General features: G+C 28.2%; 58 protein-coding genes and 1 pseudogene (1 of these 59 running past the window's edge). 15 read left to right on the top strand and 44 right to left on the bottom strand.

All coding sequences use genetic code 11. The annotated features are described in order from the left end of the window. The 3 genes from ACO409_RS02960 to ACO409_RS02950 all read left to right on the top strand — a co-directional run. On the top strand, positions 1-485 hold the 3' portion of the coding sequence (locus ACO409_RS02960; protein ID WP_485554674.1) for an SH3 domain-containing protein. The gene continues 280 nt to the left of window position 1, outside the view; 485 of the gene's 765 nt are visible here — the last part of the coding sequence; its start codon lies off the left edge, out of view; it ends in the stop codon at positions 483-485. 46 nt (positions 486-531) lie between these two features. Next, a complete protein-coding gene (locus tag ACO409_RS02955; protein WP_485554672.1) occupies positions 532-954 on the top strand; it encodes a hypothetical protein in 423 nt (140 codons plus the stop codon). A 138-nt stretch (positions 955-1,092) separates the two neighbouring features. Further along, positions 1,093-1,776: a hypothetical protein gene (locus ACO409_RS02950; protein ID WP_485554670.1), complete on the top strand. Its 684-nt coding sequence runs from the start codon at positions 1,093-1,095 to the stop codon at positions 1,774-1,776. Positions 1,777-1,860: 84 nt separating this feature from the next. On the opposite strand, the gene ACO409_RS02945 is transcribed toward ACO409_RS02950, so the two are convergent. Next, positions 1,861-3,090 (bottom strand): replication-associated recombination protein A, encoded by a 1,230-nt coding sequence (locus tag ACO409_RS02945; RefSeq protein ID WP_485554668.1) that lies wholly within the window; start codon positions 3,088-3,090, stop codon positions 1,861-1,863. Between the two features lie 222 nt (positions 3,091-3,312). Between ACO409_RS02945 and ACO409_RS02940 the strand changes: the two genes are divergently transcribed. From ACO409_RS02940 to ACO409_RS02925, 4 genes are all read left to right on the top strand, one after another. After that, positions 3,313-5,016 (top strand): AAA family ATPase, encoded by a 1,704-nt coding sequence (locus ACO409_RS02940; RefSeq protein ID WP_485554666.1) that lies wholly within the window; start codon positions 3,313-3,315, stop codon positions 5,014-5,016. A gap of 73 nt (positions 5,017-5,089) precedes the next feature. Next, complete coding sequence (locus ACO409_RS02935; protein ID WP_485554664.1) at positions 5,090-5,587, top strand: methylated-DNA--[protein]-cysteine S-methyltransferase; 498 nt, start codon at positions 5,090-5,092, stop codon at positions 5,585-5,587. Between the two features lie 264 nt (positions 5,588-5,851). Next, complete coding sequence (relB, locus tag ACO409_RS02930) at positions 5,852-6,088, top strand: type II toxin-antitoxin system RelB family antitoxin (RefSeq protein WP_147004581.1); 237 nt, start codon at positions 5,852-5,854, stop codon at positions 6,086-6,088. Beyond that, entirely contained in the window at positions 6,078-6,344 is a 267-nt protein-coding gene (locus tag ACO409_RS02925; protein WP_147003890.1) for a type II toxin-antitoxin system RelE family toxin, read from the top strand. Before relB ends, ACO409_RS02925 begins: the two co-directional genes overlap by 11 nt. A 99-nt stretch (positions 6,345-6,443) precedes the next feature. Here ACO409_RS02925 and ACO409_RS02920 read toward each other — a convergent pair whose 3' ends face one another. The 4 genes from ACO409_RS02920 to pagL form a co-directional block, all read right to left on the bottom strand. Beyond that, a complete protein-coding gene (locus ACO409_RS02920) occupies positions 6,444-7,019 on the bottom strand; it encodes a hypothetical protein (RefSeq protein ID WP_485554661.1) in 576 nt (191 codons plus the stop codon). Next, complete coding sequence (locus ACO409_RS02915) at positions 6,970-7,542, bottom strand: hypothetical protein (RefSeq protein ID WP_485554659.1); 573 nt, start codon at positions 7,540-7,542, stop codon at positions 6,970-6,972. Before ACO409_RS02915 ends, ACO409_RS02920 begins: the two co-directional genes overlap by 50 nt. Positions 7,543-8,070: 528 nt before the next feature. Continuing rightward, positions 8,071-9,813, bottom strand: coding sequence for a glycoside hydrolase family 13 protein (locus tag ACO409_RS02910; RefSeq protein WP_485554657.1), 1,743 nt, complete (start codon positions 9,811-9,813; stop codon positions 8,071-8,073). A 384-nt stretch (positions 9,814-10,197) separates the two neighbouring features. After that, positions 10,198-11,520, bottom strand: a complete 1,323-nt coding sequence (gene pagL / locus ACO409_RS02905) for a 6-phospho-alpha-glucosidase PagL (protein ID WP_485554655.1) — start codon at positions 11,518-11,520, stop codon at positions 10,198-10,200. Positions 11,521-11,726: 206 nt separating this feature from the next. On the opposite strand from pagL, the gene ACO409_RS02900 reads away from it, so the two are divergent. After that, a complete protein-coding gene (locus tag ACO409_RS02900; protein ID WP_485554653.1) occupies positions 11,727-12,434 on the top strand; it encodes a GntR family transcriptional regulator in 708 nt (235 codons plus the stop codon). 66 nt (positions 12,435-12,500) lie between these two features. Here ACO409_RS02900 and ACO409_RS02895 read toward each other — a convergent pair whose 3' ends face one another. The 3 genes from ACO409_RS02895 to ACO409_RS02885 form a co-directional block, all read right to left on the bottom strand. Next, positions 12,501-13,112 (bottom strand): DJ-1/PfpI family protein, encoded by a 612-nt coding sequence (locus tag ACO409_RS02895; RefSeq protein ID WP_485554651.1) that lies wholly within the window; start codon positions 13,110-13,112, stop codon positions 12,501-12,503. A 208-nt stretch (positions 13,113-13,320) separates the two neighbouring features. Next, on the bottom strand, positions 13,321-14,916 hold the full coding sequence (locus ACO409_RS02890) for an alpha-glucoside-specific PTS transporter subunit IIBC (protein ID WP_485554649.1): 1,596 nt from the start codon (positions 14,914-14,916) through the stop codon (positions 13,321-13,323). Positions 14,917-15,135: 219 nt separating this feature from the next. Continuing rightward, positions 15,136-15,927 (bottom strand): endonuclease/exonuclease/phosphatase family protein, encoded by a 792-nt coding sequence (locus ACO409_RS02885; RefSeq protein ID WP_485554647.1) that lies wholly within the window; start codon positions 15,925-15,927, stop codon positions 15,136-15,138. 262 nt (positions 15,928-16,189) lie between these two features. Between ACO409_RS02885 and malQ the strand changes: the two genes are divergently transcribed. Then, on the top strand, positions 16,190-17,698 hold the full coding sequence (malQ, locus tag ACO409_RS02880; protein WP_485554682.1) for a 4-alpha-glucanotransferase: 1,509 nt from the start codon (positions 16,190-16,192) through the stop codon (positions 17,696-17,698). A 243-nt stretch (positions 17,699-17,941) separates the two neighbouring features. Here malQ and ACO409_RS02875 read toward each other — a convergent pair whose 3' ends face one another. From ACO409_RS02875 to ACO409_RS02830, 10 genes are all read right to left on the bottom strand, one after another. Continuing rightward, positions 17,942-18,730 (bottom strand): tetratricopeptide repeat protein, encoded by a 789-nt coding sequence (locus ACO409_RS02875; protein ID WP_485554645.1) that lies wholly within the window; start codon positions 18,728-18,730, stop codon positions 17,942-17,944. Between the two features lie 11 nt (positions 18,731-18,741). Next, positions 18,742-19,122: an antibiotic resistance protein VanZ gene (locus ACO409_RS02870; RefSeq protein WP_485554644.1), complete on the bottom strand. Its 381-nt coding sequence runs from the start codon at positions 19,120-19,122 to the stop codon at positions 18,742-18,744. A gap of 24 nt (positions 19,123-19,146) precedes the next feature. After that, positions 19,147-19,740, bottom strand: coding sequence for a phosphoribosylglycinamide formyltransferase (gene purN, locus ACO409_RS02865; protein WP_485554642.1), 594 nt, complete (start codon positions 19,738-19,740; stop codon positions 19,147-19,149). 40 nt (positions 19,741-19,780) lie between these two features. Beyond that, positions 19,781-20,779, bottom strand: a complete 999-nt coding sequence (gene purM / locus ACO409_RS02860; RefSeq protein WP_485554640.1) for a phosphoribosylformylglycinamidine cyclo-ligase — start codon at positions 20,777-20,779, stop codon at positions 19,781-19,783. A gap of 36 nt (positions 20,780-20,815) precedes the next feature. Further along, positions 20,816-21,103, bottom strand: a complete 288-nt coding sequence (locus ACO409_RS02855) for a YciI family protein (RefSeq protein ID WP_315047068.1) — start codon at positions 21,101-21,103, stop codon at positions 20,816-20,818. A gap of 8 nt (positions 21,104-21,111) precedes the next feature. Continuing rightward, entirely contained in the window at positions 21,112-22,563 is a 1,452-nt protein-coding gene (gene purF / locus ACO409_RS02850; RefSeq protein ID WP_485554638.1) for an amidophosphoribosyltransferase, read from the bottom strand. 219 nt (positions 22,564-22,782) lie between these two features. After that, entirely contained in the window at positions 22,783-23,499 is a 717-nt protein-coding gene (gene purC / locus ACO409_RS02845) for a phosphoribosylaminoimidazolesuccinocarboxamide synthase (RefSeq protein WP_485554636.1), read from the bottom strand. A gap of 52 nt (positions 23,500-23,551) precedes the next feature. Further along, on the bottom strand, positions 23,552-24,292 hold the full coding sequence (locus tag ACO409_RS02840) for a hypothetical protein (RefSeq protein ID WP_485554634.1): 741 nt from the start codon (positions 24,290-24,292) through the stop codon (positions 23,552-23,554). 12 nt (positions 24,293-24,304) lie between these two features. After that, positions 24,305-24,784: a 5-(carboxyamino)imidazole ribonucleotide mutase gene (gene purE, locus ACO409_RS02835; RefSeq protein ID WP_178937972.1), complete on the bottom strand. Its 480-nt coding sequence runs from the start codon at positions 24,782-24,784 to the stop codon at positions 24,305-24,307. Between the two features lie 20 nt (positions 24,785-24,804). Beyond that, positions 24,805-28,611, bottom strand: coding sequence for a phosphoribosylformylglycinamidine synthase (locus ACO409_RS02830; RefSeq protein ID WP_485554633.1), 3,807 nt, complete (start codon positions 28,609-28,611; stop codon positions 24,805-24,807). Positions 28,612-29,341: 730 nt separating this feature from the next. On the opposite strand from ACO409_RS02830, the gene hpf reads away from it, so the two are divergent. Continuing rightward, positions 29,342-29,662, top strand: coding sequence for a ribosome hibernation-promoting factor, HPF/YfiA family (gene hpf / locus ACO409_RS02825; RefSeq protein ID WP_485554631.1), 321 nt, complete (start codon positions 29,342-29,344; stop codon positions 29,660-29,662). Positions 29,663-29,766: 104 nt separating this feature from the next. Here the strand turns inward: hpf and putP are convergent, their stop codons facing one another. The 10 genes from putP to ACO409_RS02775 all read right to left on the bottom strand — a co-directional run bounded on the left by putP (position 29,767) and on the right by ACO409_RS02775 (position 40,124). After that, entirely contained in the window at positions 29,767-31,185 is a 1,419-nt protein-coding gene (gene putP, locus ACO409_RS02820) for a sodium/proline symporter PutP (RefSeq protein ID WP_485554629.1), read from the bottom strand. 185 nt (positions 31,186-31,370) lie between these two features. Further along, a complete protein-coding gene (locus tag ACO409_RS02815; RefSeq protein WP_485554627.1) occupies positions 31,371-31,856 on the bottom strand; it encodes a GNAT family N-acetyltransferase in 486 nt (161 codons plus the stop codon). A 279-nt stretch (positions 31,857-32,135) separates the two neighbouring features. After that, a complete protein-coding gene (locus ACO409_RS02810; protein WP_485554625.1) occupies positions 32,136-32,771 on the bottom strand; it encodes an NUDIX hydrolase in 636 nt (211 codons plus the stop codon). Positions 32,772-32,840: 69 nt separating this feature from the next. Next, positions 32,841-34,505, bottom strand: coding sequence for an AAA family ATPase (locus ACO409_RS02805; protein ID WP_485554623.1), 1,665 nt, complete (start codon positions 34,503-34,505; stop codon positions 32,841-32,843). A 121-nt stretch (positions 34,506-34,626) separates the two neighbouring features. Next, positions 34,627-35,532: a hypothetical protein gene (locus ACO409_RS02800; RefSeq protein ID WP_485554621.1), complete on the bottom strand. Its 906-nt coding sequence runs from the start codon at positions 35,530-35,532 to the stop codon at positions 34,627-34,629. A gap of 45 nt (positions 35,533-35,577) precedes the next feature. Then, the gene (locus ACO409_RS02795) at positions 35,578-36,759 is read right to left on the bottom strand and encodes a phosphopentomutase (protein ID WP_485554619.1); all 1,182 of its coding nucleotides are present in this window, start codon (positions 36,757-36,759) and stop codon (positions 35,578-35,580) included. A 74-nt stretch (positions 36,760-36,833) separates the two neighbouring features. Then, positions 36,834-37,412: a hypothetical protein gene (locus tag ACO409_RS02790; protein WP_485554618.1), complete on the bottom strand. Its 579-nt coding sequence runs from the start codon at positions 37,410-37,412 to the stop codon at positions 36,834-36,836. Between the two features lie 88 nt (positions 37,413-37,500). Continuing rightward, positions 37,501-38,388 carry a hypothetical protein gene (locus tag ACO409_RS02785; protein ID WP_485554616.1) on the bottom strand — a complete coding sequence of 296 codons (888 nt, stop codon included), beginning with the start codon at positions 38,386-38,388 and terminating at the stop codon, positions 37,501-37,503. Positions 38,389-38,409: 21 nt separating this feature from the next. Beyond that, complete coding sequence (locus ACO409_RS02780; protein ID WP_485554680.1) at positions 38,410-39,411, bottom strand: Fic family protein; 1,002 nt, start codon at positions 39,409-39,411, stop codon at positions 38,410-38,412. A 362-nt stretch (positions 39,412-39,773) separates the two neighbouring features. Continuing rightward, positions 39,774-40,124: a winged helix-turn-helix transcriptional regulator gene (locus ACO409_RS02775; protein WP_485554614.1), complete on the bottom strand. Its 351-nt coding sequence runs from the start codon at positions 40,122-40,124 to the stop codon at positions 39,774-39,776. Positions 40,125-40,256: 132 nt separating this feature from the next. Between ACO409_RS02775 and ACO409_RS02770 the strand changes: the two genes are divergently transcribed. After that, positions 40,257-41,057 carry an amidohydrolase family protein gene (locus ACO409_RS02770; RefSeq protein ID WP_485554612.1) on the top strand — a complete coding sequence of 267 codons (801 nt, stop codon included), beginning with the start codon at positions 40,257-40,259 and terminating at the stop codon, positions 41,055-41,057. 184 nt (positions 41,058-41,241) lie between these two features. Here ACO409_RS02770 and ACO409_RS02765 read toward each other — a convergent pair whose 3' ends face one another. The 12 genes and pseudogenes from ACO409_RS02765 to ACO409_RS02710 all read right to left on the bottom strand — a co-directional run bounded on the left by ACO409_RS02765 (position 41,242) and on the right by ACO409_RS02710 (position 50,931). Further along, entirely contained in the window at positions 41,242-41,967 is a 726-nt protein-coding gene (locus ACO409_RS02765; protein WP_485554610.1) for an endonuclease/exonuclease/phosphatase family protein, read from the bottom strand. A 64-nt stretch (positions 41,968-42,031) separates the two neighbouring features. Further along, entirely contained in the window at positions 42,032-42,739 is a 708-nt protein-coding gene (locus tag ACO409_RS02760; protein ID WP_485554608.1) for a DKNYY domain-containing protein, read from the bottom strand. Positions 42,740-42,835: 96 nt separating this feature from the next. Continuing rightward, entirely contained in the window at positions 42,836-43,582 is a 747-nt protein-coding gene (locus tag ACO409_RS02755) for a DKNYY domain-containing protein (protein WP_315047159.1), read from the bottom strand. Positions 43,583-43,651: 69 nt separating this feature from the next. Further along, positions 43,652-44,365: a DNA-3-methyladenine glycosylase gene (locus ACO409_RS02750; protein WP_315047162.1), complete on the bottom strand. Its 714-nt coding sequence runs from the start codon at positions 44,363-44,365 to the stop codon at positions 43,652-43,654. Between the two features lie 164 nt (positions 44,366-44,529). Further along, positions 44,530-45,360 (bottom strand): SH3 domain-containing protein, encoded by an 831-nt coding sequence (locus ACO409_RS02745; RefSeq protein WP_485554605.1) that lies wholly within the window; start codon positions 45,358-45,360, stop codon positions 44,530-44,532. Positions 45,361-45,479: 119 nt separating this feature from the next. Then, positions 45,480-46,145, bottom strand: a complete 666-nt coding sequence (gene deoC / locus ACO409_RS02740; RefSeq protein ID WP_485554603.1) for a deoxyribose-phosphate aldolase — start codon at positions 46,143-46,145, stop codon at positions 45,480-45,482. A 164-nt stretch (positions 46,146-46,309) separates the two neighbouring features. Beyond that, positions 46,310-47,518 (bottom strand): annotated as a pseudogene (locus ACO409_RS02735) (ATP-binding protein). Positions 47,519-47,676: 158 nt separating this feature from the next. Then, complete coding sequence (locus ACO409_RS02730) at positions 47,677-47,970, bottom strand: Txe/YoeB family addiction module toxin (protein WP_485554601.1); 294 nt, start codon at positions 47,968-47,970, stop codon at positions 47,677-47,679. Next, positions 47,964-48,203, bottom strand: coding sequence for a type II toxin-antitoxin system Phd/YefM family antitoxin (locus ACO409_RS02725; RefSeq protein WP_485554599.1), 240 nt, complete (start codon positions 48,201-48,203; stop codon positions 47,964-47,966). Before ACO409_RS02725 ends, ACO409_RS02730 begins: the two co-directional genes overlap by 7 nt. Positions 48,204-48,271: 68 nt before the next feature. After that, positions 48,272-49,177 carry a CorA family divalent cation transporter gene (locus ACO409_RS02720; RefSeq protein WP_485554598.1) on the bottom strand — a complete coding sequence of 302 codons (906 nt, stop codon included), beginning with the start codon at positions 49,175-49,177 and terminating at the stop codon, positions 48,272-48,274. A 116-nt stretch (positions 49,178-49,293) separates the two neighbouring features. After that, positions 49,294-49,719, bottom strand: a complete 426-nt coding sequence (locus ACO409_RS02715) for a hypothetical protein (protein WP_485554596.1) — start codon at positions 49,717-49,719, stop codon at positions 49,294-49,296. A 387-nt stretch (positions 49,720-50,106) separates the two neighbouring features. Then, entirely contained in the window at positions 50,107-50,931 is an 825-nt protein-coding gene (locus ACO409_RS02710) for an SDR family NAD(P)-dependent oxidoreductase (protein WP_485554594.1), read from the bottom strand. A 248-nt stretch (positions 50,932-51,179) separates the two neighbouring features. Here ACO409_RS02710 and fabV point away from each other — a divergent pair, with 248 nt between their 5' ends. After that, positions 51,180-52,373, top strand: a complete 1,194-nt coding sequence (fabV, locus tag ACO409_RS02705; protein WP_485554593.1) for an enoyl-ACP reductase FabV — start codon at positions 51,180-51,182, stop codon at positions 52,371-52,373. Positions 52,374-52,470: 97 nt separating this feature from the next. On the opposite strand, the gene ACO409_RS02700 is transcribed toward fabV, so the two are convergent. Both ACO409_RS02700 and ACO409_RS02695 read right to left on the bottom strand, forming a co-directional pair. Next, a complete protein-coding gene (locus tag ACO409_RS02700; RefSeq protein WP_485554591.1) occupies positions 52,471-52,908 on the bottom strand; it encodes a hypothetical protein in 438 nt (145 codons plus the stop codon). Between the two features lie 28 nt (positions 52,909-52,936). Then, the gene (locus ACO409_RS02695; RefSeq protein ID WP_485554589.1) at positions 52,937-53,563 is read right to left on the bottom strand and encodes an EndoU domain-containing protein; all 627 of its coding nucleotides are present in this window, start codon (positions 53,561-53,563) and stop codon (positions 52,937-52,939) included. Between the two features lie 210 nt (positions 53,564-53,773). On the opposite strand from ACO409_RS02695, the gene trpS reads away from it, so the two are divergent. The 3 genes from trpS to ACO409_RS02680 are packed head-to-tail and all read left to right on the top strand — an operon-like array spanning position 53,774 to position 55,431. Then, positions 53,774-54,748: a tryptophan--tRNA ligase gene (gene trpS / locus ACO409_RS02690; protein WP_485554587.1), complete on the top strand. Its 975-nt coding sequence runs from the start codon at positions 53,774-53,776 to the stop codon at positions 54,746-54,748. A 55-nt stretch (positions 54,749-54,803) separates the two neighbouring features. Next, the gene (locus tag ACO409_RS02685; RefSeq protein WP_485554585.1) at positions 54,804-55,163 is read left to right on the top strand and encodes a type II toxin-antitoxin system RelE/ParE family toxin; all 360 of its coding nucleotides are present in this window, start codon (positions 54,804-54,806) and stop codon (positions 55,161-55,163) included. Beyond that, positions 55,156-55,431, top strand: a complete 276-nt coding sequence (locus ACO409_RS02680) for a helix-turn-helix domain-containing protein (protein ID WP_018449644.1) — start codon at positions 55,156-55,158, stop codon at positions 55,429-55,431. The genes ACO409_RS02685 and ACO409_RS02680 overlap by 8 nt, the downstream gene beginning before the upstream one ends. Positions 55,432-55,608: 177 nt before the next feature. On the opposite strand, the gene ACO409_RS02675 is transcribed toward ACO409_RS02680, so the two are convergent. Both ACO409_RS02675 and ACO409_RS02670 read right to left on the bottom strand, forming a co-directional pair. Next, positions 55,609-56,652: a hypothetical protein gene (locus ACO409_RS02675; RefSeq protein WP_485554582.1), complete on the bottom strand. Its 1,044-nt coding sequence runs from the start codon at positions 56,650-56,652 to the stop codon at positions 55,609-55,611. A 291-nt stretch (positions 56,653-56,943) separates the two neighbouring features. Then, positions 56,944-57,671 (bottom strand): YARHG domain-containing protein (locus ACO409_RS02670; protein ID WP_485554580.1); only part of this gene is annotated, 728 nt, incomplete at its 5' end.

Raw genomic sequence — 57,671 nt, 5'->3', positions numbered from 1 at the left:
ATGCCGTATTTAATACAATGTATAATAATTATTTTGAAACATTCAGCAGTAATCATGGTGGTAATTTTTTTAAAGTAGATTTTACTTCTTGTATTGATAAAAATAAAGTATTCTGTAAAATTTATAACGATAAAGGTTTTGACGGAAAACCTTCTGGGATTACTTTTATTAATCAAGAAGTCGTAGATTTTGAAATTCATGGAAATATAATAGATATTGTAAGAAGAGGAGATTTTATTTCTGGATATAATGATTATGAAGATTTAGAAGAAAAAAGAGCAAAGCGAGAAAAATATATCGTAAATTCGCCAAATGGATATGTTAATTTTATGAGAAAGCCTGACAACAATTCAAAAATTCGTGGCAGGGTGAAAAATGGAAAAACTGTAAGTTTAATTAATGAAAAAGGTGATTGGTATTATGTTCAAGTTTTAGATGGCGAAGAATTTGGATATGTCAATAAGGAATATTTGAAAAAAAAATAAAACTTTAATAAACAATAAAATTAAAGAAAGGAAAGAAAAACATATTATGAAAAAAATATTTTTGATTATACTATTAGTTTCTATATTTTCTTGCGAAAAAAGTGATGACGCAATAATTAGTGTAAAATCTATGACAAATAGCAAAAAAAATTATTTTAAAGAACTAAATATTAATTATTTAGGAGAATATCCTTTATTTCTTGCACAAAGATATGTTACAAAAAAAGCAAAATCAAAAGATATTGTATGGGAACATGATGAAACAAATAGCAGAGTAATTGCAACTTATAAACATTTAAGAACAGTTTTTCCATATGAAATTGATCACGATGGTTTTCGTTCGGTTGATTTTTATGATATAGAAACTTGTGATACATCAAGAAATGAATGTGCAGATCCTTTACTTGTAATAGCAGATGTTTCAAGCAATTGGACTTCAAAACCTATCTTTGAAAGAGAAAGTAAATAATAAATTGAATTGCGATATAGAAAAAATATTTGTAAATAATTCGTGGATAAACGAAAGTCCTTATATTGATGTTGACTCGTATAAAATATGTGGAATTAAACAGATATTAATACATTAAAAATTTTAGGAGAAATATAAATGGAAAATAATAATGTTGAAAACAAAAATTTAGTAAAAATTCTAATTGGAATAATAATTGCACTTGTTCTGGTTATAGGATTTATCATCATAGGTGGTGGTATTTACCAATTTGTAAGTATGAAAAATAAAATAAGCGAGATGGAAAAAGTTCAAAAGGAACAAGAAAAACGACAGTTGGAAAATCAAATGATGGCTTCAGTACAAACTCAGACTAAAGAAAATAACAAAAAAAATGAAACCAAAACCAATGAAACTAAGACTGAAACTAAAGAAGTTGATCCGTATGAAAGAAGATTTACAGCTTCTGATATGGATTATACACTTGTTGAAATAAAAGGAATAAGAAGTAATAACAAAGTATTAGTTCAAGTTTTGGATGGAAAAGATAAAGGAAAAAAGGGATATATAAATTTAAAAGGCTTTAAAAATATCAGCACTTCTTCTCTAAAAAAATATATCGGTACAGTTTGGGCTGCAACAGGTATCAGTAATGGAGTAGAAATGGAATACGGTTTAATACTTCATGTACCAAATGCCAGCAGTAATCAGCTAGCTGAATACAATTTAAATAAATTGCTCATAGAAAGGAAAATGTCTGGAGATTCAGTCATTAAATACGACTGTGAACGTGACACAGCAAGAAATTTTGTACAAAACTATGACCCTTCAGCTTGTTATTAAAATTCAAAAAAATACTCAGACAACCAACCACACCATTGTTTGAGTATTTTTTATACTAACTATTTTCAAAATTCAATAGACAATTTATTTTTGATTCTTTTTAATCTTCCTCAACCACTCATCTGCCGCCTTTTCAAATTTATTTTCTCCATGCTCGTAAAACTTGATTTTTTCATTCATATAAACCTGCTCCACATAGTGATTTTCATAGTTATGAGGATATTTATAGTCTTTTTTCCCTACTTTTGTAAGATGAATTGGCACATCTTGAATTTTTTCTTTCTCAATGTGACTAAGTGCTGAATTTATCGCATTGTAAGCCGAATTGCTCTTTGGAGAAATTGCCAAATAAATTGCAACTTCCGAAAGAATTATTCTCGCTTCTGGCATTCCAATCTCTTTTACCGCATTAAGTCCAGACACCGCAATTGGTAACGCCTGCGGATTTGCAAGTCCGATATCTTCAGAAGCCAAAATTACAAGCCTTCTAGCAATATACAAAATATCTTCACCACCAGAGAGCATTTTTGCCATCCAATAAATCGCCGCATCAGGGTCACTCCCACGAATACTTTTTATCATCGCAGAAACTGTGTTATACTTATCTTCCGTCTTGTGATAAGATTTTTTCGTATTCAGCACTTCCTTCACTTCATCAAGCGTAAAATCCACCCCAACATTCGCAATCAATTCCAAAATATTTATAGCCTGTCTTGCATCCCCTTCAATAATTTCCGAAATATATTCTAAAATCTCATTTGAAATTCCAATTTTCTCTTTCTCATTAATATTTTTCAAAATTTTAAGCAAATCTTTTTCACTCAATTTTTTAAATTCAAATGCCATACATCGTGACAACAACGCATTATTCAAATTATAATAAGGATTTTCAGTAGTCGCTCCAATCAAAATAATATTCCCATTTTCTAAATCCTGCAAAAGGGAATCCTGCTGCAACTTATTAAATCTATGAATTTCATCCAAAAACAAAAGTGTCTGCTGCCCATTCGTATGAAATCTGTTGTGTGCCTTATCAGAAATGTCCTTTATATCAGTCACAGACGCCTTTATTGCATTCAAATATTCATAATGATAATTCATTTTTTCAGCAACAATTTCCGCAAGAGTCGTCTTCCCCGTTCCCGGTGTTCCCCAGAAAATTGCATTCATAAAATTTCCACGCTCAATAATCTTCCTTAAAATTCCATTCTTTCCAACTAATTTTTCCTGACCATAAAAATCATCCAAACTTTTCGGACGATATCTAAACGCAAGTGGCTTCTTATTTTCATATACTTCGTCAAATAAATTCATTTTTTTACTCCCTTTTACTTTTCAAATTACAATAATATAATAAATACAACACTTTTATTCTAAAGTTATTGTATTTTAATATCCAATCTATTTTACAAATTCAAAACTATTTTGTAATAACCAAACAATTTACTTTTTCTACAATTTATATTATAATATATTCACTTACTTAAAACAATAAATTATTAATAAATAAAAATTAAAAAGGAGGGAGTACTGAAGATGAAAAGTTGCAAAAAAAAGAAATTGCCTATCGGAATATCTGATTTTAAAGAGATTGTCGAAAATAACTACTACTATTTTGATAAAACAAAATTTATAGCAAATATTTTAGAAGACGGCTCTAAAGTTAAATTATTTACTCGTCCGAGAAGATTTGGAAAAACCTTAAATATTTCGATGTTAAAGTACTTTTTTGACATTAAAAATAAAGACGAAAACAGAAAATTATTTGAAAATTTAGAAATTTCTAAAAATGAATATTTTGAAAAGCAAGGAAATTTCTTTGTAATCTCTATTTCTTTCAAAAATTATGATGCAGAAAACTGGGAAAGCGGATTTAATACGATTAAAAATGAAATAAAATTACTATATAATGAATTTTATTTGATAAGAGATAATTTGAATCAAAGTGACTTGGCAGACTTTGATGATATTTGGCTGAAAAAAGATAATGCTGACTGGATTAATTCTTTATTTAATTTGACCAGATATTTATACGAACTTTCTGGAAAAAAAGTAGTTGTTTTAATAGATGAGTATGACCAGCCAATAATTGATTCCTATATAAAAAGGAATTATGAGAAATGTATCGCGTTTTTTAAAGCATTTTATGGAAAAGTTTTGAAAGATAATAATTACTTGGAAATGGGGATTTTGACAGGTATTTTACGAGTCGCAAAGGAAAACATCTTTTCAGGTTTGAATAATTTAGAAGTTCACACAATTTTAGATGATGAATTTACAGAATACTTTGGAATTATGGAAAATGAAGTTGAAAAATCTCTTGAAGATTTTGACTTAAAATATGAATTAAATGATGTACAAAAGTGGTACAATGGATATTTATTTGGCGAAAAAAAAGTTTATAATCCTTGGTCGATTATTAATTTTTTAAAAAATGAAAAATTGAAGCCTTATTGGGTAAATACAAGTGGAAATGGAATTATAAAACTATATTTACAAAAAATGAAAAAAGAAATTTTTGATGATTTTTCAAAACTTTTGAATAAAGAAGAAATTTTTGAAATAATTAACGATAGCATGACTTTTGGAAATTTAGAAGCTAATTTTGAGAAAAATATTTGGAATCTCTTTTTCCATAGCGGTTATTTAACATTATCTAGAAAATATAATGAAAATAGTGAAGAAACATATTTAAAAATTCCAAATGAAGAAATTTTAAAAATGTTCTCAAATATGTTTATTGAAGTATATTTTGGAAATTCTAATAATTTTTCAAAATTAACTAATGTATTAAAAAATGGAAATATCGAAAATTTTAAAATTGAACTAAATAAAATTTTGCTAGAAAATACAAATATTTTTGATGTGTCTGGAATCTATAAAGAACAATTTTATCATGGATTAATACTCGGATTAATTTTAAAATTAAAAAATGAATACGAAATTTCATCAAATAATTTCGCTGGAAAAGGTCGATACGATTTGCTCTTGAAACCTAAAAATATTTTAGAAAGAAAAGAAGGAATTATCATTGAATTAAAGACAATAAATATAGACAATCTGAAATTAAATTTGGAAAAAATTCACGAAAAATTAGTAAATGAATGTGAAGTTGCATTAAATCAAATTAAAGAAAAAGAATATACTTCGGCTCTTAAAAATGCTGGAATTGACAACATTTTGAAAATTGGAATTGCGTTTTTTGGAAAAGAATTTGAAATGAAATTTGAAAGAGAATAATTTATGAAAAATCTTTTGTAATTTGAAGTTAATTTTTTTAAATTAATCGTGAAAAGAATTAAGAGGTAAAGCAATGAGAAAAAATATTTATTTTTATGAAACAAACACTCCAATTGGAAAAATTGGAATTGCTACGACAGAAAATGACTCTCACATCACAGATTTAACTTGGGAATCTGATTTTGAGAATTTAAAAATGGAAAATGACTTTCAAATTTGTGAAACTGAACTGATTAAACGAGCAAAAAAACAACTTTTTGAATATTTTGAAGGAAAACGAAAAAAATTTAATTTGCCACTTTTAAAAGCAGGAACTCCCTTTCAAATTTCTGTTTGGAATGCTCTTGAAAAAATCCCTTATGGTGAAACCCGTTCCTACAAAGACATTGCAATTGCAATCGGCAATCCAAAAGCTGTTCGTGCAGTTGGAATGGCGAATAATCGAAATAAAATTGCAATTTTTATTCCGTGTCATCGTGTGATTGGTGCAAATGGGAAGTTAGTTGGATACGGTGGCGGACTTCATATTAAGCGATTTTTACTGGAATTGGAAGGTATTAAAATAAAATAGTTTAATGAAATATTTTAACAATATTTATAGCAAGAAGTCTCCTTCTTTTGCAGAATATAGCTTGAAATAACAGCTCTTATATGGTATAATGCTCATAGTCAGGGCAGGGACTGCCCGAAGAGCTTGGTAAATATATTTGGCTAGCAAAAGCAGATACTTCCCAAGAAACTCCCTTTTCTACAAGTGGGAGTAGTTCACTTGCTTTTTATTATCTTTTATGTTAAAATTTTATTAACTAAAACAACAAGAAAGGGTGTGAAATCAATGATAACCGTTTCTATAAATGCTAATCCTGACATAGAAAATAAAATAAATAACTATGTTAAGGAAAACAATATCAATTTAAACCAAGTAATGTTAGATTTAATTCTTGAAAAAATTGAAGATGAAGAGGACTACAAATTGGCTGTTGAGGCTTATGAAGAATATAAGGCAAACAAGGAAAAAGCAATTTCATTTGACGATTTAGTAAAAAAAATGGGCTTGGAAGATGAAATATAAAGTCATTATCAGAGAAAAAGCAGAAAAACAACTGAATAAACTAGATAATTCAATAAAACTAAAAATCATGCGATATATCAAGCAAAATCTTAATGAAACAGATAATCCAAAAAAATTTGGAAAAGCTTTGAGATATAATCTAAAAGGATTTTGGAGATATCGAGTTGAAAACTACAGAATTATTGTAAAAATTGAGGAAAATGAATTACTTATTTTAGTTGTTCAAATAGATAAAAGGGATAAAATTTATATTTAGAATTTCTGAATTGAATTTTAAATTAATTGAGCATTAAACACAAAAAACTGTCTAATATTTTTAATTCTAAAAATAATAGACAGTCTTATTTTGACAATATTAATATTTAAAGTCTAATACTTTTGGTACAATATCAAAGATATTAATTTTAAAATTTTCTTTAGTTACATTTATTGATTTCAGAAACTCTTTATTATCTCTTAACGATTTCCATAATAATTTTTTTTCTATCTCATTAATATTAATTTTGTATAAAAGATTTGCTAAAGTAACAATTGATCTTCTTTCAGAAAAACTATACCATACATTATATTTTGTTTTTATATATCCATCTAGGTCTTTATTTGTATATTTAGGCTGTAATTCTTTTATAGGATCTACCAATAGCTGAGTACATAATGCCATTAAATGAATATACTTTTTAAGTTCCTGCTGTTGTTCTTCTGTAATTTTATTATAATCTAATCCTAAATTTGGTATAACTCTAATAGCAAATTTTAATTCTATATTTCCATTGTCAATTTGTTTAATACGATCATCTAATTCATTTATTGCTAATTCAAAAGATTTCAAATCACGGTTACTAATCCTTATAAATAAATTTTCAAGACATTTTTGATCATTTTTATTTTTCCAAAATAAAAGTCCACCTGCTATAATAACCAAATCCCGCAATAGCTAATCCAACAGGACCCATTAAAGCAAGAAATGCTTCTCCAGCAGCCATTCCACCTCCACCTGCTACAAGCGCACCTCCTCCAAGCCATGCCAAACCTGCATTCATAGCTGCAACACCACTCAGAGCAGATATAGCAGTTCCTGTTGAAGCAACCCCAAATGTAGTAGCAATACCCATAGCAACACCAGGACCCAAAGCAGCAACGGCAACACCAGCCCCAATTCCAACTCCTGCGACTCCAGCAGCTGCAGCATCTTTATTCTTTATTTCTTCATATTTTTTTATTATCTCATCAACTTGATTTTTCCAATTTAATCTGATTTGTTTTAATTCTTCATACCGCATTTTTTCTTCATTCGGTATATTTTGAACTTTATCAAATTCTTCTTGAATATTCGTTAATGTTGTGTTTAAAATACCTAGATGTTCTCCCAATATAGTTATTTTTTCATTTACTCTAACAACTATTTTTTGTACTTTATCCTGCATTTTTTCAAGTTCTGTTTTTCCTTTTTTCATAAACTATTTCCTCCATCTAAAACTAAAATTATATTTAATATTTTACCCCCCCCCCGAATTTGATTTAGCTTATAAAATAGTTAAATTCATGTTATATTTTTTGTATTTGTTTTCTAGAAAAATATAAAAAATAGTAAATTTTTAAAAAATAACTTTTACATTCTTTCATAAAAAATTAAAATACAGAATATGTTGTGAAAATTTTTGAAATAAGTTAGTATTTTATACTATTAGAAAGTTTATAAAAAAGTTAATTTGATAACCATAATTGTAATAAGAATGACTTCTATTGAAGGCGTAAAAAACTTAGAAGAATTGGGATAAACGTTTTAAAATTTTATTTTACAACTACTGCGATTGGTGTTTTAAATAGCGGACTAATATAGATTTTTTTCAATGGTTCAATACCTTTTATTAGCAAATAATATAAAGTACAATTTCTATTTTTTAAATAAAGTTTAGTTTAAATATAAATAAAAAACTACACCACTTTAATTATAAATAAATTTTTGGTGCAGTCTATATTTTTTATAAAATCTCTACTAACAAACTTTGAAACCCTTCAAAAGCAACTTTCTCTCCATCTTTTTCAAACCCATTAAAATTATTAATCAAAATCTCTCCAACTCTAATTTCTTTCTCTCCAAGGACTTTCGCAATTTCACTTAATTTAATTTCCTGTCTTTTTTCAGAAAAATTGCTGATACAAAGAACTTTTTGACTTCCATATTTTCTCACATAAGCAATAATTTTTTTATTCTCCAATGGAACAGGAATGAAATCACCAAAAGTCAAACAATCTGAATATTTTCCATTTTGCCGTAAATTAATCATTTTTTTATAATGATTAAAAATTGAGTTTTCATTACTTAATTGTTTTTTTACATTTGTTATAGCTTGACTTCCTGTCAATTTTATCCATGATTTTATATTTTCATCTTTTGAAAAACCAGCATTTTTACCTTCATCCCATTGCATAGGCGTTCTTGAATTGTCACGGCTTCGCTTATTTACAAAATATAATGCTTCTTCAGATGAAAATCCTTCTCCTAAAGCCCGTTGATATTGGTCTTTGCTAGCAATATCATCAAATTCTGAAATATCTTTTCTTATAAAATTATCCATTCCAATTTCCTGCCCTTGATAAATGAAAGGTGTTCCACGTAGGAAGAAAAATACATTTCCAAGCAGTTTAGCATTTGTTTCATTTGCCTTTTCTCCAAAAAATTTATTCAAGCTTCTTGGCAAATCATGATTTTCTAAAAATGGTGCTCCCCATCCGTATTTCTGCTGAGTCAGCTGACTTTCAAAAATAGCATCCCTAAGCTCTATTGTTGGAATATCCCTCAATGAATAGTAAAATCCACCTTTTGTCATATCCAAATCTGCATAGCTGAAGTCAAAAATCATTGAAAAAAATCCGTCTGCCCCAATAAAATCATTATATCTTTCATATTCAAGCATTGGAGTTTCTGCAACAGTCATACAGTTATATTTTTTAAATGTTTCCTTTGCCAGTTCGCTTAAAAATTCCTCAATTCCAGGCTGATTTAATGTATACTTTACATTATGAGCAAGACCGTCTGCCCCATCAACTGGTAAATTTAAATAATCTTCATCTTTTTTTATTGAATTTATTGCATCTACTCTAAATCCGGCAATTCCTTTTTCCAGCCAATAATTTACCATTTTATAAAGTTCTTCCCTAACTTCAGGATTTTCCCAGTTTAAGTCAGGCTGTTTTTTTGTAAATAAATGCAGATAATACATTTCATTTCCATTTTCATCAGCTTCCCCTTCGACTTTTTCCCAGGCTGAACCTCCAAAATGCGATCTCCAGTTTGTTGGTGGCAACCCATTTTCTCCTCTTTTGAAAATATAGTAATTTCTGTACTTGCTTTCAGGATTTTTCAATGCTTCTAAAAACCACTCGTGCTCATCAGAAGTATGATTAATTACCAAGTCCAGAATTATTTTAATTCCTCTTTTTTCTGCCTCTTTAATTAATCTTTCCAGGTCTTCCTTCGTTCCAAACTCAGGATTTACATCATAGTAATCTGAAATATCATATCCGTTGTCATCCATTGGCGACTTAAAAATTGGACAAATCCAAATAAGTGTTATTCCTAAATCCTTCAAATAATCCAATTTTTCTGTAATTCCATTCAAATCTCCAATTCCATCGTTATTGCTATCATAAAAACTTCTTGGATAAATTTGATATCCAACTTCTTTTTTCCACCATTTCTTATCTAATTTTTTTGTATCCATTTTTCTCCTTCATATTAAAGTCATTTTTTTAACCTGCCAATCTAAATATGCAGATTGACAGGCATTAAGGTGATGCCGATGATGAATTTTAACTATTTTTTACTAATAATCAAAAATAAAACGATTATAGCTATTAAAATAGTAAAATCCCAATTCATTTTTACCACCTCCATTCAGCGTGGATTCATTGCCAAGTTTGCATTCTTGACAGTACAATATTATATCACAAAAAAAGACACTACTTCAATAGCAGTGCCTTTATTTTTGCAATTTATTTTACCATACCACGCCGAATGGTTATTTTTCTAAATAATTATATCATAAACTAATTAACATTTCAAGCACTAAAAATTTATTTTTATTTTAAAATTATTCAAATGTAATCTATTTTAATACTGGCCAGAAGTCTTTATTAGCTTCAATCAAGTCATCCAAAATAGCTTTTGCAACTTTTGCACTTGGCACAGTTCTTGACAATGTAATTGCCTGCCATAATTTTTGGTATGACCCTTCAATCCATGCTTCTACTGTCAATTTTTCAACAGAAACTTGTTGTTCCATTAAACCTTTTTGGAATTGAGGAATTTTACCTTGAACAATTTTTTCAGGCCCATTTGAACCTACTAAACAAGGTACTTCTACCATTGCAGTTGGATCAAAGTTTGATAATGCTCCATCATTTTCTACGATTAACAGCATTCTTTCCTTTGTATTATAAGCGATTGCTCTTGCCAAATCAACTATATATGATGCGTGGTCATCTACGTGAAGTTTACTGTCTTTTGCTGTTCCTTTTTCTGCAATTGCTTTACATTCACCAAATACAAATTTTTCTCTTCCTTCCATTACTTCATTCGCTCTTGTATGATTAGGATCTGAGTGTTCTACTACATAATCTGGGAAAAAATAGTATTTTAAGTAAGTGTTAGGCATTGTTGTAGGATCAATTGCAAATACATCTTTTGCTTTTTTAAATGTATCATTCCAGCTTGCTTCAGTGTTTTCTCCTTCAATTTCTACATTATACCCTATTTTTGCAACTTTTTCTTTTAATTCAGGCATTAAGTCTTTTCCATGTTTATCTCTAATGTCTGTCCACCAACCAAAGTGATTCAATCCAAAGTATCTAATAACCATATCTTTTCTTGATTTCAATCCAAGCATTTCAGCCATTCTTATTTCAATTCCAATTGGCATATCACAAATATTCAATATTTTAGAATTTGGACGTAATCTTCTAGTTGCTTCTGCTACAATTGCTGCAGGATTTGAATAATTTAACATCCACGCATTTGGCGAATATTTTTCCATAAAATCAACTAATTCAATAACTCCACCAATTGAACGCATTCCATAAGCAATTCCTCCTGGTCCGCAAGTTTCTTGTCCTAATACTCCATGTTTTAAAGGTATTTTTTCATCTTTTTCACGCATTGCATATTTTCCAACTCTTATATGTGCCATAACAAAGTCAATATCTGTAAACGCTGTTTCGGGATCAGTTGTATAAACAAAGTTAATATCAGGTGCTTTTTCTTTTATTATAATGTCACACGCTTTTGCAATAACTTCTTGTCTTTCAGCGTCATTATCATAAAATTTAATTTGTCTAATCGGAAATTTATCCAAGTTTTCTAGTAGCATCAAAACAATCCCTGGAGTAAATGTGCTCCCTCCACCAGCTACTACGATTGAAAATTTTTTCATAAATAACCATCTCCTATAATTTATTAATCATATATTTTTTTCTTTTCTTATTTCGATATTAATTATAACATATTTTTTAAAAAAGTCAATAGGTTTATATAAATCTTTTGGAAATTTTATAATTATTATATAAACCTTTTGTTTTAGTTGTTATTTAAAGCAATTTGTTGTATAATATATAAAAATAATATGAAAGGTTTATATAAATGAATAAATATGAAAAAGTTTATTATGATATAAAAGATAAAATTGAAAATGGTATTATTAAATCAGGAGATTTTTTAAAAAAAGAAGATGATTTGGCAAAAGAATACAATTTTTCTAAACTTACTGTAAGAAAAGCTCTTTCTATGCTGGAATCTGAAGGTTATATTCAAAAAGTAAAAGGTAAAAAATCAATTGTGCTAGAGAAAAAAAATCTTGAAAGCATTTCACTAACTTCAATTCAAACTGTGCAGGAACTCAATAAACTTCAAAATATTAATCTTGAAACTGACTTAATTAGCTTATATATTGTTCAGGGAAATAAAAAGTTAATGAAAGAATTTCAAGTTTCTGAAAGTGCCGATTTTTACAAAGTTGTCCGTACAAATTCCTTAAATGGGGAAGTTTTAAATTATTCCACAAGTTTTTTTGACAGAAAAATTGTACCTTTTTTGAATGAAGAGATTGCCAAAAAGTCGATATACGAATATTTGGAAAAAGATTTGAAATTAAAGATTGGATACTCTCGAAGAGATATTAATTTCAGAAAGATCACTCCAGAAGAACAAAAATATCTCAAATTAAAAGATATAAATATGGTTGTAGTCATTGAAACTCATGCCTATTTATCAAACGGAACTCTTTTTCAGTATGAAACAATAATTCATCATCCTGAGAAATTTACTTTCACTGCTATTGCAAAAAGGTAATTTTTATACAAAAAATAGAGGTTATATCATTTTTGAAACAACCTCTTTTTCTTTTATTCTTTTCTATTATTTTGAAAATTTTTCAAATGCTTTAACAAATCCAATTTTATAAATATCAAAAAATAAATTTATATTTTTTTCAGGAATATCACCTAATGCCATCATCACATTTTTTGCAAAATATATAGGACTATCCCCTTTCGCAGTTACCAAGTTTCCATCAATCACTGACTCCATCTCCACAAAATTTTTAGCATTCGTATAATTAGAATTATCTTTTATTTCATCAAAGCTATTTACTGTATGTTTTCGATCATTCAATAATCCATTTGTCGCAAGAAAATATGCAGCATCACAAATAGCACCTACAACTTTATTAGGATTATTTTTAAATTTTTTCACAAGCTCAACAATCTTAGTATTTGTTTCTTCTGTTTGACTTCTCCAAGTTCTACCACCAATTAAAACTAATCCATCTACATCATTTTCATCAATTTCTTTTAATGTCAAATCAGGTAACACTTTTAAATTTCCCATTGACTTTTTTAAATTTTTATCAATTGAAGCAAAATTAGTTGTATAATTTTTTGTTATATTCTTATCATTCAATGCTGAAGATAAAAAAGCTGCTTCCCAATCTGCAAATTCATCTAAAATTATAAAAACTATATTTTTCATTTCCTTTACCTCCTTTAATTATTAAAAATTCTATTTATTTTATTTAACAATAAGAGATCAAAATCCCTTGCTAAATAACATCATTTTATATAAAAGAAAGAACTTTCTCAAGTTCTATATTTTAAAATTTTAAAATTTTTGACTTTTGAAAATTCTTTCTTAATTTTTTTATAAAATTTAAATTCAATTATTTATCAAATTTTATTTTTTACCCTTTTTTCATCATGTCTTCGATTCTTTCTCTTACTTGAGGTACTGACAATCCGATGATTACTTGAATAGCTGTTCCTTTTCTAACTACACCATGAGCTCCTGCTGATTTAAATGCTGCATCTGGTAATAATTTACTTGCATCTTTTACACTTACTCTAAGTCTAGTTGCACAGTTATTAAGTTCTTCAATATTTTCTCTTCCACCTAATGCTTCAAGAATAATTGCACCTTTTTGGGCATATTCATCTCCACCAGCTATAGCTGCTGCACCTTGTGCTCCACCTTCACCATGTTTAGCTTTATAATCAGCTTTTGTATAAAGTTTCATTTCTTCATCATCATCTTCTCTACCTGGAGTTTTTAAATCCATTTTTAAGATTAAGAATCTGAATAATAAGAAGTAAATACATGTGAAAATTAATCCAATTACAATTTGAGTAATTACTGTTCCACTGTGGTTTTTAAACATTGGAATCCAGTTTAGGAACATAAAATCTAAGAATCCTCCACCGAAGTTTCCTACAACTCCGAATATATACATCAATGTTGCCATTGTTGCAGCTAATACTGCATGTAATCCAAATAATACTGGAGCTATAAATAAGAATGTAAATTCAAGCGGTTCTGTAATTCCTGAAACTATTGCAGTTAATAAAACTGGTAATAACAATCCTGCTACTTTTTTCTTGTTTTCAGGTTTAGCAGTTGAATACATTGCAAGTGCGATACCTACTGAACCAAAGATTTTTGAGTTACCATGTAATGCAAATCCACCTTGCGGGAACATTTCTTTTAAAGGTTTTGTTGATTGAGCAAATTGACTTATATGTTGAACCCAGTAAGTTTGAATTCCACCTGGAACTGCTGCTGGTCCAAATATAAATGGTGTATATACAAAGTGATGCAATCCTGTTGGAATCAATGCTCTTTCAAGGAATGTATAAATCCATACTCCAAGTGGTCCTGAAACTTTTAATAATTGTTGCAAGTTGTTAATTCCAATTTGAACTTTTGGCCAACAAAGTGCAGTTATGAAAGCACATGGAATCATTACTAAGAAACCAATAATGTAAACAAATACTGTTCCTTGAAACACTCCTAAAAAGTCTGGTAATTTTTTATCAAAATATTTGTTATGTAAATAAACTACTATTGCTGATATTATAATTGCACCAAACAAGTTTGTATCAAGTGTTTTTACTCCAGCAATTATTGCAAGTCCACTTGTTCCTCCAGCTTCTTGACTCATGTCAACACCAAAGAAACTCCATTGTGCAAGCATTGCTGCTACGAAATAATTATAAGTTGTATATAAAGCAAACGCTTCTAAACATGCTCTTGCATTCGTTTTAGTTGCAAGGCTGATTGGTAATCCGATTGCGAATAATAACGGCATTTGTCTAAATACTGTCCAACCACCTTCACTTATTACAAACCAAAATTTATACCAGTTTGTTCCTTCATTTGCAATTGAACCCATTACTTGTGGATTCGTAAATAGCGATGCTATTCCCACGACTATCCCTGTAAACGCAAACAATAAAACTGGTGCCATCATCGCTCCACCGAACCGCTGAATTTTTTTCATCATAACTGAATACCTCCAAAAAATTTTTATATATTTGATTTATTTTTTCCTTATTTTAAATATACCACACTTTTTTAAATTGTCAATACATTTACGTATATCTTTTTTTCAAAAAAATAACCGCTATATCTAAAATAGCGATTATTACTGGGTTTAATGGGATTTTATTTATCAAAAATTATGATTTTTTTATGGTTTTATTAATTTTTATTATTATTAAATTTAAAATTCTAATTCAACTTCTATTCCAAAGTGATCAGAAACTATTTTTTCATTTTTATTATTGAATATAACTTTGCTTTCTTTTACCTTGATTTTTTTATTGCTAAATATATAGTCAATTCTTTTTTTTGATTCATTGTTAGCCCATCCATGAATTCCTTTATTAACTGTTACTCCATCATCTTTTTTTTCAGCCAAAATATATGTGTCAAATAATCCTTGGGATACAATATTTTTATAATCTTCAGGATTTCCGATGGCATCTGTGTTAAAATCTCCCATTAATATTTTTAAATTATCATTTTTACTTCTTTTCAAAATATTTTGAATGTTTTGTGTCATATCTTCAGTTTCACAATCTGGAAGGTTCATATGACAGCTGTAAAATTCAATTTCTTTTCCTTCGTAGTCGATTGTTATACTTACGATTCTTCTTGCAGACATTGTTCTTACTGATTGGGCAAAAGTACAGTAAAATTCATCTTCTTTTTTTATTTTATGTTTTGTAATTATCGCTACCCCTTCATTATATTTTCCAAATCCAATATGTGAATTGCTCCAATGATAGTAATAATCCGTATCTGTGTATTCTTTTAATTTTTTTAAAAGTACCCATCCATAATTTTCTTCTCTTATATCAGCAAAAATTATAGGATTATTCATAAGTTGATTTACTTCCTGCATCGCTATCACATCGTATTGTTTTTCAGCAATAACCTTTGCTAAAGTGTCAATTTTTTCCATTTGATCTTCTTCTAACCACGCATGTACGTTTATTGTCAATAATTTCATAATTACAACCTTTCTTTGCTATTTTATTTATTTAATTTATTTTTTTTAGCAATTTTATAAATGTATTATATCACATTCATAATCAAATTTCATTAACTTTTTATTTTACTTAGACATTAAAATGGCTTAGAATCTTTTATTTTCAGAAATTTTATAAATTTTATAAATTTACATTTACGTATATGTTGACAATTTGAATAAAATATAGTATATTTATTACAAGAAATAAAAATTTAATTTTATTAATAATTTTAAGGAGGACATAAAAATGTTCGAAAGAAGTTCAGGTATTTTATTACATCCTACTTCACTTCCAGGGAAATATGGAATTGGAACTTTAGGAAAAGAAGCTTTTGCATTCGTAGATTTTTTGAAAAAATCTAATCAAAAATTATGGCAAATATTCCCGTTAGGGCCGACAGGATATGGTGATTCTCCATATCAATCATTCTCTACTTTTGCTGGTAATCCATATCTTATTGATTTTGATTTACTAGTTGAAGAAAATTTATTGTCACAATCTGACTTAGAAGGAATTTCATTTGGAGAAAATCCTGAAAGTGTTGATTATGGTGCTATCTACAATCAAAAATATCCTTTATTAAGAAAGGCATATGAAAATTACAAAAATACTAAAGAAAATAAAAAAAGAGAAGAACTAAAACATTTATTTGAAGAATTTAAAGCTCATAATCAAAGCTGGTTAAATGATTTTGCAATGTATATCTCTTTAAAAAATCATTTTAATGGGTTGCCTTGGAATGAATGGCCAGAAGATATTAAATCTAGACAGCCTGAAGCAATGGAAAAATATTACGAAATCGTTAAAGAAGAAGTGGAATATCAAACATTTATTCAATTTTTATTCTTTAAACAATGGAATGCTGTAAAAAAATATGCTAATGAAAATGGTGTAAAAATAATTGGAGACATCCCTATTTTCGTAGCTGCTGACAGTTCTGACGCTTGGGCAAATCCAGAAATTTTCTTATTTGACGAAGAAAGAAAACCAGTTAAAGTTGCAGGTGTTCCGCCTGATTATTTCAGTGCTACTGGACAACTTTGGGGAAATCCATTATACAACTGGGACAAATTAAAAGAAACTGGATATAGATGGTGGATTGACAGAGTTAAAGCTAATCTTTCTACTTGCGACATCATAAGAATTGACCATTTCAGAGGATTTGACGAATATTGGGCTGTTCCTTATGGAGATAAAACAGCTGAAAATGGTACTTGGTGCCCAGGACCTAGAATGGATTTATTTAACGCCATTAAAAATGAACTTGGAGAATTACCTATAATCGCTGAAGATTTAGGAACAATGACACAAGGTGTTATTGATTTGAGAGAAGCAACTGAATTTCCTGGAATGAAAATTTTAGGTTTTGCATTTGATTCTGGTGAAGAAAACGACTATTTACCTCATACTTATACAAAGAATTGCGTAGTTTATACAGGAACTCACGATAATGATACATTAGTCGGATGGTTCACAAAAGCCAAAGAAAAAGACAAACAATTTGCAAGAGACTATTTAAATTCAAGATCTGACAATGAAATTCATTGGGATGCTCTAAGAGGTGCTTGGAGTTCGGTTGCAAACATGGCAATTGCTCCAATTCAAGATTTTTTAGGATTAGGAAGTGAAGCTAGAATCAACACTCCAGGAGTTGCTGCTGGAAACTGGCAATGGAGATTAAAAGAAGGCGTATTAACTGATGAACTAGCAGAAAGAATTGCTAAATTGACAAAAGTTTACTCAAGATAATTTGAAAAAAATTTTTGAAAATAAAAAATTATTATAAATAAAAATAGAGAGAAAAATGAAAATATTATTCAAAAAACTCTCTATTTTTTATTATATTTATTTAATCTAATACTCATTTGAAAAATAGAAATAATATTTTATTTATTTTCTGACAAGAAGTTAAGACTCCTTGCTAAACAGAATTTATAACAAATCCATTATTTTAATGGGGAATATTATAAATTCTATTTAAAAAATTTCTTTCTATTTTTCATTTTTTTCCAATTTATCTTCCAATTTCCCCATTTCTACTTTATATTTCTCAAATAATTCTTTAGACTTAATCTTATTACCTTTTTTCTCATAAAATACGCTCATACAGAGATATGAATTTGGATCACCTTTTTTAATACCTAATTCACATATTTTTTTACCTTCTTCAGCTCCTTCATCATAAATTTTAGCTATTCCATAAAATCCATAAGCATATATATTTCCTCTTTTATATTCTTTGTTTACCAATTCTCTTATTTCATCGTTTACTTCTTCAATTTCACTATAACTTATTACTAAATTACTTATTGAAATGTCATTTCCTTTATCCAATGCTTTTTTATAATATTCTATTGCTTTTTTATAATTTTGGTTATTATAATAAAGGATTCCTAATGTATTAAATACCGTAGCATCATTATTTTTAATGCTTCTTAACAGCTTTTCTGCTTCTTTTTCCTTATTTTGTTTTATATAGATATATGCTAAATCAAGTTTTACTTTTTTCTTTAACTTTTCATCTTTAATATATTCTAAATCCTTCAAAAGATAGTATTCTGCCTTTTCAAAATTCCCTTGAACATAATAAAGATAACCTAAAGCATTATAAGCATTTGGGTTCCCTTTTTTTAATGCTTCAAAAAAATATTTCTCAGCCTCTTTATATTTTTTTTGCTCAAGAAAATTATTCCCTTTCAAAAATTCCTCATTGCCATTCGCTACATATCCTATCGAAAAAGCAAATAAAAACATTGCAAATATTAAAAATTTTCTTTTCACAAAAGTCTCCTTTACTTACTGACAATTTCAAATTTTTCTATTTTTTTAAACATAATACAAATAAGAATTCCAACAACTGTACCTAACTGCTTAGCATCTATTTCATCTGAATTAAAAATTAAAATTATTATTACAAAAAATATTGGAACTAAAAATATCATAGATAAAATGAAAAAATCATATTTAATTTCTACTACAACTTCTTCCTTATTTTCCAAATCCAATCCTAATTTTCTTATTTTAGATTTTTCTTCTGAAAGTATCACATAATCTTCATTAGTTTCAAAAATTATTTCTGAATTTGGCTTTAATTTCTTCTTTTCATTGTCTATCCAAATAATTTTAGGAAATAATCTAAACTTAAATTTATCACGTACGATTATTTTTGACATTTACTCTCACTTTCTTTTTTAATCCTATTTTTCAAGCAACTTCTTAATCCCTTCAATCAGTAAAACATGTTCCTTCTCAAGCACTCTCTTCTGCAAAACTTCCGGCGTGTCATCACTAAGCACAGGCACCTTTATCTGCAAAATAATTTCTCCTGTGTCAACTCCTGTATCAACAAAATGAATTGTACATCCACTTTCAGTTTCTTTTGCTTCAATAACCGCTCTGTGAACATTCATTCCATACATTCCCTTTCCACCAAATTTTGGAAGCAATGACGGATGGATATTTATAATTTTTCTTGACCATTTTTTTATAAATTCTGGCGATAAGATAGACAAATATCCTGCTAATACAATATAATCTGTTTTTTCGTCATCATTTTCAAGAACATTGCTAATTTCATCAGACAATTTTTCTTTTAATACTTTTCTGTCAAGCAAAACATTTTTTATGCCATGTTTTTCTGCTCTTTTAAGTCCATAGCACTCTCTATCTGCAATTACATGAGAAATTTCACAATTTAAGTTTCCTTGCTCAATATTGTTAATAATTGACTGTAAGTTCGACCCTCCACCAGAAACTAAAACTGCTATTCTTTTTTTATTTTTATTAGACATTTTTTCACTCTCTTTAAATTTATTTTTATCATATTTATTTTTAATACAAATTAATTTTTTCGTCACCTTTAACAATAGTTCCTAATTCATAGGCTTCTTCTCCATTTTCAGCTAAAATATCAATAACTGTTTGAGCATCATTTTTATTTACAATAACAACAAATCCAACTCCCATATTGAATGTTCCCCACATTTCTTCTTCTGGAACTCTTGAGAATGCTTCGTGTTTAAATAATGGATGAACTTTTACTTTCGCTTTTTCGATGTTTGCACAAAGTCCATCTGGTATAGTTCTTGGAACATTTTCGATAAGTCCTCCACCAGTTATGTGAGCCATTCCGTTCACTTGCACTTTTTCCATAACTTTTTGAATTGGTTTTACATAAATTTTTGTTGGTGTTAATAAATGTTCTCCAATTGTTTTTCCATTGAATTCTTCGCTAAAATCAGTGAATAATTTTCTTAACAACGAGAATCCGTTACTGTGAGCTCCACTTGAAGGAATTGCAACGATTACATCTCCTTCTTGAACTTTACTTCCATTAACCATTCTTTCTTCTTCAACTACACCAACTGCAAATCCTGCAATGTCATATTCTCCATCTGCATAAAATCCAGGCATTTCAGCAGTTTCTCCACCTACTAAAGCTGAATCTCCTTGAAGGCAACCTTCTACAACACCTTTAATTATTTCAGAAGAAACATTTGAGTCCAATTTTCCACAAGCTAGGTAATCTAAGAAAAATAATGGTTGTGCTCCATGACACAAAATATCATTTACGCACATCGCAACACAGTCAATTCCAACTGTATCATATTTATTTGTTTCAAATGCAACTTTTAATTTTGTTCCAACTCCATCAGTTCCAGATACTAAAATTGGTTTTTTGTATTCTCCTAATTTGTATAAAGCTCCAAAACTTCCCAATTCGTTCATAACATTTTTGTTGTAAGTTGCTTTTACTCTTTCTTTTATTTTCTCAACACTTCTGTATCCTTCTTCTTTATCTACTCCTGAATCTTTATAAGAAATTGACATTCTTTATCCTCCTGTTTTAAATTAAATCTCTATTTTTTATTTTACAAAGTTTGCGAAATCTTCTGCATATTTTGTAGGGAAAAATTCTGTAATTTCATATTCTGCAATTCCATTTATATTAAACGGATCTTCTGAAATTATTTTCTTAACTTCTTCCAAATTTTCTGCATTTAGCAAAATTACACCACCTGTTCTAGGATTTTTTCTTCCTGAACAAATAAATTTTCCCATTTCATAATATTTTTCCAAAAATTTTATATGTTCTTCTAAATGTTTTTCAACTTCACTTACTGCTTTTACATAATTTAAACTTACTATATACATTTTTCTCCTTATTTTTTCAATTCTTTCAAAGCCTCTTTTTGGATTGGTGTCAACGAAGCATAAAATTCTTCCTCGTAATCTCCCAATCCAGCTGGATAATCTCCATTAAAACATTCCATGCAAAGTCCTGTATATGGTGCATCAAAATTTAGTCCAATCGAATCAATTAATCCATCAATACTCAAGAAAGCCAATGAATCTGCACCAATATAGTCTCTCACTTCTTCAACAGTTTTATTCGCTGAAATCAATTCTGATGAATTTGACACATCAATTCCGTAAAAAATAGGAAACTTAAATTCTGGCGATGCAATTCTTACATGAACTTCTTTTGCTCCAGCTTCCTTCAATAACTGAACAATACGGCTTGAAGTAGTTCCACGAACTATTGAATCATCAATCATGACTACAACTTTGTCTTTTACAACACCTTTTACAGCAGAAAGTTTCATTCTAACACCTTGTTCTCTAAGTTCCTGAGTTGGCTGAATAAATGTTCTCGCTACATATTGGTTTTTGATTAATCCCATTTCATAAGGTTTTCCGCTCTCTTCTGCATAACCACTTGCTGCTGACAATGACGAGTTTGGAACTCCAATTATAATATCTGCATTTTCAACAGGTGCTTCCTTTGCCAATCTTCTTCCGCATCTTTTACGAGCTGAATGTACATTTACTCCTGAAATATCTGAATCAGGTCTTGCAAAATACACATATTCCATAGCTGCAATCGCAGTCGATGTATTTTCTGTATACTTTTCAATTCTGTATCCATCTTTATCAATAATTACAACTTCTCCAGATCTAATATTTCTAACAAATTCCGCTCCAACAATTTCCAACGCACAAGTTTCACTCGCCAAAATATATGCTCCATTTTTTGTTTTTCCTAAAATTAAAGGACGAAATTCAAAAGGGTCAACTGCACCATACAATTCTGTTTGAGTTTGAACTAAGAAAGAAAATCCACCTTTTACTTGTCTTAACGCATCTTTCAATTGACTCAAAAAATCTTTTTCTTTACTTCTTCTAATCAAATGAACCAACACTTCTGTATCTGATGTAGAATGAAAAATCGCACCTTGCTCTTCCAATTCTCTTTTTAACTTTTTAGCATTGATTAAATTTCCATTATGTGCCAAAGCAATACTTCCATCAAAAAATTGAAATAGGAACGGTTGTATATTACGGCCGCTGCTGCTTCCAGAAGTCGCATATCTAACATGCCCTATTGCACTGTTTCCTTCCAATCTGTTAAATATTCTGTCATCATTAAACACCTCTGAAACAAGACCTGGTCCACGATGACCGTTTACACGAACTCCATCACTTACTACAATTCCTGCCGCTTCCTGCCCCCTATGCTGCAAACTATGCAATCCATAATAAGTAAGCCTTGCGGCATCAGGATGTCCAAATACTCCAAATACTCCGCATTCCTCATTCAAACTCTTAATCATCTTGTTAGTTTCCTCCATTTTTTTACAAATTATTTTATACCAAGATCTCATTTTAGAAACAAAAATACCATTTCACTTATTTAACAACAAGGGGTCAAGACCCCTTGCTAGAATTTATACCAAATCTACTATATTAAATGAGAAATAGTATTATTCCTAAAAAACAAAGCTATTAATCACATTTATACACTAGTATTTACTGTTTTTATTTTTTAACTTTTATTTTAAAACTTCTTCTAAACGACGAAGCACTTCACGGTATGCTCCCATTACATCTCCCAAATCTTGTCTAAATCTGTCTTTATCCAATTTTTTAAGTGTATCTTTATCCCAAAGTCTCATTGAATCTGGACTAATTTCATCTGCAAGAAGCATATTTCCATCTTTATCTCTTCCAAACTCAATTTTATAATCTACTAAAATCAAGTTCATTTTATCAAATAATGCAGATAACAAATCATTAATTAAGAAAGTTTGTTTTTTAATTTCAGCCAATTCTTCTTCAGTAACTAATTCCAATGCTAAAGCATGATCATCATTTAATAACGGATCTCCTAAATCATCATCTTTGTATGATAATTCAAAAGTTGGTTTTTTAAAGATTTTTCCTTCTTCAGCTGCATATCTTTTTACAAAACTTCCAGTTGCTCTATTTCTAATAATTACTTCCAAAGGCACAATTTCCACTTTTTTGCAAAGTTGTTCTCTTTCATTTAAAGTTTTAATCCAGTGAGTTTTTACACCATGTTTAATCAAATATCCATAAAGTAATGTAGAAATTCTATTATTCAAAATCCCTTTATCTTCCAATTGATCTTTTTTTACTCCATTAAATGCAGTCGCATCATCTTTAAAATACATAATTATTTCATCCGCATTATCGGTTGCAAAAATTGATTTTGCTTTTCCTTCATAAATTTTTTCTCTTTTTTCCATTTTTATTTCCTCCTATTTTTATTTTATAGTATTTAAAAAATTATCTTATTTATTATCTTAGTTTATCAAGAAAACCTTGTACTATTTGAATAATTGCTAAAACTACCCCTATAGTCGTAAATATCATATTCCATTTTTCACTTCTTTTTGCTTCTTCCTCTTTTTCCTTTTCTCGTTTTCTTTCTAACTGATAATTAACAATGTCTCTTATTAGTGAAATCGTTTTTTCTAACTCTTTAAGCTGTTCATTGACATTAAGTTTCTCCATCAATTCCAAAGTTTTTTCTGCTTTTTTTCTATTTTCTAACATTGGAAATTCATAATACATTTTTGCATAAAATAACGTTATTTCTTGCATAATTTTTTCTACTTTTTTTAGACCTTCTTCAGAATATTCATTGTATAATTTTTGTATATCCAATGAAGCTATTTTTTCTTGAAAATATTTTGTTATACAATAATAATAAAATGGTATAACTTTTGCAATTATTTCTAATTTTTTTGTATTAACTTTTACATCATCATTTTCTCCAACTGGAAATTCATCATCAACTTTAATACGTGTAATTTTATTTTCGCTTAATTTAAAATAATAAAAATAATATTTAGCATTTTTAAAAGGCACACTAACAGTTATACTATCTCTCAAATTAGGCTTTAATGCATTTTGTCCACAAACTCTATAATCATTATTAATGTAATTTTTTTCTTTACATTCATTTAATTCTTTTTCACTTAAAAAGATTTCACCAGTAATACTCAAATTTTCATATTTTTCATATTTTTGAGACATTATTTTTCTCCTTTATAGCTCAACTTTCTTATCATTATCAGCAATAAATTTAGCTTTCATTTCTTTTCTAAATGTAACCAATTTTTCTCTAATTTCAGGATATTTTATTGCAAGAATTTGCACTGCCAACATTCCTGAATTGTATGAGTTATTAATTCCAACAGTTGCTACTGGAATAGATTTTGGCATTTGAACAATCGAATAAAGTGCATCCAATCCTTCAAGTGCACCATTTAAAGGCACTCCAACTACAGGAAGTATTGTTTTTGAAGCAATAACTCCAGGCAAATGTGCCGCAAGTCCAGCTCCAGCAATAATCACTTCTGCACCTCTTTTTTCAACATCAGCCAAAACTTCTTCCAATTTTTCAGGAACTCTGTGAGCCGACAATACATAAGCCTCAAACTCAATCCCAAATTCTCTCAAGCAATTTGCTGCACCTCTCATTTTGTCAGTATCTGACTGACTTCCAAAAAATATTGCTACTTTCATTTTTTATTTTCTCCTTTTCCTTATTTAAAAAATTTAATTCCATTTCTAAAGATATTTTGTTCTTTATTTCCATAAATATTTTTGTAAACATTTTTACCTTTTCTTTCAGAATGTCCCATTTTACCAAAAATTCTACCATTATGAGCCAACATTCCTTCAATCGCATAATAAGAACCATTTGGATTAAATTGTGAATCCATTGTCGAATTTCCATCCAAATCAACATATTTAGTTGCAATTTGATTATTTTTAAATAATTTTTTATATTCTTCTTCTGTAATAACAATTCTTCCTTCTCCGTGAGAAATTGCTACTGAATGAATATCTCCTTCTTTCATATTAGCTAACCAAGGTGAATTATTTGTAATAATTTTTGTTTGCACAATTTTCGACATATGTTTGTCAATTGTATTAAATGTCAATGTTGGCGAAGTTTCACTTAATTCACGAATTTCTCCATAAGGTAACAATCCTGATTTAATCAACGCTTGGAATCCATTACAAATTCCTAAAATTAATCCATCTCTCTTCAGTAGATTTTCCACTGCTTCTTTAACTTTTTTATTCTTCAATACAGCAACCATAAATTTAGCCGATCCATCTGGTTCATCTCCCGCACTAAATCCACCAGGCAACATCAAAATTTGCGAATTATTAATTTCTTTAACAAAATTATCAATTGAACTTAAAATATTGCTATGTGACAAGTTATTAAATACACCTATTTTCGCAAGTCCACCTTCTCTATTAAACGCTCTTTCCAAGTCATATTCTGAGTTTGTTCCAGGGAATACCGGAATAAATACTCTTGGTTTCGCATAAGCGTTTGAAATATTGCTAATTATATTTTCATGCTCAATTTTTTCAAGTTTCTCATATTCAACACCTTTACAATGTGCAATTCTATGTTCTTCTGCCACTTCTTTTTTAGTTGGGAACACTTTTTCAAGTTTATTTTCCCAATTTCCAATTAATTCATCCAAATCAAAAGCTATTCTATTTACAGTAATTTTTGCTTCGTTTGTAATTTTTCCAAGCAAAACTGCATTTTTATAACTGATATTTTCAGATGTTTCCACAATGAATGCTCCATAATTTAGCTTAAACCATTCATCTTCATCAATTTGCGCTGTAACATCTACACCAAGTTTATTTCCAAATGACATTTTTGCAAGACTTTCTGCAATTCCACCATTTTTTATAGCCATAGCAGATAAGATTTTTTTATTTTTTATGTTTTCAGTTACAAAGTCAAAGTTTGCTTTTAATTCATCAAGTTTTGGCAGATCATCTTCATCATTTGGAATTGTAATTAAGTACACATTATTCCCAACTTTTTTAAATTCGTTAGAGATTACATTTTCAGCATCTGTAACACTTACTGCAAATGATACTAATGTTGGTGGTACAGATATTTCGTTAAATGTTCCACTCATTGAGTCCTTTCCACCAATTGACGGTAATCCAAAGGCTTTTTGTATATGCAATGCTCCTAATAATGCTGTTAATGGTTTACCCCATTTTTTAGAATTTTGTCCTAATCTTTCAAAATATTCCTGAAATGTAAATCTTATATTTTTATAATTTCCTCCACCAGCTACAACTTTTGCCATTGATTCAATTACAGCATAAGCTCCTCCGTGGAATGTGCTTTGTTTTGCAATATAAGGGTTATATCCATATCCAACCATTGAAGCTGTATCAGTTTCAGCATTGATTATTGATACTTTTTGAACTGATACTTGTGCAGGTGTCAACTGATATTTACCACCAAATGGCATTAATACAGTAGTTGCTCCAATTGTTGAATCAAAAGTTTCAATTAATCCTCTTTGTGAAGCTACATTTAAATCTTTTAAGTTATTTATAAATTTACTTCTAAAATCATTTCCTTCAATTTTTCTATTCAAGTTTAATTTTGGAGTATTTTCAATTGTAATATTGATATTTGAAGCGGCTCCGTTTGTATTTAGGAAATCTCTTGAAATATCCACAATCGCTTTTCCGTTGTATTTCATAACAAGTCTATTTGAATCATTAATTTTTGCCACTTGATATGCTTCCAAATTTTCTTCGCTTGCAAATTCTATAAATTTGTCCAAATTTTGTTTTTGAATGACAACTGCCATTCTTTCTTGTGATTCTGAAATAGCAAGTTCTGTTCCATTTAATCCTATGTATTTCACTCTTACCTTATTAAGATCAATTTCAATCCCATCAGCCAGTTCTCCAATTGCAACCGAAACTCCTCCAGCTCCAAAGTCATTACATTTTTTAATTAATTTTGTGACATTTTTATTTCTAAAAAGTCTTTGAATTTTTCTTTCTACAATTGCATTTCCCTTTTGAACTTCTGCACTTGATTTTTCTGAAGATTCTGTAGTATGTTCTTTAGATGATCCAGTCGCTCCACCAATTCCATCTCTTCCAGTTCTTCCGCCAAGTAAAATTACAATGTCTCCATTTTCAGGCTTTTCACGAATAATATTTTCAGCAGGTGCTGCTCCTACAACAAGCCCCAATTCCATTCTTTTTGCCTTATAACCTTCATCATAAATTTCATTTACATGAGTCGTTGCAAGTCCAATTTGGTTCCCATAAGAAGAAAATCCGTGTGCAGCCACTTTTGTAATAACCTTTTGTGGCAATTTTCCAGCTATTGTATCTGAAATTTTTTCAGTCGGATCAGCAGAACCACTAATTCTGACAGCTTGATAAACATAAGTTCTTCCAGATAATGGATCACGAATCGCTCCACCAATACAAGTTGAAGCTCCACCAAATGGCTCAATTTCTGTCGGATGGTTATGAGTTTCATTTTTAAACTGCAAAATCCATTTTTCAGTTGTCGTATTTTTTTCACCATTTTCATCAATTCTTTCAATTGGAACATCAATATAAATTGAACAAGCATTTATTTCATCTGAAACTTCCAAATCTGGCAAGTTTCCATTTTTTCTTTGCTCTTTCCCAAAAATTGTAGCAATATCCATAAGAGTCATTGGTTTTTTGGAAATTCTGTCAGCATGAACATACTTTCGGCTTTCTAAATATTCATTAATAGCTTTTTCAATAATATTTTTGTAAGTTTTATTTTCAATCTTAATATTATCAATGATTGTTTCAAAAGTTGTATGTCGGCAGTGATCACTCCAGTAAGTATCCAGCACTCTAATTTCAGTTTCTGTTGGATTTCTCTTTTCTTCATTTTTAAAGTATTCTTGAATAAATAATAAATCATTTACTGTCATTGCTAATTCTAATTTATCTTTTAAATTTGCAATTTCTTCTTTTGATTTTTCAGTAAATCCATCATAAACAATAACATCATCTTTATTTTCAGTTTCAACATTTTCACTTAAAACATTCAAATCTTTTTCTCTTGCTTCAACTTCATTTATATAATATTTTTTTATTTTAGCAAGTTCTTCAGGAGAAATTTTTCCGTATAAAATTATCAATTTCCCACTTTTTACATTAATGTTATTATCTTTATCAATTAATAAATTTACACATTGAATTGCAGAATCTGCTCTTTGGTCATATTGCCCTGGCAAAAATTCTACTGAGAAATACGCATTTTCTGAATTTTCTTCTTTAAATACTTCATCTAATGATTTAAAAACATTGTCAACATTTATTTCTGAAAATACCGTTCTCTCCAATTTTTCCAAATCATTTTCACCCAAGTTAAACACATCATAAATATTCAAAACTCTTACATCTTTAAGTCCACTTATTCCAATGTTATCCTTTAAGTCATTGAATAAATTCTGTGCTTCTACTCTAAAATCTTTCTTTTTTTCCACAAAGATTCTATAATTCATCTTTCTCTCTCCTTCTTCTTTTGTATTTTATAAAAAATAAAAATCCAAGCAAAAAAATTACCTAGATTTTTCATATATTTGTATATTTAATTTTTTATATAACAAAGTAGACAATTTTGTAATTTGTCTAGTAAAAAATATCTTGCTTGCTTCTGTGATAAAAAAATCTTTTTTCATCTTTCCTCCATATAAAATATTTCCCGTGAACTACTCCCATTTATAAAGGAGCTTCCGTTGACCTACAAATTAATATTTGTATATTTAGAAGGCTCTGCGGATGGTTCTTACCCTTAATAATATTATACTATATTTTTGTTATTTTATCAATATTTTAACAATTCATTGAAAACTTCTTACTAGTATTCGTTAAAAGTATAACAAAATTTTACTATTTTTTCAATACCAAAAAAATTATTTCTAAAATCTTAACTTTAATTCATGATATTTTTTATTAAAATAATAACTTTGTTATGATTTATCAAAATTCCTTGTTTAGAAAATAACTGAAATATAATTTCTATTTTTCAAATAAAGTTTAGTATCAAGTTATTAGTTTCATATTATATATTTTATGTTGTCATTTTTTTCAGTACTTTTCTAAATTATCTTTTAAATTAATATAATTTTATAATATTTTAATAAATAATTTTAATTATTTTACTTTTACTATTGACATTTCAAATTTTCAAGGTATAATGCTATTGACACAGATGAAAGGATGTGATGATTTATGAAAATCATTATTAGTGGAAAACAACTTAAAATTACAGATGCAATCAAAATTTATACTGAAGAAAAAATAAGCAGAATTTCCAAGTATTCAGATGCTATCACAGAAGTCGATGTTGTTCTGACTGTTGAAGATACAAAATCTGAAGGTCCAGTTCACAAAGCTGACGGATTAGTTTTTGCAAGTGGTACAAAAATAAAAATAGAAGCTGAAAATAAAGATTTATACGCAGCAATTGACGACTTATCAGACAGACTAGAAAGACAAGTTAGAAAATATAAAGAAAAACAAAAAGACCACAATAAAAAAGGTACTCGTTAATCTTATATTTAAAAAAATAAATATTTTAAGAACAAATAAACCTTAATATATAAAAAAAGACTATTTTAGAACTTTAAATTTTAAAATTAGTCTTTTTTATTTTTTTATTTTTTAAATTTATTAACTTTTTCTAAAATATATAAAACTATTACATTCATTAAAAATCCTGGAACAATTTCATAAATTATTTTACCAAGTCCGCTTTGATTCCATAAAATTACTGTAATTGTAGCAACTGTCATTGAAATAAGAATATTCTTCCAATATATTTCTTTTTTGTATAAAACAAATAAAATTACTGGAGAAAATACAGCTCCAAAACCAGCCCATGCATAAGATACTAGCGATAGCACTTCTGAATTGGGATTCATTGCAAGTAATGTTGCAATCACAAAGATTATTATTATACAAATTCTTCCAACCCAGATAAGTTCTTTATTCGACTTTTCCCTTTTTACAATATATTTATAAAAATCCTCAGTTAATGTGTTTGAAGCAACCAGTAGCTGTGCTGAAATTGTTGACATTATCGCTGATAAAATTGCTGCATATAAAATACCTGCTACCCAAGGATTGAATAATTTTCCTATCATGTAAATGAAGATTTTTTCTGGATCTTGAACTGTCTTATAAAGAGCAATTCCTGTAAGACCTATCGCAATTGAACCAACTAGTGAAATAACAACCCAAACCATTGCAATCAATCTAGCTTTCCATAATTCATCTACACTTTTTATGCTCATAAATTTTACAATTATATGTGGCTGCCCAAAATATCCAAGCCCCCACCCTAATCCAGAAATAATTACTGGTATACTAAGTGCTTCCGGATATTTCAGCAAATTAATTGAAATATTTTTTTGAGTCATTGCAAAATCAATCGCACTGCTTCCTCCAACTGCAAAATATGCCACGACTGGGACAATTATAATCGCAAAAAACATTAATATCCCTTGAAAAAAATCTGTCCATACTCCCGCCAGATATCCTCCTAAAAATGTATAAAATATTATTGTCCCTCCACCTAGCAATACTCCCAATCGGTAATCAATTCCCAATAAAGATTCAAACAATTTCCCATTTGAAACCAATCCCGAAGCCGAATAAATTGTAAAGAAAAATAAAATTACAATTGCTGAAAAAGTTTTTACATAACCTTTCGTATCATTTGACTTTCTTGATATAAATGTTGGAATCGTCAATGCTTCGTGTTCTTCCGTTTGCATTCTTAATCTCGGTGCTACCAATTTCCAATTTATATAAGTTCCTATAGTTAGTCCTATTATAACCCATATTTGCTTTAATCCTGATAAATAAACAGCTCCCGGCAATCCTAAGAGTAGCCATCCACTCATGTCGCTCGCTTGAGCTGACATTGCTGTTACCCAGTATCCTACACCTCTTCCACCTAAAATATATTCTTCATGAGTATCTGTCTTTACATAAAAATATACTCCAATCGCCATCAGAAATAGTAAATATACTCCAAATGTTATAAAAGTCTCTATTCCTCCTGTTGTCATTTTTCATCTCCTTCATTCCTATATTTTAATTTTATAACTTATTATACCATATTAACCACTTTTTAGCGATATTCAATTTATACTCGAACCCATTAAAAATTTGACTGTCAAAAATTATACTAAATTTAGGGTTTAAGTAAGATAATCATAGTTTTTAAGTTTAGTTTTAAATCAATTTTACTATACTAGAAAATAATCCTCATATTATACCAAACCGCACCCCCATGAGTCGACTCTGATAACCCTTCATTCACAAACCCAATCTTCTCATAAAACGGAACAAGCCTATCTTTACAAGTCAATACAACACCCTTTCTTCCATCACTTTTCGCATCTTCCACAACTTTTCTCAAAACTTTCTTGGCATAACCTCTCCGTCTAAATTCTGGAAGCGTGTTCACTCCAAAAATCATCTGCCAATCACCATTTTCATCATGTAATTTAGGATTTTCAAACATTTCATCAGTCAAAATTCTATCGTTCGTAGCCATCCCATTTACAAACGAAACAATTTTACCATTCTCATTTTCCAAAATCCAAAAAAAAGCTGGATAAACTTCCAATCTCCCACGAAAACTCTCTTCAGTTGCCGCCTCTGTAGCTGGAAAACACTCTGTCTCTATCTTTGTCAATTCTTCTAAATCATTAATTGTTGCTTTTCTAATTTCCATTTTTTATTTTTCCTTTTCCAATTTTTTATAAATTTTCAAAATTAAGAGAACACAAATTTCGTATAATAAAATAATTAATTTATTTATTTAGTTTACAGTTTTTAAAAAAATTAAATACTCCAAAACTAATAAAAACAATCTATTTTTTACTTTCTATAACAATTAGAATAAACAATATTCCTGTTTCTAAAAAATTTCAACTTATGAAATTTCAACTAATTCCTGACATTCTTTACCATGTATTATATTTTGAGTTTACACAAAATTATGAATACTCTCCTAATCAAAAATAACCTTCCATTTATCCCTATTTCTATTCGCCTCAAAGCACATTTTTATTTGCTCAGCCGTAATTTTTTTTGTTTCCAGTTCAGGCAATTCATCAATCCCAAAATATCTGCTGCCAACTGTTTCAATATTTTTCTCGAATTTTCCACTCACATATTCACACAAAACAAATACTTTCGTTATACCATATGGAATCTTTTTCTTTTGATTTTTGGTGACATCCAGTAAAGCAATAATCATCTCAGCATTAGCCTCAATCCCAGCTTCTTCCTTAACTTCCTTCAACACATTTTCCTTCACAGAAAGATAAACATCCGCCCATCCACCTGGCAATGCCCATTTTCCATTACTTTCCTGGATCAAAAGAATTTTATCATCTTCAAAAATCACACCTCTCACATCAATTTTAGGCGTCTGATATCCAACTTCATTACAAAATAAATCCTTTACCTTTTCCACCGAAATCTCAGTTTTGTGCGCCACCATTTCTGCTGAAATTTCCCTAATTCTCTCAAATCGCTCAATATCAAATTTATCTTTCCCATAAGCAAGTCCTGCTTGTGCTAGACTTTGAAGTTCAATTGCCCAGTCTAGCCACTTTTGTTCTTCTTCTTCATTTTTATTCACTGATTATCACCTACTGTTTTAAAGTTATTAATTAATTATTATTCGTTAATATTTTTACAAATGTCTAATTTATTTACTAAAAACTTTTACTTTCTTCCCATAAAATGCTATTCCAATCTTTAAAATATTTTTTATTCCTCTAGCCTTTAATCTCATATCATATTTTTTCTCATCAATCTGTTTTAGAGCTTCTTCTGCCTTTAAAGTCATACCTTTTTCAGTTTTAGAAATTTTAAATTCCATCAAATATGCTCTTTCATTACTTTTTATCGGAATCATCGCAAGATCATATCTTCCATATCCACTCTCATTATTTGAAATAATCTCATATTTTCCCATCAAAAATCCTACAAGACCTATCATAAACACTTGATAAATTTTCTCCATTTCACTATCCAAATCAAAATGACTAAGCATATTTACCATTATTTCACCTAATGTCTTTTCAAATTTCTTAATATCTCCACTTTCCAATGCTTTTATCAAAATACTTGTTTTCAATTCTGTTCCAAAAAATCTATTTAAAAACATATTCCCAAAATATTTTCTAATTTCCTTATTTGGAATTTTTAAATTATAAATATTTGTATATTCTGAAGTTCTGTCAATTTCAACCTGCTCTTTCGCCTTCGTCAAATATCCGCTATACAAAAACAATTGCCATATTTCGTCATCATTACTCAAAAGACTTTTTATCGTTGTCCCATCTGAAATATATTTTTCAATACTTTCTCCATCAGTAAATCGCTTCAAATCTGTATAAACATCTTCTCCCGCTTGATCTAACATATTTTCTAAAAGTGTATTTCCAGAAACATTTGCCCAATATGCTTTCAATTCTTTTTCTTTTATGTAATTAATAATTGACCAAGGATTATAAATTTCCTTATCTCCAAATCGATATCCATTGTACCAATTTTTAACTTCTTTTGTTTTATACTTCATTTGAAAATAATCTAGCATTTCAATTACTTCACTTTCAAGAAGTCCAAAATACTCTGAATAATTTTTGCTAAGTATCGTGTTCACATAAAGGTTATTCAAACCAGAAAAAATCCCTTCTTTTATAATCCGAGTTATCCCAGTCAAAATCCCATATTTCAAAGAATCATTAGTTTTTAATGCTGAACTATAAAATACTTGAAAAAAATTTATTGCTTCATTGTAATAACCTTTATCAAAAGCATTAATTATTGGTGCATCATATTCGTCTATTAAAATTATAACTTTTTTCCCATAATACTTATAAATATAATTTGATAATAATTTTAAAGCAGTTTCATAATCACCTTTTTCCTCTTCATAAAATATTTTATCAAATTTTATTTTATCTCGCTTATTCATTATTTCTCTCATATCTTCAAATTCAGCATACAAATCAGAAATAAAAGATTTTAAATTTTCAAAAGTATCTTCCCAAGTATCCCCTCTTAAATCCTTCAACGAAACAAAAATAACAGGATATTTCCCTTGCTCTTTCATATATTCGCTGCCAAATATTTTCAATCCTTCAAAAAGTTTCCTATTCTCATCTTTATTTCTCACATCAAAAAAATACTTAATCATCGACATATTAAGCGTTTTTCCAAATCTTCTCGGTCTTGTAAAAAGTGTCACAGCTGCTCTATTTACAAGAATATCTTCTATTAACATTGACTTATCTACATAATAATAATTATCTTTTATTATATCTTCAAAATTTTCAATTCCTATTGGTATTGCTTTTTTTCCCATAAAATCCCCCCTTAAAATTTTATTTATTTCTCATATCTAGCTGTCTAACCATTTTTTTATATTTTATTTAAAATATCAAAAAATTCTTTGTTATTATCTTTTTTTATGAATGGGATTATATTTAATCTGCTAACTCGCTTTTTTCATCCCACATACTATCTTTTATATAATAAAATATCATTGAAACTAATAATTTCATTGCGATACCAAAAGATAAAACATCTCTACTATTTTTAAATACATTGCTAGATACTTCTATACGTTTATTTCCTATTATAATAAACATAAATCCGTTAAATAATACATATAGTAATACTATTACAGTTGTTGAAATTAACAACCTTTTTCTTATAACTTGTGTTATTTTCTTTTCAGAAAAAAATTTTAAAAAAACAAATACATATAGTTGTTCCAGTAAAAGTATTACGAGTCTTAAAACAATAAAATAATTATATCTATTTTCATTACTTAAATCTGATATTTTCATATTTTTAACATTTAAAAAATTCCAAGAATCAAGTCGAATATACAAAGCCAATAATACAAACATTACAAATGTTATTATTCCAAATTTTTTTATAAATACTTTAACTCCAAAAATTACCATCATTATAAACATTATTAATAATAAAGCAATGATATAAATAAATAATATCTTTATTTTATAGAACAAGATAAACAAAATTATTATTATTATACACGGTATTGCTAATATTTTACAATCTATGTCTTTAAAAGCATTTTTAAGATTATCTTTAACTTTTTTACCTAAATTTTTATTTTTTATTTCTTTAAAAATCAAACTTATTACTGGAATTATTAATATCAATATTGAAATATCTATCCATGGTAATGGAAATTCTTTTATTGGAATTTCTAACAGCCAACACCTACTAAAGTTAACAATATTTTTTTGTAATAGATAATATTTGTTATCGACAAACAAAAAAGATAATAACATCCATATAATACTCACCGAACAAATCATTATATATTCCCATTGTATTTTTTCTTTTTTAAATTCCATATAAATTTCCTTTCTTTAATTAAATTTTTATTTATGTTCAATTCTTTAATCTTCCAAAATCTCTTTCGCAAAACTTCCTTCTTTTTCAGTCCCCAACAAAATTTCCTCAACAGTTGCCGCAATATCAGCAAAAGTTTTTCTAGTTCCAATATTTACATTCTTTTTAACATTTTTTCCGTAAATCAATATTGGAATGTACTCTCTTGTGTGGTCAGTCCCTTTATAAGTAGGGTCATTTCCGTGATCGGCAGTGATAATCAAGATTTCATCATCTTTCAAGTTTTTCTCGATTTCAGGTAACCAATTGTCAAATTCAATCAAAGCATTTACATAACCTTCCACATTTCTTCTGTGCCCATAAACAGCATCAAAGTCAACCAAGTTAGTAAAAATCAACCCTTTTGTGTCTTCTTTCAATGCCATAATTGTTTTCTTAATTCCATCCAAATTATCCTGGTTAGCTTTTCTATTGTCTGTAATCCCTTTTCCATTGAACAAGTCGCTCGTTTTTCCAATTCCAACTACATCAAGTCCAGCTTTTTCCAATCTTTCAAGCATTGTTTCTTTTGGTGGATCAATCGAAAAGTCGTGTCTGTTTGCAGTTCTTTTAAATTCTCCAACTTTTTTACCAACATAAGGTCTTGCAATTACCCTTGCCACAGGCGATTTTTCATTACAAATTTCAAGTGCAATTTCACACGCTTTGTAAAGTTCTTCTAATGGTATAATTTCTTCATTCGCAGCAATTTGAAACACAGGATCTGCCGAACCGTAAACTATCCAATTTCCAGTTTTAATTTGTTCTTCTCCATATTGATCAATCGCTACAGTGCCTGAAATTGGCTTATTCAACATGGCTTTTCTTCCTGTTTTTTCTTCAAATTCCTTTATAACTTCATCTGAAAATCCATTTTGATAGTTTGGAAACGGTCTTTCCAATGGCACACCAGCAATTTCCCAATGCCCAGTCGTAGAATCTTTTCCATGTGACACCTCAATCGCTCTTCCATAGGCCCCTTCAGCACTTTCCACAGCTGGAGTCCCCTCAATCTCAGTAATATTTCCAAGTCCTAATTTACCCATATTAGGTAAACTCATTCCACCATGAGCTTTCGCCATATTCCCTAAAGTATTTGACCCACAGTCATCAAACAAATTCGCATCAGGCAATTCTCCTGCTCCAACACTGTCTAAAACTATTATTGTTATTCTTTCAATTTTTTTCATTTTTTTATTTTCCTTTCTTTTTTATTTAATTATATCTTTTATCTGTTTTAAAAGCAATTGATTTTAAGATTTTTTTATTCATCAGAACCATAAACAATCATTAATAAATGTTCTTTGTACCGTATTATTCCAGCTGAAAAAACATTATATGCATAAAATTCACTTAAAATATCTTCATATTTCTTTATCGCTACATAAAAATTTACAGGCTCACCAAACCAATGTATTATCTGATAAAAAAAACATCTTACATTCCAGTACTGTTGCTTTTTATCTGCTTTATTTTCTAAGTTTTCAATTATTTCCTCAACAGTAAATTCTGTTTGCAATTTAACAAATTCAGAAATTCTATCATAACCAGTTTTTGTTTCATTTTGTTCTATCAACTTTTCGTATTTTCTATTTTTTTTGAAAACAATATTCAATTTTTCCAATTTTTTTCTAATATTATCATCTTTTTTTTCAAATAAACTATTTTCACAATATTGCATTAACTTTTTCTTTATTATTTCATTCAAATCATTATTTTTATCATTATCAATAAAAAATGTATCAATATATATTGCTGTATATTCAGGACAAACTTTCATTCCATTATTCCAACACATTGAGACACCTTCAATAAATCCTTCAATGTAATCCTTATTCTTCATTGTGATAATTCCTTTTCAAAATCATTATTTTTAATAGAAAATATAAACATGTGTAATATTCATATAAATACATACTATTTTTATAATTTCAATTATCATATTTTTTATAATTTTTAGGCATAACATTATTCTGAAAATAATAAAAATTAAATTTTATACTATTAAAATTTGTATTTTTATAATTAATTATTACTTTTTTATCTGTTTCAAAAAAATCATCCATAATATAAATTTCTTTTTTCTTTTCAGATATTGATATACTGTAATTACTATATCTTTTTATAATATAATCTTTTTTAAAAAATCTTATTACAGTTATTATTAGCAATAATATTATTATTGTAAATAATTTAATCATTAAATTTAAATATCCCCAAGCAATTCCAACTGAAAAAATTACTATTATACAAAATACTGCAAAACACATCATATAATGCTTTTCAAAAATTGAATATTTCACATATAATTTTTCTACATTTACTTTTTCACGAATTTCTTTTTTTGGATAACCTATTTTCTCCAACAAATATTCCAAAATTTCGTCTTTATTTTTTATGTCACAAAAAATATAACTTTTTTTATGATTACTTTCTATTGAAACATCCATTATTAAATTACAGAAATACTTATAAATATTTATTGAGCTGTCAAAATTTAAAAGAATATCATACGATCCTAATATATTTTTTCTCACTGTCAAAGTTTTTATATCATTATATGCAATAGTTTTCTCAAAATATAGACCTTTTATTTTCACTTCATAATCAGAAAAATGAAATTTCATCTTGCTTTTAATAATCATCACCAAAAGAAATCTATATACAAAATAACTTATTCCAATAGCTAAAAAAAATATTCCATCCTTTTCTTTTTCATTAAATAAAATATCAATTCCTCCTAATAAATGTCCTAAAAACAGTATTAGAAAAAATATATCCCACCTATTAATTTCAAATTTTGAATATTTTATTTTCATTCAATTTATCTCCTAATTTTACTATTTCTTCCTATATCTTCTCCCTTTTCTCTCTCCAATCGCTTCCAAAATCCCACCTTTCACAAGTTTATTCAAAAATCTTCTCGCCGTAGAATCCGAAACATTCAAAATTTTTTGAGCCTCACCATTGTCAATATAATTATTTTTCTCAAAATACACTTCCAGTATTTTCAGTCTTCGTAGCTCTTTATCAGTCATTTTATCAGTCAAAATATCAGTCATTTTTAAGTCGTTTTTTTGCAATTCTTCCAAAGTTTCTTTTATTATTTCAAGAATAAATGTAACAAATGGGGTTGATTTTCCAATATTATTTGATAAATTTATCGCCTCATAATATTTCTGCTGTTTTTTCTGAATTAAAGTTTCAATTGGCAGCCAGGCAAAAAACTCTTTCCATTTTGATAGGATTAATGTATGCCAAAGCCGTCCTAATCTTCCATTTCCATCTTGAAACGGATGAATAAATTCAAATTCATAATGAAATACACAAGCCTTTATCAGCGGATGAACTTTACTTTTTTTTAACCACGAAAAAAGCTGGTCAATTAATTCAGGAATATATTGAGGTGGTGTCCCTGCATGAATCAGCTGACTTCCCTGATAAACTCCTGCTCCTTTTGTACGAAATCTTCCACTTTCATTTATTAAATCAGCAGTCAGAATTTTATGTGCTCTCAATAAATCTTTAATCGAATATGGATTTAATAAATTTAATTTTTCATAGATTTCATAAGCATTCTTAACTTCTTTTATATCCTTTGGCGGTGCTAAAATTCTTTTCCCATTAATAACATCCGTCACCTGTTCAAATGTTAGTGTATTTTGCTCTATTGCAAGTGATGAATAAATTGTTTTTATTCTATTTTCTCTTCTCAAAACTGGATTTGAAGATAGTTTTTCTGAAACTATAATCATTCCTGTTAATTCAGTAATCTGAGCCACAAGCTCAATTATCTCATTTGTAATCTCAAATGGTGGACTATAACCATATTCTTTTTCCATATTTAAACTATCCTTTATCATTTTTTCTTTTTTCACAATATTTCTAATTTCTTCTATTATATACAACGGTAAATTTAATAACCATTCTTCTTTTTTATAATCATTCATTGATATTCTTACTGATATTTCAGGATTATATTTTTCTTTCATCAACAAAAATTACAACGAAAAAATGTTCTCTTCATACACTTTTTACAACGAAAAATGCAAACATATTGTAAAAATTACAACGATACTTCATTATTTTTAAATTTGCTAAAAGCCATACAAATCCTTTTTTTTCATTAAATATAAGCTTTAACAACTCTATTATGATAGAAAATATTTCTTATTTGAAAATTTTGTTTCCGCATAACTTATTTTTAAACCTTATCTGTATTATTATCAATCAATTCCAAATATTCATTTCCCCAATCGCATAAAGTTTTTAATACAGGCTCAATAGAACTGCCTATTTCAGTCAGAGAATATTCAACTTTTGGAGGAATTTCAGGATAAATAGTTCTTTTTATCATTTTTTTATCTTCAAGTTCTCTCAATTGCTCTGTCAAAGTTTTTGTAGTAATATTTCCCAGGTTTCTTTGCAATTCATTAAATCTGACCACTTTTTTAATATACAAATTCCATAAAATCCTTAATTTCCATTTCCCGCTGAGTATGTTTATTCCTAACTCCATTGGACAAGCGTTTGAAACTGCTTCTGTTTTTGACATATTTTTCCTTCCTTTAATAAAGTATCAAAAAAGATACTTTATATCAAAAATGTGCGTACTTGTATTGATTACAAGAGGTATGTTATACTTTATTATATCAAAAATAATAGAAAGATGAAAGGGTGAGAAGATATGATAATAGATAGTCATCAACATTTAATATTGCCAACAGAATTACAAATTGAACAAATGAATAAAGCAGGAGTAGACAAAGCAATACTTTTTACAACGACTCCACATCCTGAAAAAGCTAAAACATTGACTGAATTTAAAACTGAGATGTCAATTTTATTTAAAATTTTAGGAGGAGAAAATCCTCTTGAAAACAATAAAAAAAGATTTAAAAAGGATATTTCTGATTTAATGAAAGTGATAAATAATTATCCTGATAAATTTTATGGCTTTGGAACAGTTCCACTTGGATTATCCCTTGAAGAAACTCAAATCTGGATAAAACAATATATTATTGACAATGGATTAAAAGGCATTGGCGAATTTACACCTGGAAATGATGAACAAGTAAGCCAATTGGAAACAATTTTTAAAGCACTAAAACAATATGAAAACTTTCCCATATGGGTTCACACTTTTAATCCAGTCACTCTAAACGGTATAAAAATTCTTGAAAATCTCACAAAAAAATATTCCAAAACACCAGTAATTTTTGGACATATGGGAGGTTATAACTGGATGGAAGTAACAAATTTTGTAAAAAATACACCAAATGCCTACATTGATTTATCCGCCGCTTTTTCTACACTCGCATTAAAAATGATAATAACAGAAGTTCCTGACAAATGTCTATTTAGTTCTGATGCTCCTTACGGTGATTCATTTTTAAATAAACAAGTAATGGAATATTTAAGTCCATCTAAAAAAATATCAGATAAAATACTTGGAGAGAATATCATAAAATTATTGGGATTGAAATAAATATGTTTTTTTTTAACAGGGGTATTCTTACCATACCCCTATTTATCTTCAAAATTTTTCTGCACTGCCCAAAAATTCACTTCTGATTAAAATAAAAAGTTTTTTAAAATTTAAATAAGAATATAAAGATTAATTTAAAAAAATTTACTCTATTCCAAAAATCTCAAAATCATTCCCAATAAACTTACTCCACCTCAAAAATCGCCATATACGGCAAATGATCCGACAATTTAGTCCAATCCCTTGAATCATCGTTAATATAAAAACTCTTTTTTACTTTGTAATCTGTCCCCTTTTTTGCCATCACATAATCAATTCTAGGCGTTTCAAGATCCCTATTTTCTGAGTTTTTCTTATTTTCCAAATCTCTACCTTGAAAATAGCTGTCATTCCAATCTTTCCTAATTTTCGCATAATATTCTGTCGTCGGTAAAAGATTAAAATCTCCACACAAAAACTTCACATCGCCCTTAAATCCCTCGATTGTAGCAAATAAATCAGCCAACTCCTCATTTTTATTGTCCAAACTGTTATCAAGATGTGTATTCACAACTAAAATTTTCTTTTTAAATTTTGAAGTATTCAATCTAGCTGCCAAAACTTGCCTTTTTTCTTTACTTTTACCAGGTAGCTGATGAATATAAATATTTTTCACATCATACTTTGAAATAAACGCAATTCCAAACTCACCTTTATCAAAATCCATCGTTTTCTGAAAATAATAATAATGATAACCCAATTCCTGTGCCATTTCCTGTAAAACATCCCGAAATTTACTTCTTTTTGTATTTCTATCAACTTCCTGAAGTCCGATAAAATCTGGATTATACTTTTTTAAGCTCCGAGCAAGTTCCCTTCCATTGGTAAGCCTTGCTCCAAAAATATTGTATGTTATAATTCTAAATTCCATTTTTGTTTCCTATCTTTTTTATTTTATCTGTATAAAAAATTAATTTTTCCTTGATTAAAATCATTTATTTATAACTTTGATTTTTATCTTTTCCATTTCCATTTGGAAGCACTTCAAATGTATTATAATCTGCACCTTCTAAAATTTTTCCCTTAAAATAAATATTTTTATCATCCTTTATAAACCATTTATTCAAAACTTCTACTTTATCTTTATTAATTCCTTTTACTTCATGAATAAAATAGTATGAATCAAAACAGTTTGACATTGTACTGCTTATATAATATACATTGTATTTATCTTTTCCATATAATATTCCATTTGGCAAAAATTCAAATGTTTCAGGATTTTTAATTTTTCCCAATAATGGAGAAGGATCTATTACTTCATTCCCGCAATAAACATGATTTTTATCCTTTGCATAATCTTCATTTAAAACTTTAAAACTCATAATATCAGCATTTTCTATTTTTTTATCCTGATAATAAATTTTATTCTCATTTTTCCAATAATTCTGCCCTAATTTTTCAAAATTTTTAATTTTTACATCTTTTATTTTTTCACCCATATAATAAACATTCTTATCATCTTTTAAAAGAGAAAATCCTATCAACTCAGCAGTTTTCGGATTTGCTCCCTCCAAAATTTCATTTCCATAATAAACCTTTCCTTTGTCTATCGAATAATAATCTCCTAAAATTTGAATAACATCTCCAAATCCCACATTTGCCAAAACTAGAAATAACAATACTTTTAAGATATTTTTCTTCACATATTCTCCTTTCGATTCAAATTCAATTTTATAAATTTCTTTTCAAACAAAAATTACAATTTTATTTTATTTTTATAAATAATTAATTTCTGTTATTTAAAACCATTTCCATTCATCTTTAGTCAAATATTCATAACTTCGATTTTTATCTTTTCCTTCTCCATTTGGAAGCACTTCAAATGTATTATAATCTACACCTTCTAAAATTTCTCCCTTAAAATAAATATTTTTATCATCTTTTATAAACCAATCATTCAAAACTTCTACTTTATCTTTATTAATTCCTTCTACTTCATAAATAGAATAGTATGTATCAAAACAGTTTATCATTTTATTTTCAATATAATACACATTATATTTATCTTTTCCATACAATGTAGCGTTTATTATTCCATTTGGCAAAAATTCAAATGTTTCAGGATCTTTAATTTTTCCAGATAATGAAGAATCTATTGCTTCACTTCCTCTATAAATATGATTTTTATCCTTTGCATAATCTTTATTTAAAACTTTAAAACTCATAATATCAGCATTTTCTATTTTTTCATCCCGATAATAAATTTTATTATCATTTTTCCAATAATTTTTACCTAATTTTTCAAAATTTTTAATTTTTACATCTTTTATTTTTTCACCCATATAATAAACATTCTTATCATCTTTTAAAAGAGAAAATCCTATCAACTCAGCAGTTTTCGGATTTGCTCCCTCCAAAATTTCATTTCCATAATAAACCTTTCCTTTGTCTATCGAATAATAATCTCCTAAAATTTGAATAACATCTCCAAATCCCACATTTGCCAAAACTAGAAATAACAATACTTTTAAGATATTTTTCTTCACATATTCTCCTTTCGATTCAAATTCAATTTTATAAATTTCTTTTCAAACAAAAATTACAATAAAAATATTTCACTCCCAAACATCATCTTTCATATCCGCTTTCCTCATCCCAGAAACAAACCTATTCCCTTCCACAAAAAATCGCAATTTTTTCTCAGTCCAAACACCTTTATTCGGAACTCCAATTCTCGCAGAAGTACTTATTTTCTTAGGAATTTTAGCATTTTCAAAATCAAGATACAAATATTTTTCATTTATTTTAGAAATGTCATATTTAATTCCAAAATTTTCATTTTCTAATTTTTCAGAAAAATTTTCAATTTCAGACATATTTTTCTCAACAATCTGAATTTCCGTCTTATAAAATCTATCGTCAATCCCAAATGCCTTTGTAAATTTTCCTGGTCCATTACTTACTAAAATTCCACTTTTTCCACGATTTTCTTCCATTCTTTTGACATTCAAAATTGGCTCTATTGCTCTAATTAATACACTTTGCGGATTTTCTTTTTCACAAGTCACAATATTTAGCATTTTATGAGAGTGTATCGAGTGAATATAAACAGTTCCAGCCTTTTCAAATAACGCTTCTACTTTTGGAGTCCGTTTTTTCCCGTAACCGTGAGCCGCTCTGTCAAATTCACCCAAATACGCCTCTGTTTCAACAATATATCCAGCAAATATCTCATTTTCATTTCTTGAAATCAAAATTTTCCCAAGTAACTCCTTTGCTACCGTAATCGTGTCTTTCTTGTAAAATTTCTCTATTTCTTCAAAAGTCATTTTTTTCTTCCTTTTTCTACATTTTCATACTATTTCCCATTAGGTATAAATTCTATTTAATGAGAGATCAAATTTCCTTAGCAAAAATAAATAAAATATTTTCCTATTTTTCAAATAATATTTAGTATAAAATTTTTGTATGAAATTCTTATATTTTCAAATTTTTAATCAACATATTTTTTCAACTGGCTTTTATGGATAAAACCTCGATATTCCTTTGCTTTTGAGAATTTATTACTTTCATCAGGATACTCAACATCAAAAACATAATACCAGTCGCCAGATTTTGTAATATATTTCAAAACAGTTCCATTATTCATTTTTGAAACAATTTTTGATTCTTTTGTCGGTTTTTCACGCAAATTCGCATATCCGTCCTTTGAACTCACTTCATATTTTTTCAAATCAAAAGGTTCATTAGGATCTGAAAACTCTTCTTCAAAATCCTTCGATTTTTTTGTTTTTATTTCAGTAATTTTCGATTTCGCACCATCAACTCTCTTTAATTCTGTAGCATAAGCATAAACAGTCGTAAAATCACATTCTGTATATGGCAAAACCTTTTTTATCTTAACTGTTGCTGGAACTTCAAATTTCCCTTTACGAATTTTTTGCATTTTTTGATATTCTTCTGGAAAATTTTTCTTCAATGTTTCAGTAATAATTTTCTCTTCCTTAGCCGCTTCTTTTTCATAATTTTTATTATCCTCGTATATTTCTGGATTATTGTAGTCAAAATTTCTAAGCCTCAAAACTAGCGGTTTCCCATTCACAATATCTTTATTCTCAGGATAAAATAGAATTTCACCATACCCAGTACCCGAGCAAGGCACCTCTGGATTACTTTTATCCCAATCCATCTTAAAAATTCCTCTTAAATTCAAAATTACACCGTTATCAGTCAATAAAATTTCTTGAGCATTCGTATTTTCCCCAAAACTAATTACAGAAATCAATAGTAAAAATACAAAAAATAAATAATTTTTAAATTTCATCTTTCTCACCTTTTTTTAGAAAATTTATTATTTATAAAAATTATAATTTTTTGACAAGGGGTATTGGACCCTTGCTATCATAATTTTTTTATTCAAAGAAAAAAATATTTTTTCAAAATTTAATATCCAGAACTTTTGTTTTCAGCCCCAGTTACAATCGCAATTCCAGAACTCGTTCCCAATCTTTCGGCACCCAATTCAATATATTTTTTCGCAGTCTCAAAGTCTCTCACTCCACCGCTTGCCTTAACCTTAGCCTTATCTCCAACTGTTTTTTTCATAAGTACCACATCTTCAAATGTAGCCCCTTCTGTTCCGAAACCTGTCGAAGTTTTTACAAAATTAGCATTCGCATTAACAGCCAATTCACACGCCTTCACTTTTTCCTCATCAGTCAAATAGCAAGTTTCAATAATCACTTTCAAGATATTTTTTCCAATCGCTTCTTTAATTCTTCTAATTTCATTTTCCACCAAATCGTAGTCCTTATCTTTCAATGCTCCAACATTAATAACCATGTCAATTTCTGAAGCACCATCTTCAATCGCCTTTTTCGCCTCGAATACCTTTACATCAGTCGCCATAGCCCCCAAAGGAAACCCAACTACTGCTGCAACCTTTACATCACTATCCTTAACTTGACTAAAAGCATACTCAACATTTGCCCCATTCACGCAAACTGAATAAAATCCATATTCTTTTGCTTCATCGCATAATTTTTTTATATCTTCTCTCGTAACACTCGCCTTCAAAATTGTGTGATCAATAAATTTGCTTATGTTCATTATTATCATTCCTTTCCTTAATTTGTTATTTATTTTTTTGTTGTACTATAAGTATACCTACTTTTTCCCCTTTTAGCAACACTATTTTATATAACAAAAAATACTGAAAAATATTATTTTTAACCGATACTGTTCTTTACAACTATTCAATTTTTGCAGTTAGCTTATTTTATTAAAAATTCTATCAAATTTACATGCTTTATCCCATTTCTTGACATATCAAATTCATCCATCGACAGCACATATTTTGGATAATTGTCTTTAATATTTTCTAAAACTGAAAATTCTCTTTCTTTTGTATCTTCTGAGGCTAATAAATAACTTACTTGAATATATATTGTTTCATCATTTCTTTTACAGATAAAATCTATTTCAAGATTATCTACCTTTCCAATTTTTAGATTATATCCTCTTCTCAGCATTTCAAAATACACAATATTTTCCAGTACTTGATTTATATTTTTCTGATTATTTTCCATTATAGCTTCTCTTATCCCATGATCAGCTATGTAATATTTTTCATTCACATTCAATATCTTTTTTCCTAATAAATCATTTCTAGCAACCCGGTAAACTAAAAATGCCTCTTCACATGCTTTTATATAGTTTAGTATTGTCTCTGTTGCAACTTTTCTATTCTCGCTTTTAAAAAATTTAGAAATTGATGTTGCTGAAAATGTATTTCCAATATTCATAATAACATAATTTATTATTCTTTCAAGTAAATCTGTATCTCTAATATTATTTCTCTGGGTAATATCCTTCAATATAATGGAAGCATATAAGTCTTGTCAATATTGCATACTTGCTTCATAATTGTAATCCAAATTATGAAGAAACGGCATTCCTCCAAATTTTACATAGTCTTGAAATGCTTCTTTTACTTTTATTTCTTGATTTTTCTCCTGTATAATTTCAAAAAACTCTTTAAATGAAAACGGATACACAACAAACTCAATATATCTCCCAGCCAGATATGTTGAAAGCTCTCCTGAAAGCAGCTTAGCATTTGAACCTGTAATATAAATATCAAATCTAAACTCTTCATCCACCCTCAAAGAGTTCACACATCTTTCCCATTCTTTCACTTCTTGAATCTCATCTAAAAAAATATAGTAGCTCTTATATTTATCATCAACCTTATTTAAAATAAAATCATACAATCTCTCATAATTTTTTAGATTTCTATATTTCAAATTTTCAAAATTAATATAAATAAACTGTTTTTCATTTATTCCTATATTTTTTAATTCTTCCATTAAAAGTTTTAACATTACTGATTTTCCACTTCTCCTTATTCCTGTCAAAACCTTTATCACATCTTTATCAATAAAAGGTACTATTTGTTTTATATACTCATCTCTTTTTAACATCTTATCACCTCTTTTCAATTATAACTTACAAAAAACTAAAAATCAATATTTTCATCAGTTATAACTTATAAAAATATATTTTTCTGCAATTTTATAAGTTATAACTTAGCAAATAAATACAAAAATTTAAAAAGATTAGCCTTCATTTTTCATAAAAACTAATCTTTACTTATTTCATAAAATTCATAACGTGTCCATATACTAATAATATTTATCCTTTTTTCTTCCTCAATAACTTCATAAACAAGCCTATGTTGCTTATTAATTCTTCTTGAATAATATCCCTTCAAATCTTTAGTTAGAATCTCGTAAGATGGTGGAGTTTGAAAAGGATTTTTCTTTATAAGATTTATCAATTTATCTACATTATTTTTTAATGCTGGAAATTGTTTTATTTTCTCCTTATCTTTATTAGCTTTCTTTAAAATATAAATCTTATATTCTTCTACCATTCAAAAACCTCATAATCTTCATCAGTAGCATTCTTTGCAGCTTCAATCTTTTCTTTCATATTTGGATCTGACAGCAAATATAAAGTTTCTAGTAAACCGTTATATTCAGCTTCACTAATGATAATTGCATTTCCTTTTTTTGTATTCACATTAATAACATCATTATAGTCAATCGCTGATTCTAAATAAGAAAATAAATTTTTTCTCAAATTAGTTGCATTTGTATTTGTCACAAAAATCACTCCTTTCACCTATGTACATAATACAGTACACAAATAAAAAAGTCAAGATTTTTTTCATATTATAAAACCTTATCTTTCATATACTTCCATAAAATCAACATTAAAATCATCATTATTACAAAAATTATGACTAGTGCCAAGAAACCCGTATCTTGAAGAGGTAACTTCACATTCATTCCATAAAATCCAAAAATCATATTTGGAACTGTGATTAATATTGTTGCTGCAGCCAAAATTTTCATTGTAATATTCATATTATTTCCAATATATGAAGAATATGTTTCCCTTGTTGTTTTACAGATTTCACAGTATGAAGACGATAAATCAAGTGTAAAATTTATTTCTTGTAAAATTCTTGTCATGTATTCTTCATATTGCTCAAATTGTTCATCTTCTTTTAAATTCTCAACGACATAATCCAAATTTCTCATTGCAATATTGTAAACATAAAAACCTTGCTCCACTTCCGATAATGAAATCAATTTCTCATTACTTTGCTGCTCTCTCAAAACTGTTTCAATCTTATCATGCTCCCCAATCAAAATTCTCACATGCTTATAAAGACTTTGGGAAATTTTATGAAGCATATTTAGAAAAAAACGATTTTCCTCAAGAATTTCATCCCTTAATTCAATGTATTTCTCAACAAAATCATAAAAATCTTCATAATAATCATCGTCCAAAATAACAATTTTGTCTTTCTTCAAACAAATCACAATCGGATTAATCTCGTAAGATGTAACTTCTTTATCTCTCATAGGTTTCTTCACAGTCGGATAATACAATTTATAGATTTCCCAGTCTGATTTTGAAATTCTCGGTGTAAAAACTTCCTCATCAATGACATTTTTTATCTTTTCTTCAGCCATCTCCAATCTTTCAGACACAATTCTATAATCTTCATCTTTCAAATTATATACATACGAAATTGTTTTCCCACTTTTTGTATCTATTCTTTTTATCATAACAACCTTCCTCAATCACTCTTAAAATTTTTACTTTAATGAATAAATTATATCAAAAAATGGGGTCTATTTCAATTTTTCAAAATATTTTTTAATCTCCAAATGACTTTTTTATTCTATAAACTTTCAAGCCAATTTACAAATTCTAAAAATACCTCTATCTCTGTTATTTGTTGCAAATATCTCAAGTCAATATATTTTCCAGATTTTTTATGATAAAAAAACTCAATGTCCCAAAATTCTGTTTCAATAAATCCTAATTTTGGATCATATTTAAAATATGAAAATTTATCAAAGTTTTTCCTGAAGTATTTTAATTTTGCATAACATAATTGATATTTTCTAAAAATAACTTCTAATATCGTATTCTTCAAGATAAAATTATGCGAAAAATAGACTCTTTCTGGAACGTTATTTTTAGTCGTCATCCATTGCCTTTTATCATTTAATTTTAATTTATATTTGTTTATATAATTTATTTTATCTTCTGACAACTCATTTTTTAACTTTTCTTCCAAAATCATTAATTTTTTATCGTCCAATTTTTATTTCTCCTTTTTATATTTTTCCAATTTAAAAATAGCACAATTCCTCCCATATTTTCAATTCTGAGTTTCCTTGTGCTATTTTGTGAACTACTCACGACTAAAAGTCGAGAGCTTCATAAGATAACTGAAAAAGTAAGTTATCTTCTAAGAAGTTTGATTTTAAAATCCTTATTCTTTTTGGCTAGTCCACAATAGCCACTACTAGATAAGACATTATGTCTACACTGCTACTTTTTATCTGTATATTATATTTTAAATCCAAATATATTAGTAATATTGCAAATTTTAAAGCAACATTTTCAATGTTGGTGTTATTCATCTCATGGCTAAAGCAACAAGTGTTCTAACACACTTAATAAAATTTACTATTTATAAAGTTTCCTATCTTCCAACAGTAGTTCCACCATCAATTGACAAGCATTCACTTGTGATTTCCTTTGCAAAATCAGAAGCTAAAAAAGCAGTTGCGTATGCTATGTCTTTTCCACTTTGAGCATGACCTAAAGGTATCAGTGATTCTACGGATTTTTTCCACAATTCTTCACGAACTTCTGGTGATACTTCTTCTTTATTGTTAGGATCCCAGTTATGTGACATTCCATCTAGTATTTCTTCCCACATTGATGTACGGATAATTCCTGGCAAAATACCATTTACACGAACATTATATGGTGCTCCTCTTCTTGCTGCACTTTGTACCAATGAAGTAACTCCTGCTTTTGAAGCACAGTAAATTTGCAACATATCCATTCCTTCTCTACCAGCAATTGATGAAACTAATATTATATTTCCAGATTTTTGTTTCATCATAGTTCCCAAAGAATGTTTTAAAACTAAAGCAGATCCTACGACATTAATATTTAATATTCTTTGCATTTCTTTTGCATTTGTATAAAGTAAATCTTGTATAGAAATTACTCCAGCCGCATTCACCACTACATCTAGTTTCCCATTTCCTAATGTCTTTGCATCTTCTACCATTTTTTGAACTTCTTCTTCATTTGAAACATCACATTTTGTGAAATCTGCTTTTACTCCAAAATTTTTAAGCTCAGCAACTGTTTTTTCAGCTTCTTCTGTATTGAAGTCACCAATATGAACATTTGCTCCACAAGATGCAAAAAGTAATGCCATATCTTTTCCCAAACCTTTTGCTGCTCCTGTCACTAAAACTGTCTTTCCTGTAAAATCAATAGTCATTCCCATTTTAATCATCTCCATATTTTTTATTGTTTTAATATTTTTTGCTATTTATCACTTCCTTATTAGTTTACCACATAATTTATTTTAGTCAATATTTTTAAAACTATTTTGATAATCAAAGTTATTTATTTCTATTTAATTTAAAATATTTCTTGAAAACGTGGCTTAAAATATGTTATCATTTTAAATATATATATATTTTTAAAAAATAAAAATTATTATAATAAATAAATTTAGGAGGAAAAAATAAAATGGTTATAAAACCTAGATTAAAAGGTGGTTTAGCACTTACAAATCATCCAATTGGAGCAAAGGAATTTGTAAAAAGACAAATTGATTACGTAAAATCACAAGATAAGTATGAAGGTCCAAAAAAAGTACTAATTATTGGTTCTTCTTCTGGATATGGACTTGCGACAAGAATTTCCCTTGCTTTTGGTGCTGGAGCCGAAACTATTGGAGTGGCATTTGAAAAAGGTATCGAAGGGAAAAGAACTGGATCTGCTGGATGGTGGAACACAATTGCATTTGATGAAGCTGCTGAAAAAGAAGGACTAAAATATAAAAATTTCATCGGTGATGCTTTTTCTTTTGAAATGAAAGATGATGTAATAAAATTCATCAAAGAAGAATTTGGTGGAAAAATTGACTTGTTAATTTATAGTTTAGCAAGTGGAGTTAGAACTGATCCTATTGATGGCGTAACTTACCGTTCAGCATTAAAATCTACTACAAAAGAAATTACAGGACCAACTATCAATTTTGAAAAGGAAACTATGGAAGAAACAACAATGGGTGTTGCAACTCCTGAAGAAATTAAAAGTACTATAAAAGTTATGGGTGGAGAAGACTGGAAATTATGGATTGAAGCACTTGATAAAGGTGGCGTTCTTTCTGAAGGCTTTAAAACAGTCGCTTACTCATATTTAGGTCCAAAAGTAACTTATGGAATTTATAAAGAAGGTACAATTGGAGCAGCAAAAAGAGATCTAGAACATATTTCTGATATTTTAAATGACTTTTTAAAAGAAAGACATAATGGTGAAGCTTACGTTTCATTAAGTAAAGCATTAATGACAAAAGCAAGTGCAGTTATCCCTATTTTCCCATTATACGCAGCATTACTTTATAAAGTAATGAAAGAAAAAGGTATTCATGAAGGTACAATCCAACAAAAACATAGATTATTAACTCAAATGGTTTATGGAAATCATCCAGTAATTGACGAAGAAAGAAGATTACGTCCAGATAACTGGGAAATGCGTGAAGACGTTCAAGCTGAAGTAGAAGCACTTTGGGATAAAGTTACTCCAGAAAACTTTAAAGAAATAAGTGACTATGCTGGAGCAAGAGAAGAATTTATGCAATTAAACGGATTTGACTTTGACAACGTAGATTACGATGCTGATCTTGATTTAGAAGAATTGGCAAAATTAAGACCTTAATTTTAAAGATTTACAAAAATAAAACTTATAAAATAAAAAAATAGACTATCTTGATTTAGAATAAAAATTATTCTTTTGATAGTCTTTTTTATTTTTGTTAAATCTCCACTACAACTTCACTTTTTAAATCGAATTCCATCCCCAAAAACCTTTTCCAGCTTTCCAAAACTTTTTTATACTCCTTAAACTTACAGCTCCACAGCGGATATTCCTCACAAATCCCAAAAATCGTATGCTCAAATTCTACTCTATTTTTATTAATTTTATGCTGAAAAGCCTGTCCATCCCAAGTAGTTTCCTGCAATTTCCCATTTTCAACTTGTTCTAATTGGGGCAACAGAATATTAATTATTTCTGTATCTGGGAAATCTTCCATTATTCCAGTTATTAAATATTTGGTATATTCTTTTTTCTTTTTTTCTAAAGAAACATTTTTTTTCTTATTTTTGGCTATTTCCCTTTCAGAAAATTTTACTTCTGGAAATGCAGTCAGCCCAAAATCTTCATCATCATAATATCCAAATTTTATAATCATTATGCCTTTCCTTTCTTTAATCTAATTTTTAACGATTTTCATAAACAGGATAAGCAGTTATTCTAGGACTTTTATAGCCACGAATTAAAACTCCGCTTTTGCTGATTCCTTGCCACATATTGCTATCTCTGCCCTTTAAATCTTTTCTATTTTCCCAGGCTGAATTTATTTCATCAATTATTCTAGCTTCATCCCAATTTTCTGGAAACATTGTATTTACTCCACCATTAGATGTTTTCGCTTGCCAAGTTCCATCTTTTTTCTTTACTTCAATGCTTGCCCGATATACTCCATTTTTAGCTGGACTTCCAATCTTTTTTACAATTCTGACATCTCCACGTAAAAGCGAGTGTCCTCCCGTAACTTTTCCTTGAGAATTTTCATCTCCGCCAATTACATGTTCATAATCAATTTTATATTTTTTATTTTCTAATTTTTTACCATTTAGATATTGTTTTTCATTACTGTTTCTTTTATCGTTATTTTTTTTGCTTTCCCATTTAGCAAATTTATTACTTTTTTCATTTTGTGTAACAAATCCTTTTGAAAAATTATTTTTTGTTTTATTACTATTTCTTCCAAAATACATTTTTCCAAGTCCAAATAGGACAACAACAAGCAGTAGCAATATTTTTGTTAGTCTATTTTTATTCATTTTACAAACTTCTCCTTTTCATATTTTACTTTGAGCATATTATATCAAAGTTATATTTTAAAATCAATAGAATGAACTTTATTTTAATATTTTACAAAAAATTTTTTTAGTGATATAATGTTAACATACTTTTAAAACATATTTTAACTTTAAGAAAATAAATTGATAAGTTTTAAAATAAAAATACTTAAATAAATTATGGAGGTTTTTATGAGAAGTTTATCTGGTATTCAACCCAGCGGGATTTTACATATTGGAAACTATTTTGGAGCAATCAAGCAATTTGTAGAATTGCAAGATGAATATGAAGGATTTTATTTTTTGGCAAATTATCATGCCCTGACATCTTCACCAAAAGGAGAAGATTTAAAATCTAATACAATAAACGTGATTTTGGATTATTTAGCTTTGGGGTTAAATCCTAAAAAATCAACATTATTTTTACAGTCAGATGTGCCTGAACATGCAGAATTATCTTGGATTTTATCAAATATTTCTCCGATGGGGCTATTGGAAAGAGCTCATTCATATAAAGACAAGGTTGCAAAAGGAATTAAGCCAAATGTAGGACTGTTTACTTATCCGATACTTATGGCAGCTGACATTTTAATGTATTCTCCAGATATTGTGCCTGTTGGAAAGGATCAAAAACAACATTTGGAAATGACTCGTGATATTGCAACTAAATTTAATGAAACTTATAACAAGGAAATCTTCAAATTGCCAAAAGAAAAAATTGTTGAAAATGTGGCAACTGTGCCAGGAACAGATGGTGACAAGATGAGTAAATCTTATGGAAATGTAATAAATATGTTTGGTTCAAAAAAAGCATTAAAAAAACAAATTATGAACATTGTAACAGATTCAACACCTTTAGAAGAACCAAAAGATCCTGATAACAATATTACAAAATTATATGCCCTTTTTGCAACAGAAGCAGAAGTAGAGGCATTGAAAGAAAAATTCAGAGCAGGAAATTTTGGATACGGACATGCTAAAAATGAATTATTTGATAAATTTATGGACTATTTTTCTCCATTCCAGAAAAAACGTGAAGAGCTAGAAAATAATATGGATTATGTTTATGAAATTTTACATAAAGGTGCAATTAAAGCTAGAAGTATTGCTACTGCCAAGATGGATGAAGTTAGAGATGTAGTTGGACTTTTGAAGAAAAATTATTAAAAAATTCTTGACAATATATGTTATATCATATAAAATGTAAAAGGGAGGGGAAAATATGAGTAAATTTATTGTAGAATTTTTTGAAAAAGGAAATGGAACTTGTCCAGTAAAAGAATTTATTGTTTCACAAGATTTAAAAATGAAGACAAGGCTAGTTCGTATGATAAAGTTACTAGAATTAGAAGGTAACAATGTCAGAGAACCGTACTCTAAATCTCTAGGAGACGGAATTTATGAAATAAGGGTACAACAAGGAAGTAATATAGCAAGAATTCTATATTTTTTTGTAATAAACAGAAAGATTATTTTAACCAATGGATTTATAAAAAAATCTCAAAAAACATCTAAACTAGAGATAAATAAAGCCAAAAAGTTTCGGTTTGAATATTTTAAAAGGAGTGACAAATATGAGTAAATATTTTAAAGATTTTTTAAACGAACAATTAAAAGATGAAGAGTTTAGAAAAGAATATGAAAGTCTTGAAGCAGAATTTCAAATTATAAAAGAAATTATTGAAGCAAGAAAAGATAAAAATATCACACAAAAGGAATTGTCAGACTTAACTGGGATAACGCAAGGAGATATAAGCAAAATAGAAAACGGAAATGCCAATCCTTCACTAAAAACATTAAAAAAATTGGCTGCTGCATTTGGTAAAAAATTAGTAATTTCATTTGAATAACAAATAAAAAAGACACGCTCAGGTGTCTTTTTTTTGAACTTTACTAACCCCCATTTGAATAACGAATACACTATAAATCTTTTTATTAGATTAAATCTAATATTTTCTCTTAAATAATTAAAATAAATATTCGCTTTTTAAATAGGGAATAATATAAATTTAAAACTTCTGTATATACTAATTTTTTATAAGACTTGCATTAATTATAGCATACAAATTTTTGGCATCTTTTTCAAATTTTACACTATATTTATAACCTTTTTCAGTTTTTTCTATATTTTTAGGCAATTTGTTAAATTCAAGTCCATTTTCTGCATTAATTAGAGTAATTTTTAAATTTTTTATATTTTTTGAAGGTTTATTTTGAAAAACTACATTTATATCAAGATTAATTGCTTTATTTTTTTCAGCTAATATTTTGTTTTTTTCGGCTTCAGATATGTCTGTAACTTTTGAAGAAATTTTTACAATTTCAGGCTTTTCTGGAGCTGCTCCTTCGCTATTTGTAAGTATTAATATTTTATCATTTTGTCTAATTTTGTTAGATATTTCAAATACGATTTTTTCAAAATTCTTAATATCTTTAACTTTAATATTTTGGGCTTTCAGATCGAGTGTATTTCCAGTTATTACATCAACAGGTTCAGGCTTATTGTCTTTTATATTTATATTACGGCTTCCTCTTCCTCCGAATAATATACTTTCTTTTCCAAACAATACAGAATTACTCTCTATTACGATTTTATTATTTATGACAGAACCTCTGTGGCTGTAACCACCATAAACATTACCACCAATTTTCGAGTCGCCTTTTATTATTATTTCATTATCACTTACTACTGAATTTTGTCCAGCACCACCGTAGACACTTCCACCTCTTACTGCTTTCACTCCATCTTTTTCCCAAAATCCATTTGTTGCCAAAACACCACCATTAATAATTACCTTGTTATTTTTTATTTCAGGAAATTTATTGTTGTTGTCTTCTACTGCTCCAAAAACACGTTCAAGAGGTTTTCCACCTGAATTAATATAAACAGTATTTCCTTCAAAACTTGAAGAAATACCAAATGAATTTTCCAATTTTACAAATCCTAATGCTTGAGTAGCTTTATTATCTTTCGGATATGTTACTGTTTCCTTTGCAGCAAGACTCATACTTAACATTGCAATTCCCGCTAAAATAATTAATCCCTTTTTTAATTGACTTCTCATTTTCATAATGTCCTCCTAGAAATAAATTATTTTCAAAATTAAATTTTGAATAATTTTATGTATATTTTACTCCTAATTAGTTTGATTGTCAATTATTAAGTTAATAAAAGTATAATTTTCTTCATTTTTATATTCTTCTATTATTATATTTTAAACAATTATAAAATTAAATAGATATGTTCAATAACCTAAGTTTTTTTATCTATACAAGGGGTCAAGACCCCTTGCTTCAAGATATTTATTTTATTAAATTCTAAGTTTGTATAGTTATCGAACAGGTCTAATATATAAATAAACTTACCTACTAATAGTTGGTTTTCCTTCTGCCATCAGAATATTATTTAATAAATCAAATTCACCTTGCGAGAAATTTCTTTCACTTACTTCGTTATATTCTCCCCGATACCATGTTTTTCTGCTAAAATAGCTAGAATATTTAGGAGTCTGAAATATACGATTATATTTGGCATATATCGTATTTCTTAATAAAGCTAATTCTTCTGAACTAAAATTTGTTCTCAAAAAATCTACTGATGGTAAATTTGATGCTAAATAATTAATATTCTCTAAATCTGTCATATTTTGTGAGGGTTGTTCACTAAATCCTGAAAAATCTTTACTAGCTAAATTAATATCAGAAATATCTTGTGAATTTGTATTAGTTTGATTATCATCTTTCAGATGTATTTCGTTATTATTTTCTTTTGTATTATTCTGTTCTATAACTTGTTTTTGAGAGCTACCAGGAATTGTATGTTTGATAGCCACTGTATTATTATTTTTATTATTCATTTTAAAAAACATATAACCTGCTAAGCATGCAATTAATATGTAAAGAAGAGGTAATAAAGCTTTTGAATTTTTATTTGAAGAATTTTTTGTCTGCGTATTTCTATAAAAATCATAATTTCCAGGGCCATTTGTCTGAGCATTATCGTAAAAATTATAATTTCCAGGGTCATTTGTTTGGGCATTATCGTAAAAATTATAATTTCCAGGGTCATTTGTTTGGGCATTATCGTAAA

This window comes from Leptotrichia sp. (assembly GCF_057270615.1).
This window is presented reverse-complemented; position numbering and strand designations above follow the sequence as displayed.

What these genes read in the sequence shown, in the direction of transcription:
- ACO409_RS02955 (WP_485554672.1), top strand. Translation starts at nt 532, where the DNA reads ATGAAAAAAATATTTTTGATTATACTATTAGTTTCTATATTTTCTTGC.
- ACO409_RS02950 (WP_485554670.1), top strand. Translation starts at nt 1,093, where the DNA reads ATGGAAAATAATAATGTTGAAAACAAAAATTTAGTAAAAATTCTAATT.
- ACO409_RS02945 (WP_485554668.1), bottom strand. Translation starts at nt 3,090, where the DNA reads ATGAATTTATTTGACGAAGTATATGAAAATAAGAAGCCACTTGCGTTT.
- ACO409_RS02940 (WP_485554666.1), top strand. Translation starts at nt 3,313, where the DNA reads ATGAAAAGTTGCAAAAAAAAGAAATTGCCTATCGGAATATCTGATTTT.
- ACO409_RS02935 (WP_485554664.1), top strand. Translation starts at nt 5,090, where the DNA reads ATGAGAAAAAATATTTATTTTTATGAAACAAACACTCCAATTGGAAAA.
- relB (WP_147004581.1), top strand. Translation starts at nt 5,852, where the DNA reads ATGATAACCGTTTCTATAAATGCTAATCCTGACATAGAAAATAAAATA.
- ACO409_RS02925 (WP_147003890.1), top strand. Translation starts at nt 6,078, where the DNA reads ATGAAATATAAAGTCATTATCAGAGAAAAAGCAGAAAAACAACTGAAT.
- ACO409_RS02915 (WP_485554659.1), bottom strand. Translation starts at nt 7,542, where the DNA reads ATGAAAAAAGGAAAAACAGAACTTGAAAAAATGCAGGATAAAGTACAA.
- ACO409_RS02910 (WP_485554657.1), bottom strand. Translation starts at nt 9,813, where the DNA reads ATGGATACAAAAAAATTAGATAAGAAATGGTGGAAAAAAGAAGTTGGA.
- pagL (WP_485554655.1), bottom strand. Translation starts at nt 11,520, where the DNA reads ATGAAAAAATTTTCAATCGTAGTAGCTGGTGGAGGGAGCACATTTACT.
- ACO409_RS02900 (WP_485554653.1), top strand. Translation starts at nt 11,727, where the DNA reads ATGAATAAATATGAAAAAGTTTATTATGATATAAAAGATAAAATTGAA.
- ACO409_RS02895 (WP_485554651.1), bottom strand. Translation starts at nt 13,112, where the DNA reads ATGAAAAATATAGTTTTTATAATTTTAGATGAATTTGCAGATTGGGAA.
- ACO409_RS02890 (WP_485554649.1), bottom strand. Translation starts at nt 14,916, where the DNA reads ATGATGAAAAAAATTCAGCGGTTCGGTGGAGCGATGATGGCACCAGTT.
- ACO409_RS02885 (WP_485554647.1), bottom strand. Translation starts at nt 15,927, where the DNA reads ATGAAATTATTGACAATAAACGTACATGCGTGGTTAGAAGAAGATCAA.
- ACO409_RS02870 (WP_485554644.1), bottom strand. Translation starts at nt 19,122, where the DNA reads ATGTCAAAAATAATCGTACGTGATAAATTTAAGTTTAGATTATTTCCT.
- purN (WP_485554642.1), bottom strand. Translation starts at nt 19,740, where the DNA reads ATGTCTAATAAAAATAAAAAAAGAATAGCAGTTTTAGTTTCTGGTGGA.
- purM (WP_485554640.1), bottom strand. Translation starts at nt 20,779, where the DNA reads ATGTCAATTTCTTATAAAGATTCAGGAGTAGATAAAGAAGAAGGATAC.
- ACO409_RS02855 (WP_315047068.1), bottom strand. Translation starts at nt 21,103, where the DNA reads ATGTATATAGTAAGTTTAAATTATGTAAAAGCAGTAAGTGAAGTTGAA.
- purF (WP_485554638.1), bottom strand. Translation starts at nt 22,563, where the DNA reads ATGATTAAGAGTTTGAATGAGGAATGCGGAGTATTTGGAGTATTTGGA.
- purC (WP_485554636.1), bottom strand. Translation starts at nt 23,499, where the DNA reads ATGGAAAAAAGAGAAAAAATTTATGAAGGAAAAGCAAAATCAATTTTT.
- ACO409_RS02840 (WP_485554634.1), bottom strand. Translation starts at nt 24,292, where the DNA reads ATGTCTCAAAAATATGAAAAATATGAAAATTTGAGTATTACTGGTGAA.
- purE (WP_178937972.1), bottom strand. Translation starts at nt 24,784, where the DNA reads ATGAAAGTAGCAATATTTTTTGGAAGTCAGTCAGATACTGACAAAATG.
- ACO409_RS02830 (WP_485554633.1), bottom strand. Translation starts at nt 28,611, where the DNA reads ATGAATTATAGAATCTTTGTGGAAAAAAAGAAAGATTTTAGAGTAGAA.
- hpf (WP_485554631.1), top strand. Translation starts at nt 29,342, where the DNA reads ATGAAAATCATTATTAGTGGAAAACAACTTAAAATTACAGATGCAATC.
- putP (WP_485554629.1), bottom strand. Translation starts at nt 31,185, where the DNA reads ATGACAACAGGAGGAATAGAGACTTTTATAACATTTGGAGTATATTTA.
- ACO409_RS02815 (WP_485554627.1), bottom strand. Translation starts at nt 31,856, where the DNA reads ATGGAAATTAGAAAAGCAACAATTAATGATTTAGAAGAATTGACAAAG.
- ACO409_RS02805 (WP_485554623.1), bottom strand. Translation starts at nt 34,505, where the DNA reads ATGGGAAAAAAAGCAATACCAATAGGAATTGAAAATTTTGAAGATATA.
- ACO409_RS02800 (WP_485554621.1), bottom strand. Translation starts at nt 35,532, where the DNA reads ATGGAATTTAAAAAAGAAAAAATACAATGGGAATATATAATGATTTGT.
- ACO409_RS02795 (WP_485554619.1), bottom strand. Translation starts at nt 36,759, where the DNA reads ATGAAAAAAATTGAAAGAATAACAATAATAGTTTTAGACAGTGTTGGA.
- ACO409_RS02790 (WP_485554618.1), bottom strand. Translation starts at nt 37,412, where the DNA reads ATGAAGAATAAGGATTACATTGAAGGATTTATTGAAGGTGTCTCAATG.
- ACO409_RS02785 (WP_485554616.1), bottom strand. Translation starts at nt 38,388, where the DNA reads ATGAAAATAAAATATTCAAAATTTGAAATTAATAGGTGGGATATATTT.
- ACO409_RS02780 (WP_485554680.1), bottom strand. Translation starts at nt 39,411, where the DNA reads ATGGAAAAAGAATATGGTTATAGTCCACCATTTGAGATTACAAATGAG.
- ACO409_RS02775 (WP_485554614.1), bottom strand. Translation starts at nt 40,124, where the DNA reads ATGTCAAAAACAGAAGCAGTTTCAAACGCTTGTCCAATGGAGTTAGGA.
- ACO409_RS02770 (WP_485554612.1), top strand. Translation starts at nt 40,257, where the DNA reads ATGATAATAGATAGTCATCAACATTTAATATTGCCAACAGAATTACAA.
- ACO409_RS02765 (WP_485554610.1), bottom strand. Translation starts at nt 41,967, where the DNA reads ATGGAATTTAGAATTATAACATACAATATTTTTGGAGCAAGGCTTACC.
- ACO409_RS02750 (WP_315047162.1), bottom strand. Translation starts at nt 44,365, where the DNA reads ATGACTTTTGAAGAAATAGAGAAATTTTACAAGAAAGACACGATTACG.
- ACO409_RS02745 (WP_485554605.1), bottom strand. Translation starts at nt 45,360, where the DNA reads ATGAAATTTAAAAATTATTTATTTTTTGTATTTTTACTATTGATTTCT.
- deoC (WP_485554603.1), bottom strand. Translation starts at nt 46,145, where the DNA reads ATGAACATAAGCAAATTTATTGATCACACAATTTTGAAGGCGAGTGTT.
- ACO409_RS02730 (WP_485554601.1), bottom strand. Translation starts at nt 47,970, where the DNA reads ATGGTAGAAGAATATAAGATTTATATTTTAAAGAAAGCTAATAAAGAT.
- ACO409_RS02720 (WP_485554598.1), bottom strand. Translation starts at nt 49,177, where the DNA reads ATGATAAAAAGAATAGATACAAAAAGTGGGAAAACAATTTCGTATGTA.
- ACO409_RS02710 (WP_485554594.1), bottom strand. Translation starts at nt 50,931, where the DNA reads ATGGGAATGACTATTGATTTTACAGGAAAGACAGTTTTAGTGACAGGA.
- fabV (WP_485554593.1), top strand. Translation starts at nt 51,180, where the DNA reads ATGGTTATAAAACCTAGATTAAAAGGTGGTTTAGCACTTACAAATCAT.
- ACO409_RS02700 (WP_485554591.1), bottom strand. Translation starts at nt 52,908, where the DNA reads ATGATTATAAAATTTGGATATTATGATGATGAAGATTTTGGGCTGACT.
- ACO409_RS02695 (WP_485554589.1), bottom strand. Translation starts at nt 53,563, where the DNA reads ATGAATAAAAATAGACTAACAAAAATATTGCTACTGCTTGTTGTTGTC.
- trpS (WP_485554587.1), top strand. Translation starts at nt 53,774, where the DNA reads ATGAGAAGTTTATCTGGTATTCAACCCAGCGGGATTTTACATATTGGA.
- ACO409_RS02685 (WP_485554585.1), top strand. Translation starts at nt 54,804, where the DNA reads ATGAGTAAATTTATTGTAGAATTTTTTGAAAAAGGAAATGGAACTTGT.
- ACO409_RS02680 (WP_018449644.1), top strand. Translation starts at nt 55,156, where the DNA reads ATGAGTAAATATTTTAAAGATTTTTTAAACGAACAATTAAAAGATGAA.
- ACO409_RS02675 (WP_485554582.1), bottom strand. Translation starts at nt 56,652, where the DNA reads ATGAAAATGAGAAGTCAATTAAAAAAGGGATTAATTATTTTAGCGGGA.